Source organism: Nitratireductor sp. ZSWI3, from assembly GCF_024655565.1.
Classification (GTDB): domain Bacteria; phylum Pseudomonadota; class Alphaproteobacteria; order Rhizobiales; family Rhizobiaceae; genus Nitratireductor.
The window spans coordinates 1-46,744 of the sequence record NZ_JANKOF010000031.1 but is presented as its reverse complement, the minus strand read 5'-3'; the positions used below and the strand labels follow the sequence as shown (position 1 = coordinate 46,744).

At 66.0% G+C, this 46,744-nt stretch carries 49 protein-coding genes; 23 read left to right on the top strand and 26 right to left on the bottom strand.

What is annotated here, in order from left to right:
* The coding region (locus NUU27_RS11930) for an anti-sigma factor (RefSeq protein ID WP_257762330.1) at positions 1–478 on the top strand (478 nt) is incomplete at its 5' end.
* Positions 479–509: 31 nt separating this feature from the next.
* On the opposite strand, the gene NUU27_RS11925 is transcribed toward NUU27_RS11930, so the two are convergent.
* Positions 510–1,409, bottom strand: a complete 900-nt coding sequence (locus NUU27_RS11925) for a mechanosensitive ion channel family protein (protein WP_257762329.1) — start codon at positions 1,407–1,409, stop codon at positions 510–512.
* Between the two features lie 220 nt (positions 1,410–1,629).
* On the opposite strand from NUU27_RS11925, the gene NUU27_RS11920 reads away from it, so the two are divergent.
* Both NUU27_RS11920 and NUU27_RS11915 read left to right on the top strand, forming a co-directional pair.
* Positions 1,630–2,121: a GNAT family N-acetyltransferase gene (locus NUU27_RS11920; protein ID WP_257762328.1), complete on the top strand. Its 492-nt coding sequence runs from the start codon at positions 1,630–1,632 to the stop codon at positions 2,119–2,121.
* Positions 2,122–2,205: 84 nt separating this feature from the next.
* The gene (locus tag NUU27_RS11915; RefSeq protein ID WP_257762327.1) at positions 2,206–3,657 is read left to right on the top strand and encodes a RimK family protein; all 1,452 of its coding nucleotides are present in this window, start codon (positions 2,206–2,208) and stop codon (positions 3,655–3,657) included.
* On the opposite strand, the gene NUU27_RS11910 is transcribed toward NUU27_RS11915, so the two are convergent.
* The 6 genes from NUU27_RS11910 to NUU27_RS11885 all read right to left on the bottom strand — a co-directional run bounded on the left by NUU27_RS11910 (position 3,658) and on the right by NUU27_RS11885 (position 7,411).
* On the bottom strand, positions 3,658–4,287 hold the full coding sequence (locus NUU27_RS11910) for an HD family hydrolase (RefSeq protein WP_257762326.1): 630 nt from the start codon (positions 4,285–4,287) through the stop codon (positions 3,658–3,660). It lies immediately after the preceding gene.
* Positions 4,287–5,144 (bottom strand): folate-binding protein YgfZ, encoded by an 858-nt coding sequence (locus NUU27_RS11905; protein ID WP_257762325.1) that lies wholly within the window; start codon positions 5,142–5,144, stop codon positions 4,287–4,289. Before NUU27_RS11905 ends, NUU27_RS11910 begins: the two co-directional genes overlap by 1 nt.
* A 78-nt stretch (positions 5,145–5,222) precedes the next feature.
* A complete protein-coding gene (locus tag NUU27_RS11900) occupies positions 5,223–5,648 on the bottom strand; it encodes a hypothetical protein (protein ID WP_257762324.1) in 426 nt (141 codons plus the stop codon).
* 54 nt (positions 5,649–5,702) lie between these two features.
* Entirely contained in the window at positions 5,703–6,410 is a 708-nt protein-coding gene (locus NUU27_RS11895; protein ID WP_374566599.1) for a hypothetical protein, read from the bottom strand.
* Positions 6,411–6,524: 114 nt separating this feature from the next.
* Positions 6,525–6,890, bottom strand: coding sequence for a TIGR02301 family protein (locus tag NUU27_RS11890; protein ID WP_257762322.1), 366 nt, complete (start codon positions 6,888–6,890; stop codon positions 6,525–6,527).
* Positions 6,891–7,003: 113 nt separating this feature from the next.
* The gene (locus NUU27_RS11885; RefSeq protein ID WP_257762321.1) at positions 7,004–7,411 is read right to left on the bottom strand and encodes an NUDIX hydrolase; all 408 of its coding nucleotides are present in this window, start codon (positions 7,409–7,411) and stop codon (positions 7,004–7,006) included.
* Between the two features lie 140 nt (positions 7,412–7,551).
* On the opposite strand from NUU27_RS11885, the gene NUU27_RS11880 reads away from it, so the two are divergent.
* On the top strand, positions 7,552–8,307 hold the full coding sequence (locus NUU27_RS11880) for an SOS response-associated peptidase (protein WP_257762320.1): 756 nt from the start codon (positions 7,552–7,554) through the stop codon (positions 8,305–8,307).
* Between the two features lie 69 nt (positions 8,308–8,376).
* On the opposite strand, the gene NUU27_RS11875 is transcribed toward NUU27_RS11880, so the two are convergent.
* Both NUU27_RS11875 and NUU27_RS11870 read right to left on the bottom strand, forming a co-directional pair.
* Positions 8,377–9,660, bottom strand: coding sequence for an FAD-binding oxidoreductase (locus tag NUU27_RS11875; RefSeq protein WP_257762319.1), 1,284 nt, complete (start codon positions 9,658–9,660; stop codon positions 8,377–8,379).
* A gap of 195 nt (positions 9,661–9,855) precedes the next feature.
* Positions 9,856–10,026 (bottom strand): transcriptional regulator, encoded by a 171-nt coding sequence (locus NUU27_RS11870; protein WP_257762318.1) that lies wholly within the window; start codon positions 10,024–10,026, stop codon positions 9,856–9,858.
* A gap of 439 nt (positions 10,027–10,465) precedes the next feature.
* Here NUU27_RS11870 and cysS point away from each other — a divergent pair, with 439 nt between their 5' ends.
* From cysS to rarD, 7 genes are all read left to right on the top strand, one after another.
* Positions 10,466–11,941, top strand: a complete 1,476-nt coding sequence (gene cysS / locus NUU27_RS11865; RefSeq protein ID WP_257762317.1) for a cysteine--tRNA ligase — start codon at positions 10,466–10,468, stop codon at positions 11,939–11,941.
* Between the two features lie 181 nt (positions 11,942–12,122).
* Positions 12,123–12,509, top strand: coding sequence for an endonuclease domain-containing protein (locus tag NUU27_RS11860; protein ID WP_257762316.1), 387 nt, complete (start codon positions 12,123–12,125; stop codon positions 12,507–12,509).
* Positions 12,506–12,889, top strand: a complete 384-nt coding sequence (locus NUU27_RS11855; RefSeq protein WP_257762315.1) for a VOC family protein — start codon at positions 12,506–12,508, stop codon at positions 12,887–12,889. Before NUU27_RS11860 ends, NUU27_RS11855 begins: the two co-directional genes overlap by 4 nt.
* 13 nt (positions 12,890–12,902) lie before the next feature.
* Positions 12,903–13,394, top strand: coding sequence for a GFA family protein (locus NUU27_RS11850; RefSeq protein WP_257762314.1), 492 nt, complete (start codon positions 12,903–12,905; stop codon positions 13,392–13,394).
* Entirely contained in the window at positions 13,391–13,867 is a 477-nt protein-coding gene (locus NUU27_RS11845; RefSeq protein WP_257762313.1) for a GFA family protein, read from the top strand. Before NUU27_RS11850 ends, NUU27_RS11845 begins: the two co-directional genes overlap by 4 nt.
* A gap of 41 nt (positions 13,868–13,908) precedes the next feature.
* Complete coding sequence (gene cimA / locus NUU27_RS11840) at positions 13,909–15,525, top strand: citramalate synthase (RefSeq protein ID WP_257762312.1); 1,617 nt, start codon at positions 13,909–13,911, stop codon at positions 15,523–15,525.
* A 168-nt stretch (positions 15,526–15,693) separates the two neighbouring features.
* Positions 15,694–16,614 (top strand): EamA family transporter RarD, encoded by a 921-nt coding sequence (gene rarD / locus NUU27_RS11835; protein WP_257762311.1) that lies wholly within the window; start codon positions 15,694–15,696, stop codon positions 16,612–16,614.
* A gap of 315 nt (positions 16,615–16,929) precedes the next feature.
* Here the strand turns inward: rarD and NUU27_RS11830 are convergent, their stop codons facing one another.
* The gene (locus tag NUU27_RS11830; protein ID WP_257762310.1) at positions 16,930–17,541 is read right to left on the bottom strand and encodes a TIGR00730 family Rossman fold protein; all 612 of its coding nucleotides are present in this window, start codon (positions 17,539–17,541) and stop codon (positions 16,930–16,932) included.
* A gap of 110 nt (positions 17,542–17,651) precedes the next feature.
* Here NUU27_RS11830 and NUU27_RS11825 point away from each other — a divergent pair, with 110 nt between their 5' ends.
* The 5 genes from NUU27_RS11825 (at position 17,652) to pssA (ending at position 23,386) form a co-directional block, all read left to right on the top strand.
* Positions 17,652–19,139: a LysM peptidoglycan-binding domain-containing protein gene (locus NUU27_RS11825; protein ID WP_257762309.1), complete on the top strand. Its 1,488-nt coding sequence runs from the start codon at positions 17,652–17,654 to the stop codon at positions 19,137–19,139.
* A 151-nt stretch (positions 19,140–19,290) separates the two neighbouring features.
* Positions 19,291–19,650 carry a helix-turn-helix transcriptional regulator gene (locus tag NUU27_RS11820; protein ID WP_257762308.1) on the top strand — a complete coding sequence of 120 codons (360 nt, stop codon included), beginning with the start codon at positions 19,291–19,293 and terminating at the stop codon, positions 19,648–19,650.
* Positions 19,643–21,520, top strand: coding sequence for an ABC transporter ATP-binding protein/permease (locus tag NUU27_RS11815; protein WP_257762307.1), 1,878 nt, complete (start codon positions 19,643–19,645; stop codon positions 21,518–21,520). Before NUU27_RS11820 ends, NUU27_RS11815 begins: the two co-directional genes overlap by 8 nt.
* Before the next feature lie 346 nt (positions 21,521–21,866).
* Complete coding sequence (locus tag NUU27_RS11810) at positions 21,867–22,568, top strand: phosphatidylserine decarboxylase (RefSeq protein ID WP_257762306.1); 702 nt, start codon at positions 21,867–21,869, stop codon at positions 22,566–22,568.
* Positions 22,568–23,386: a CDP-diacylglycerol--serine O-phosphatidyltransferase gene (gene pssA, locus NUU27_RS11805; protein WP_257762305.1), complete on the top strand. Its 819-nt coding sequence runs from the start codon at positions 22,568–22,570 to the stop codon at positions 23,384–23,386. Before NUU27_RS11810 ends, pssA begins: the two co-directional genes overlap by 1 nt.
* Here the strand turns inward: pssA and NUU27_RS11800 are convergent.
* From NUU27_RS11800 to NUU27_RS11740, 13 genes are all read right to left on the bottom strand, one after another.
* Positions 23,383–24,045 (bottom strand): 1-acyl-sn-glycerol-3-phosphate acyltransferase, encoded by a 663-nt coding sequence (locus NUU27_RS11800; RefSeq protein WP_257762304.1) that lies wholly within the window; start codon positions 24,043–24,045, stop codon positions 23,383–23,385. The genes pssA and NUU27_RS11800 overlap by 4 nt on opposite strands.
* Positions 24,046–24,318: 273 nt before the next feature.
* Positions 24,319–25,068, bottom strand: a complete 750-nt coding sequence (locus NUU27_RS11795; protein WP_257762303.1) for an SDR family NAD(P)-dependent oxidoreductase — start codon at positions 25,066–25,068, stop codon at positions 24,319–24,321.
* Positions 25,065–26,540: an amidophosphoribosyltransferase gene (gene purF / locus NUU27_RS11790; protein WP_257762302.1), complete on the bottom strand. Its 1,476-nt coding sequence runs from the start codon at positions 26,538–26,540 to the stop codon at positions 25,065–25,067. The genes NUU27_RS11795 and purF overlap by 4 nt, the downstream gene beginning before the upstream one ends.
* A gap of 130 nt (positions 26,541–26,670) precedes the next feature.
* The gene (locus NUU27_RS11785; RefSeq protein ID WP_257762301.1) at positions 26,671–27,210 is read right to left on the bottom strand and encodes a CvpA family protein; all 540 of its coding nucleotides are present in this window, start codon (positions 27,208–27,210) and stop codon (positions 26,671–26,673) included.
* Positions 27,211–27,297: 87 nt separating this feature from the next.
* Complete coding sequence (radA, locus tag NUU27_RS11780) at positions 27,298–28,683, bottom strand: DNA repair protein RadA (RefSeq protein WP_257762300.1); 1,386 nt, start codon at positions 28,681–28,683, stop codon at positions 27,298–27,300.
* Positions 28,683–29,861 carry an alanine racemase gene (gene alr, locus NUU27_RS11775; RefSeq protein WP_257762299.1) on the bottom strand — a complete coding sequence of 393 codons (1,179 nt, stop codon included), beginning with the start codon at positions 29,859–29,861 and terminating at the stop codon, positions 28,683–28,685. Before alr ends, radA begins: the two co-directional genes overlap by 1 nt.
* Before the next feature lie 4 nt (positions 29,862–29,865).
* Positions 29,866–31,356: a replicative DNA helicase gene (locus NUU27_RS11770; RefSeq protein ID WP_257762298.1), complete on the bottom strand. Its 1,491-nt coding sequence runs from the start codon at positions 31,354–31,356 to the stop codon at positions 29,866–29,868.
* Between the two features lie 263 nt (positions 31,357–31,619).
* Positions 31,620–32,873 (bottom strand): cyclopropane-fatty-acyl-phospholipid synthase family protein, encoded by a 1,254-nt coding sequence (locus NUU27_RS11765; protein ID WP_257762297.1) that lies wholly within the window; start codon positions 32,871–32,873, stop codon positions 31,620–31,622.
* Positions 32,874–33,249: 376 nt separating this feature from the next.
* Positions 33,250–33,870 carry a 50S ribosomal protein L9 gene (gene rplI / locus NUU27_RS11760; RefSeq protein ID WP_257762296.1) on the bottom strand — a complete coding sequence of 207 codons (621 nt, stop codon included), beginning with the start codon at positions 33,868–33,870 and terminating at the stop codon, positions 33,250–33,252.
* Between the two features lie 312 nt (positions 33,871–34,182).
* Complete coding sequence (gene rpsR, locus NUU27_RS11755; protein ID WP_002963610.1) at positions 34,183–34,431, bottom strand: 30S ribosomal protein S18; 249 nt, start codon at positions 34,429–34,431, stop codon at positions 34,183–34,185.
* Complete coding sequence (gene rpsF / locus NUU27_RS11750) at positions 34,431–34,874, bottom strand: 30S ribosomal protein S6 (RefSeq protein ID WP_257762295.1); 444 nt, start codon at positions 34,872–34,874, stop codon at positions 34,431–34,433. Before rpsF ends, rpsR begins: the two co-directional genes overlap by 1 nt.
* 247 nt (positions 34,875–35,121) lie before the next feature.
* Positions 35,122–35,883, bottom strand: coding sequence for an ABC transporter permease (locus NUU27_RS11745; protein ID WP_257762294.1), 762 nt, complete (start codon positions 35,881–35,883; stop codon positions 35,122–35,124).
* Positions 35,880–36,809: an ABC transporter ATP-binding protein gene (locus NUU27_RS11740; RefSeq protein ID WP_257762293.1), complete on the bottom strand. Its 930-nt coding sequence runs from the start codon at positions 36,807–36,809 to the stop codon at positions 35,880–35,882. Before NUU27_RS11740 ends, NUU27_RS11745 begins: the two co-directional genes overlap by 4 nt.
* Before the next feature lie 313 nt (positions 36,810–37,122).
* Between NUU27_RS11740 and fabD the strand changes: the two genes are divergently transcribed.
* From fabD to gmk, 7 genes are all read left to right on the top strand, one after another.
* Positions 37,123–38,064: an ACP S-malonyltransferase gene (fabD, locus tag NUU27_RS11735; protein WP_257762292.1), complete on the top strand. Its 942-nt coding sequence runs from the start codon at positions 37,123–37,125 to the stop codon at positions 38,062–38,064.
* A 75-nt stretch (positions 38,065–38,139) separates the two neighbouring features.
* A complete protein-coding gene (gene fabG / locus NUU27_RS11730) occupies positions 38,140–38,877 on the top strand; it encodes a 3-oxoacyl-[acyl-carrier-protein] reductase (protein ID WP_257762291.1) in 738 nt (245 codons plus the stop codon).
* A 248-nt stretch (positions 38,878–39,125) separates the two neighbouring features.
* Entirely contained in the window at positions 39,126–39,362 is a 237-nt protein-coding gene (locus NUU27_RS11725; RefSeq protein WP_257762290.1) for an acyl carrier protein, read from the top strand.
* Between the two features lie 47 nt (positions 39,363–39,409).
* Complete coding sequence (fabF, locus tag NUU27_RS11720) at positions 39,410–40,666, top strand: beta-ketoacyl-ACP synthase II (RefSeq protein WP_257762289.1); 1,257 nt, start codon at positions 39,410–39,412, stop codon at positions 40,664–40,666.
* 177 nt (positions 40,667–40,843) lie between these two features.
* The gene (gene mltG / locus NUU27_RS11715) at positions 40,844–42,016 is read left to right on the top strand and encodes an endolytic transglycosylase MltG (RefSeq protein ID WP_257762288.1); all 1,173 of its coding nucleotides are present in this window, start codon (positions 40,844–40,846) and stop codon (positions 42,014–42,016) included.
* 22 nt (positions 42,017–42,038) lie between these two features.
* A complete protein-coding gene (locus tag NUU27_RS11710) occupies positions 42,039–42,929 on the top strand; it encodes a YicC/YloC family endoribonuclease (protein WP_257762287.1) in 891 nt (296 codons plus the stop codon).
* 3 nt (positions 42,930–42,932) lie between these two features.
* Positions 42,933–43,595, top strand: a complete 663-nt coding sequence (gene gmk / locus NUU27_RS11705) for a guanylate kinase (protein WP_257762286.1) — start codon at positions 42,933–42,935, stop codon at positions 43,593–43,595.
* Positions 43,596–43,658: 63 nt separating this feature from the next.
* Here the strand turns inward: gmk and rsmA are convergent, their stop codons facing one another.
* Genes rsmA through NUU27_RS11690 form a run of 3 tightly spaced genes read right to left on the bottom strand, consistent with a single transcriptional unit; the run spans position 43,659 to position 46,459 of the window.
* Positions 43,659–44,486, bottom strand: a complete 828-nt coding sequence (gene rsmA / locus NUU27_RS11700) for a 16S rRNA (adenine(1518)-N(6)/adenine(1519)-N(6))-dimethyltransferase RsmA (RefSeq protein ID WP_257762285.1) — start codon at positions 44,484–44,486, stop codon at positions 43,659–43,661.
* Positions 44,483–45,493 (bottom strand): 4-hydroxythreonine-4-phosphate dehydrogenase PdxA, encoded by a 1,011-nt coding sequence (gene pdxA, locus NUU27_RS11695; RefSeq protein WP_257762284.1) that lies wholly within the window; start codon positions 45,491–45,493, stop codon positions 44,483–44,485. Before pdxA ends, rsmA begins: the two co-directional genes overlap by 4 nt.
* Positions 45,494–45,526: 33 nt before the next feature.
* Positions 45,527–46,459 carry a peptidylprolyl isomerase gene (locus NUU27_RS11690; protein ID WP_257762282.1) on the bottom strand — a complete coding sequence of 311 codons (933 nt, stop codon included), beginning with the start codon at positions 46,457–46,459 and terminating at the stop codon, positions 45,527–45,529.
* Positions 46,460–46,744 lie beyond the last annotated feature (285 nt).

Below are 46,744 nucleotides of genomic sequence, written 5' to 3'. Positions count from 1 at the left end.
TTTCGCCGGCCGCCCGCCCGCGGCCGCGGACGGCGATCTGACGACGCTTGCCGTCGTCGGGCAGGCGGTGGCTGCACATGAGGTCTATGCGGCCGAGAAACTGCATGTGGTGGAGGTCGGCGCCGGCGACCGGAACCATCTCGTGAGCTGGCTCTCGAACCGTCTTGGGATCAGCCTGATCGCGCCCGATCTGGGCAAGGAAGGCTTCAGTCTCGTCGGCGGGCGCCTGCTTCCGTCGGGTGACAAGCCCGCCGCCCAACTGATGTACGAGGACGAGTCCGGCGGGCGCGTGTCGCTCTATGTCGCCCATTGCGTCGCCGACGAGGATAGCGGCTTTCGGCTGTTCGAGCGGAATGGCGCCCGTGCCTTCTACTGGCATGAGAAGAGTTTTGCCTATGCGGTGGCGGGCGCCGCCTCGGAGGAGCGCCTCCTGAAGCTCGCCGACGCCACCTACCGGCAGCTGCTCCAGAAGAACTAGGGTCAGGACCTATGAATATGACCCTAAGCCCTCAGCGCTTCGTTGCCGTGGCCTTGCGCGCCGTGCCGCCCGCGGCACGCTTGGCGACTTCCATCGGAAGGTAATGCACGTCGCGCTGCGGGAACGGGATCGAGATGCCTTTGGCGTCGAAGGCCTGCTTCGCCGCCTTGGTCAGATCGATGCGCGTCTGCCACCAGTCGCTCGTCAAGGTCCAATAGCGCAGCGTGACGGCCACGGCGCTGTCGCCGAGCGCCGACACGAAGGTCGCCGGCTCCGGGTCGTCGAGCACGCGCGCATCGGCTTCGGCAAGCGCCAGCATCGTCTTCTGCGCCAGGTCGATGTCGTCGCCATAGCCGATGCCGATCACCAGATCGTAGCGGCGGCGCGGATTGCGCGAATAGTTGATCACCGAGGTGTTCCACAACGTGCTGTTCGGCGCCAGGATGTAAACGCCGTCGATGTTCGTCATCTCCGTGGCGAAGAGACCGATGGATTCAATGGTGCCGGAAATACCGCCGGCGTCGATATACTCGCCCTTGCGGAACGGTTTTAGGAAAAGCAGCATGATGCCGGCGGCGATGTTCTGCAGGGTGCCCTGCAGGGCAAGCCCGATGGCCAGGCCCACGGCGCCGAGAGCGGCGATGATGCTGGCCGTCTGGACGCCGAACTGTGCCAGAACGGTGACGCCGACCAGGACGAGGATCGCATAGCGGGCGAGCTTGGACAGGAAGGTGCTGAGGGTGGCGTCGAAGGAGGGAAAGCGATCGAGCGCGCGCAGCACCGAGCGTTCGACAAAGCCGGCGACGAGGAAGCCGGCGATGATCAGAACGATGGCGCCGAGAATGGAGAAGGCGTAGGATACGGCGAATTCGGTGATCTGGGCGACCATTGTTTCTGCCGCTGTCATGAGATTGCCTGTCTGCAGTTCCATGAGTGAAAGTTCTCCGTGCAGTTCGTCTTGAAAATGGATGTTCGTGATCCGAAACACCGCCCCTGTCGAAGTCTGCAACGCACCGTGAATGCCATGGCTGCAAATCCCGTCCTGCATCGGCCCTGCGAATGTCCCGTGTTTAGCAACGCGCATCCTTTGCTGCAAATCACTGCCGGGCGAAGCGCCGCGCCGAGCCGGCAGGTTCTGCGACCGGGCGCCCATGCCCGCTGAAATCCGCCGGGCCCACCGCGCCGACATCGATGCGCTCGTGGAGCTGGAGAACGCGGCCTTCTCCGGCGACCGGCTGTCGCGGCGCTCGCTTCACACCCTGACGGGCCGCCGCTCGGCCATCGTTCTGGTGGCGGTGGAGGAAACGCGCATCATCGGTTACGCTCTCGTGTTGCTGCGTCGTCTGAGCCGCAAGGCGCGGCTCTATTCGATCGCCGTGGCGCCGATGGCGACGGGGAGGGGCGTTGCCGGGCGTCTGCTGGAGACGGTCGAACGCGAGGCGCTCGCGCGCGGCTGCGGCCTGATGCGGCTGGAGGTACGGGAGGACAATTCTGGCGCAATCGCCCTTTACGAAAAAAGCGGATATCGCTGCTTTGGGCGGCGGAAAAACTACTATCATGACGGCATGCACGCCTTGCGCTACGAGAAGCGTCTGCAATCCGACGCGTCCTGCAGAACGCACCGGGACGCGGCAGGTTGTTGAATTTACGCAGCGGGCTGTCCGGAAACCGGTTTCGGTTTTCGGGCCGATGTGCCAGGCGGAAGAGAAAATGGAGAGCGGCCCTAAATGAGCTGGGTCATCCTGACGGGCAGAAAAGGCGATCTTGACGAGACCGCCACCCCTTACAAGATCATCACCAACAGAGACTATCTCACCCATCCGGCGCTTTTTCGCGGGCAGCGGCCGAAGATCATCAATCTCTCCTCGAGCTATGCCTATCAGAGCCGCGGATACTACGCCTCGCTTCTGGCAAGTTCGCGCGGCCACCGGGTGATACCCTCGGTCGAGACGATGATCGACCTTTCGGCGAGGAAACTCTACGAAAACGCGCTGCCGGAGCTGGAGCAGGCCTTGAACCGGTGCCGCGACGATCTCGGCGGCTCTTTTCCGCAGAACGTCACGGTGTTCTTCGGCATCGGGCCGAGCAAGGCGTGGGAGCGCTTCGCGCGGCTGCTCTTCGACTGGTTCCGCGCCCCGGCGCTGGAGGTGACCATCAAGGACGGCGCCTGGGCGAGCATCGGCAGGATCGGCTTCCGCTCGCTCATGCGCATGAGCGGCGAGGAGAAGGAACGCTTCGCGGCCTGCCTCGAGACCTATACGAGCCGCCAGTGGCGGGACGGAAGGGCGCGCGCCTCGGCGCGCTACAGCTTCGCCACGCTCGTCGACCCCAAGGAGGAACTGCCTCCGTCGAGCATCGCCTCGCTCAAGCACTGGTCGCGCGTCGCCGCCCGCATGGGGGTGGAGGTCGAGCCGATCTCGAAAAGGGATCTGCCGCGGCTTGCCAATTTCGACGCGCTGTTCATCCGCGAGACGACGTCGATTTCCAACCACACCTATCGCTTCGCGCGCCGCGCCCAGCAGGAGGGGATGCCGGTCATCGACGATCCCCTGTCGATGATCCGCTGCACCAACAAGGTCTATCTCAACGAGCTGATGGTGGCCCATCGCGTGCCTGTGCCGCCGAGCGTCATGATCGCCGGGCCGGGGGATCTGGAGCGCGCCGCCGAACAGCTCGGCTTCCCGCTCGTTCTCAAGATTCCCGACAGCTCCTTCTCGCGCGGCGTGAAGAAGGCCTCCAACCTCGCCGAGCTCAAGCTCCTGGCCGAGAAGTGGCTCGAGGATTCCGACCTCCTGATCGCGCAGAAATTCCTGCCCACGGAGTTCGACTGGCGCATCGGCGTGCTGGGCGGCGATCCGCTCTTCGCGGTGCACTATCTGATGGCCAAGAAGCACTGGCAGATCGTCAATCACGAGCGCAACGGCCGGCCGGACGAGGGCGGCTTCCGCTCCTTCAGCCTTGCTGAAACGCCGAAGGAGGTGATCGACATCGCCGTGCGCGCCGCGCGTTGCATCGGCGACGGGCTCTACGGCGTCGACATCAAGGAAACGCCGGACGGCATCTATGTCATCGAGGTCAACGACAACCCCAATCTCGACCATGGATGCGAGGATGCCGGCGAGAAGGATGCCGTGTGGACCCGGCTGACCCAGTGGTTCATCGACCGGCTGGAGCGCTGATCAGCCGGGCCGGTTGCCGCGTAGCCTCTCGATGGCCGCGAAGCGGGTGAGGAACGCTTTCTGCGCCTGTTTGGGCGGTTGCGGGGCAAGGCTTAGCGCTTCCGGCGGCACTCCACGCGGGCGGCCGAAGAAGCGCGCCGCCTCCGCTTCGTCGAAACCGGCCAGCCGCGTCGCCTCGTAGAAGGCCGCCACCCGGTCGGCGCGCTTGATCGCCTTGCGGAGCTTGTCCGGCGTTTCGGGGGAGAGGGCAAAGCGCAGGTGGATGGCCCGCTGCAGGCGCTTCTCGACCGATTTGTAGTCGTCGCCGAGCGTCGCCTTGAAAGGCGAGATCATGTCGCCGATCACATACTCCGGTGCGTCGTGCAGCAAGGCGGCCAGCCGCCAGTCGGGTGTGGCGTCCTCCGCGACGACGCAGAACACCTCTTCGACGATCAGCGAATGCTGCGCCACGGAAAAGGCGTGGTCGCCTTCGGTCTGTCCGTTCCAGCGGGCCACCCGCGCCAGCCCGTGCGCGATGTCGTTGATCTCAATGTCGAGCGGCGAGGGGTCGAGCAGGTCGAGCCGGCGGCCGGACAGCATGCGCTGCCAGGCGCGGGCCGCGACGCTTTCGCCGGCGGAGCGGGGCGGCATCAGGCCTCGTCTCCGCCGCTCTCCGGGAAGGCGAAGCGCGCCCAGCCGGGAATGGCGAGGGCGACCTCCACCTCACCCGCCAGGATCGGCTTGCCGGCATCCATGGCGTCCTTGACCCGGTCGATGCGGGCGATCGCCAGGCCCGTGGCACCCTCCACCGAGCCGAGCGCCCCGAGTGTGCGGCCGTCCACCGTCAGCTCCGTGCCCGTCGCCGGAAGGGCGGCGGTCGCCGTGGCGATCAGAAGCCGCCGCCGCGCCGTGCCGCGATGCTGCATGCGCGAGACGACCTCCTGGCCGACATAGCATCCCTTGCGCAGGCCGACACCGCCGTTCTGATCGTAGAGCACGTCATGCGGAAAGGCATCGCCGAGGGCGAAATCGCTGCCGCTCTCGGCAACGGCATTGGCGATCCGCAGGGCCACCCAGGCCGCATGCCCAACGGTCGCCGGCGGGGTGTCGTCGTAATGGCGCGTGACGGACAGCTGTTCGGGAAATCGCCGGTCGGCAACGCTCCAGTCTGCTTCCGGCGCCGCTGAATCACTGCCCCACGAAACCGCTACAACAGGCTGATCTTCCTGCGATATCTCCACTTTCGCCCGAAGCCGGTAGAGCATCAGCCGGCGCATGAAATCGGCTGCGATGTCGGCCCGGCAATCCAGCCGGAAGGTCTCCGGTCCGGCCCGCGAAACGAGGAAATCGAAGAGGATCTTGCCCTGCGGTGTCAGCAATGCGCCGGGCAGTGCCTCGCCGGTGGCGAGCCCGGCAAGATCGGTCGTGACGATGTTCTGCAGAAAATGCTCGGCTTCGGGGCCGCTGACGCGGAGGATGGCGCGATGGTCGAGATGGCAGGTGGGCATGGTCAATCCGCAAAGCGTCGATGGGGGCTGCTGAAGCCTAGCTAGGATGCTTTGCCGTGCGGGGCAAGCCGCTCCCTGTCAGGAGCGTCTCAGCCGCATCGCCACCTCCGCCAAGGCCTCGGCACCGCGGGCGCTGAGGCCGCCCCGTTGATAATCGCGGCGAATGGCGGCCTCGATCTCGTCGGCCACCCGGTCGAGAGATGGTGCACGCTCGCCGTCGCGGGCAGAGCGGTGGTCGAACAGATTGATCCAGTGATCGGTATCGCGACCGAACCGCATCAGCCGGTCGAAATAGACATCGGCCCTGCCGCGCGGCGACAGGAGGCCAAGGATGCCGGCAGCGATGGAGAGGGGACTCATGACCAGATCGCGAAACCCGTCGGCCATCAGCTTGATCTGGAACAGGATCACCCGGCGGACGAGGCGGCCGCGCCGGGGCGACGCCTCAAAACCGACAAAAGCGGCGTTCTGCGAGCGTTGCAGGTTGGCCGTGGACTGGGTCATCGGAAGTCCTCCCTCAGCCGCATATGGGAAATGCCGCTGCAGATGCAACCCGGCTCAATCTCCGGCAACGAAGAAAGCCCAGCGGCCCTCGGGCGTGATGCCGACGCGATAGAAGATGTAGGCGCCGAAATTCTTCATCTCCTCGTAGTCGCCCGCCGTCACCAGCGTGAACAGTTCCACACGCTGCGGCTTGTCGAGGCTGTCGAGCGGGATGGCAAAGAAATAGGGCCAGACATACATCTCGGATGGCATGCCGGCGTCGAGATGGACATAGCCGGCCTGCAGCACCTCGAGCAGGATGGCCAGGATCTCCTGGCCCTCGCTGTCGCCGGAAAGCTCGCGCAGGAACTGCAGCGGATCGCCCTCGAGGCCGCCCAGCGACAGTTGCGTCGCCCCTTCGCCGGTGCCGACCAGCGGGCGCAGCGTCTCGATGTCGCCGCTCTTGCAGGCTTCGACGATGAGCCGGTGCATGCGGCGCACGGGCTCGGGCAGCGTTTCGAGATCGTAGAAGATCTCGGGCAGCGGCTTGTCCATGTCCGTCTGCGGGCGCACCACGTCGCGCTCGGGCTCCGTCTCGCCGGGCTCGGCTTCCTCCGGCGCCTCGCCGTCGGTCGGCTCGTCGGGTGCGGCCTCCTCCGGTGTCCCCGGCGCCTCAACCGGTGCCGGCAGCGGCACCCGCTCGATGTCGTCGTCCGGGGCCTCGTCGCCGGCCGGCGTCGGGCTCTCCTGCAACTGGCTGAGCGCCAGCCCGTGGCCGCTCATGAGTAACACGAGGCCGAGCGCCGCGATGCTCGCTGAAAGAGGCTTGAGGCGCGCCCCGTGCGAGGCACGGTCGGCGCCGGTTGAACCTGTGAGTTGCCGCATCAAGATCTCGCTTCAGTTCCCGTATCTCTGGGCGATGTCCCTGGAGAGGCTCGCCCCCTCCTTCATGTAGTTCTCGACCGCGCTGCGCGCCTGCGCGGTGCAGGTTGCGTAGGTGCCGGCAAAGGCACGGTAGCCGCGGTTGAAGCTCGCGACGAGCTTCTCGCGCCGCGCCGGCGAGGGCGCCTCGGTCTGCAGCAACTCCTGCATCCTACCCCGCCAGTCGTCCGACTCTTCCCCGCACAGATTGCGCAGATAGTGGACGGCGCCAAGGATCTCGGCAAGCCGCAGCAGCGGCTGTTCGTAGGTCGCCTCCTGAGCGCGAGCCGGGGTTGCCGCCAAAAGGAGCAGCAAAAGCGCGATCGCAGATCCCCGGTTCATGCCGTGTCGTCTCCCCGCCGTATCTCCTGTCGCATGCTTGCCCTGCAAGGCGAAAGCATACCCGCTTCGCGCGAAGAAAGTGGCAACAATGAGAACGATACGGGCACCAGGCATCATCGAGACCCGGCCATGCTCAATTCCTCGACGATATCGAGCGTGCTGTTGGTAATCGGCAACAGCCGGATCTGTTCGAGCGCGAACCAGCCGGCCTCGCTGGCGTCGTCGCCAGCGGTCGGCTCGCCGCTTCTGACGGTGGCGCGAAAGACGCTCAGGCGGAAGATCATATCCTTCTCCGGGACCGGCAGGCTGATCTCGCGCAAAAGGCGCGGGCTCGAGGCGACGAGCCCCGTTTCCTCGCGCACTTCGCGGATGACGGCCTGCTCGGCCGTCTCCCCTTCCTCGATGCGGCCGCCGGGAAAGGCATAGAACCCCTCGGCCGGCGGGCGGCCGCGCCGCACCAGGAGAAAGCGGCCATCATGCAGGACGACGGCGGAAACGGCGCGGATTTCCTCCGGTTTCATGGGGCGGGACCTTGCAACCTTCGACCTGATCGCCAACAGTCTGGCGCATACCGACAATCTCTTAACCCGAGGCAGTGATCATGCAAAGAAGGTTCGCCGATCGGCGCATCGCTCCGGGGCGGATGGGGCGGACATAACCCATGTGCGGACGCTTCGCCCTGGCGGCCACGCCCGATGCGGTCAAGTCGATGCTGGCCGTGATGGAGCTCGACCCGTTTCCGCCGCGCTACAACATCGCGCCGACGCAGCCCATCCTGATGGCGCTCGCCGGCCCTTCACGGGCGCCGGGCTCCAACCTGCCCGACCGGCGGGCGATGCTGGTGCGCTGGGGGCTGATCCCCTCCTGGGCCAAGAACCCGGCTGACCTGCCGCTCCTCTTCAACGCCCGCTCGGAGACGGCCGCCGAAAAGGCTTCCTTCAAGGCCGCCATGCGCCATCGCCGCGCCCTTGTGCCGGCGAGCGGCTTCTACGAATGGCGGCGCGTCGGCACGAAGCGCGCCGAGCCCTATTGGGTGCGGCCGCGGCATGGCGGGCCGATCGCCTTCGCCGGGCTGATGGAAAGCTGGTCGGAACCCGGCGGAACCGAGCTCGACACCGGAGCGATCCTGACCACCGAGGCCAATGAGGACCTGCGCGGCATCCACCACCGCATGCCGGTGGTGATCGACCCGCAGGATTTCGCCCGCTGGCTCGATTGCCTCAATCAGGAGCCGCGCGACGTGGCGGATCTGCTGCGGCCGGCCGAGCCCGGCTTCTTCGAGGCCGTGCCCGTCTCCGACAAGGTCAACAAGGTGGCGAATGTCGGCCCCGAGCTTCAGGAGCGTGCGGAGGGGCCGGCGGCGGCCGTCCCCGGCGAGAAGCCGCAAAAGGACGACGATCAACTGACGCTTTTCTGACGCATCGGCCCGAAAATCGGGATCGATTTTCGGAAAGCGCGATGCGCCGTGTCAAAGGCCCGGCCACCCTCAAACAATGATGCGTGCCAGATGCGCGGCCTCGGCGCCGAAGCGGTAAAATCCTTCCCGTGCGGCCCTCAGGGGCTGCGCCACCGCCTCGGTGACGGGAAGGGGCAATTCGGCTTCCGAGAGCGAGCCCATCGCGAGCCTGGCCAGCGCCTGGCCGAACACGGTGCCGGGGCCGATGCCGCGCCCGTTGTAGCCGGAGAAGCCGAAGGCGTTGCGGCCGAAGCGGTGGAACTTCGGCAGATGGTTGTCCGTCATGCCGATCTGCCCGTACCAGCCGGCCTCGAAGCCGGCTCCCTTCAAGTCCGGGAAGAGGCGCGCCATGGCACGCTCGGCCCAGGCGCGGTGGATGGCGAGCCCCGCTCCCTTCAGCGCGCCGACGCTGCCGAAGATGAAGCGCCCGCTACGGTCCCAGCGGAACGAGGTGAGGATCTGCCTGGTGTCCCAGGCACCCTGCCGTTCCGGCAGGATGCGTCTGCGCACGGCGTCCGGAAGCGGAGGCGTGGCGAAATTGAAATAGGGCAGGTGGACGAGCTCCTCGCGCACCTGGCGCCACGGCGAACTGGTATAGGCGTTGGTGGCGACGATGACGGTCGAAGCGGTGAGCGATCCGGTCCCGGTGAAGATGCGCCAGCCACCGCCGGTCTCCTCGGCGCGCGTGACACGCGAGCCGCTGTGAAGCCGCGCGCCGGCCTTGATCGCCGCCGCGGCGAGGCCGCGCGCATAGCCGAGCGGCTGGATGGTGCCGGCCCGCTCGTCGAGCAGCGAGGCGGTGTAGGCGGCGGTGCCGAGCTTCGCGGCGGTCTCGGCCGCATCGAGCAGGCGCACCGGCGCGCCGCGCGCTGCCCATTGCCGGGCGCGCTCTTCGAGCTGCCTGGCGCCGGCGGCGCCCACCGCGCAATGGAGCGTGCCCCGATGCTCGGCCTCGCATTCGATGCCGTGCCGCCTGACGAGGTCGAAGACGACGCTCGGCGCTTCGCCGAGGAGGGTGAGAAGCCGCTCGCCATGCGCCGCGCCGAGGATCGCCGGCAGGTCGTCGGGCATCACCCACATGCCGGCATTGACCAGGCCGACATTGCGCCCGGAGCCGCCGAAGCCCATCTCCTCGGCCTCCAGAAGCGTCACGGAAACGCCGGCTTCTGCCAGATGCAGGGCCGCCGACAGGCCCGTGTAGCCGCCGCCGACGATGGCGACGTCCGTGCTGTTCTCGCCGTGGAGCGGCGATGTCGTGGGGGCGGGCGGGGCGGTCTTCTCCCAAAGACCGTGGGAGAGCGGGTCGTTCCTCATGGCGCGGACTTTCTGGGCTGCCTTGTCGGCCAGACACATGTCATGTCGGCCGCGCGCCGTCCAAGCGAAAATTCCGCATCATTCGATGCCGCCGGCGCATCGCAGCGCCAAAAAGTGCACACGGTGCCCGTCTCGCCAATGCGATCGAAAAACGACTGCCCCTTTGACGCGTTCCGGTCTTTGCCGGAAAAGACCTCAGTCGGTCTGGGTCGTGTAGGGGCTCGGCCGAGGCGCCGGCGCCGGCTTTTCGCCTTTGCACTGCAAAGCGGCAGCGACTGCCGCCGGTCCAACCGCGTGATACTGGCTGACCAGAGGCTCTTCCTTGTCCGGTGCTTGCTCTGCGGATTTCGTTGCTTCGCGGGCCATCATCTGATCCTTGCTTCCGCGTTGTCGTCTCTTCCGGGCAGATGGGGAGCGAATCTGACAAAATCTTGGCGGTGCGCCCCCGCGGCGAGACATGCCCGTTAAAATTGCTCTGCCAGCCTTAACATTTCCTTCACATCCACCCTGCCGGCAATACCTCTTTTGGCGTGCACGAGCGCGGTATCGCGCCATCCCCAGCCTTTTTGAGCGGTCAGCATTTTGTCTTGACGGTTGTGACGCGGGCGGCGATAAGGACAGCCATGAAAACGCTTTGCGCCATTATCGGCATTTGCATTATCGGCTAGCGCCTCACCGCTGGTCCGGACGTTTTCGCCCTTCGCACACGACGAGAAAAACGCCCCGGCCAGACGGCCAGGCCTTGTGCCGCATGCGGTTCGCGTGAGGCGTTCGAAACTCGAGCGGGTGACAACGGAAGGCCACGATGACGGACGGTTTCAAGGGCCTCAGGGTCCACAACACGCTGACGCGCGCCAAGGAGGACTTCGTTCCCCTCGATCCTGCCAATGTGCGCATGTATGTGTGCGGTCCGACCGTCTACGACTACGCGCATATCGGCAATGCGCGCCCGGCGATCGTCTTCGACGTTTTGTTCCGGCTGCTGCGCCATCTCTACGGCGCCGAGCATGTGACCTATGTGCGCAACATCACCGACGTCGACGACAAGATCAACGCGCGGGCGCGGCGCGATCACCCCGATCTGCCGCTCAACGAGGCGATCCGCGCCGTGACGCAGAAGACCGCCGACCAGTACCATGCGGATGTTGCGGCGCTCGGCTGCCTGCCGCCGACCGTGGAGCCGCGCGCCACCGAGTTCGTGTTGCCGCGCGAAGATGGGCTGACCGACATGGCAAGCCTGATTCAATCTCTCATCGATCGCGGCCATGCCTATGAGGAAAAAGGGGAAATCCTGTTCGACACGGCGTCTATGGCGGCCTATGGCGGACTGTCCAAGCGCAGGCTCGAGGACCAGCAGGCAGGCGCGCGCGTTGCCGTCGAGGCGCACAAGAAGAACGCCGCCGACTTCGTGCTGTGGAAGGAATCCTCCACCGACGAGCCGGGCTGGGACGCCCGTTTCACCGTCGACGGCAAGCCTCTCGCTATCCGTGGAAGGCCCGGCTGGCACATCGAATGCTCTGCCATGTCGGCCGCGTATCTCGGCGAGGTGTTCGACATCCACGGCGGCGGGCTCGACCTGATCTTCCCGCATCACGAGAATGAGATCGCCCAGTCGCGCTGCGCCCACGGCACCGACCTCATGGCGCGCTACTGGATGCACAACGGCTTTCTGCAGGTGGAAGGCCGCAAGATGTCGAAGTCGGAGGGCAATTTCGTCACCATCCACGAATTGCTGGAGACGGAGAAGTTCGGCGGGCGGACGTGGCCGGGCGAGGTGCTGAGGCTCGCCATGCTGATGACGCACTATCGCGAGCCGATCGATTTTTCCGTGCGCAAGCTGGAGGAGGCCGAGGCCGTGCTCGACGGCTGGTACCGTGCCGTCGGCGAGGCTGAGGCCGCCGGCATCGATTGCGCCGACGTTCTGAACGCGCTTTGCGACGATCTCGGCACGACCGGAGCGATCGCCGCCCTGCACGAGCTGCGCGCCGAGGCGGCGAAAGGCAGCGCCGGCGCCAAGGCGGGGCTGAAGGCAAGCGGGGCGCTGCTCGGGCTGCTGTCGTCGACGCAGAGCGAGTGGTTCGCCGCCAAGGCATCGGGCGCCGCGGTCGACGCGAGCGCGGTGGAGGCACTCGTCGAGCAACGGCTTGCGCATCTGCGCGAGAAGAATTTCGCCGAAGCCGACCGCCTGCGCGACGAGCTGACGGGGCAAGGCATCCAGTTGATGGATTACAAGGATCCTGAAAACGGCGAGCGCCGGACACGATGGGAGGTGAAGCGGTGAGGCAGGCGCCCTCAGATACCCCCCTCTGCCCTGCCGGGCATCTCCCCCTCAAGGGGGGAGATTGGGCGGCGGGGACGGTTTCGCCAATCGCCGGCAATGCAACAAGAGCAATACATCGACGAAGGCTGATCTCCCCCCTTGAGGGGGAGATGGCCGGCAGGCCAGAGGGGGGTGACGGTCAATGACGCACCACCCCGTTCCGCCCATGAATCGCCGAAATGCCCGCCGCATGCGCAAGGCGTTGACGGAAGCCGAGTTGAAGCTCTGGAATGAGCTTCGCGCGCATCGTCTGATGGGGTTGTCGTTTCGCCGCCAGATGCCGATCGGCGGTTATATCGCCGATTTCGCATGCCCTTCGGCCAGGATCATCGTCGAGGTGGACGGATCGCAGCATGGTGCTTCGGCCGGGGATATAATCCGGGACGCCTCTCTTTCGGCTCTGGGCTGGAAGGTCCTGCGCTTCTGGAATGACGACGTCGTGAACAACATCGATGATGTCTGCCAGCATATCGTCACTGTAGCGGGAAGCCTCCAAAGGCTCTCCCATATCGAGGGAAAACGCGCATGATCGATCACATCGGTATCACGGTTGCGGATTTCGACCGCGCCAAGGCGTTTTACGACAAGGCGATGGCGCCGCTCGGCGCTTCGCTTCTGATGATGGTGCCCACGGAATATACCGGTGGGCGCAAGATCGGCGGCTATGGACGCGACCGGCCGGTCTACTGGCTCTCTGAAGGAGACGTGGCGGGCGAGCCGAAGCATGTCGCCTTCACCGCCGGTTCGCGCGCCGAGGTCGACGCTTTCCACCGGGCGGCGCTCGATGCCGGCGGCCGCGACAACGGCGCGCCGGGCCTGCGGCCGCATTATCACCCGGATTACTACGGCGCCTTCGTGTTCGACCCGGACGGCAACAACATCGAAGCCGTCTGTCACCGGCCGGAGTGAGGAAAGGCGGAACATGAGCCTCGACAACAAGCCCGTCTATTCCGGCGGCTGCCAGTGCGGCGCGGTTCGCTTCCATGTCGAAGGGGCGCTCGGAAAAGGGTCCGTGTGCCACTGCCGCATGTGCCAGAAGGCGAGCGGCAACATCATGCTGTCGCTGGTTTCCGTAAGCGGTGCAACGCTCACCTGGACGCGCACCGAGCCGAAGCGGTTCCAGTCGTCGAACCATGTGAAGCGCGGCTTCTGCCCGCAATGCGGGACGCCGCTCACCTACGAGGCGCCCGACGGCATGGCGATCACCATCGCCGCCTTCGATCATCCCGAGGAGATCGCTCCGGTCGTCCAATGGGGTCTGGAGGGCAAGCTGCCCTACACGGACGATATTCCGTCCCTTCCGGGCTACACGACCGAGGAAGATCCGGAGGCGGTGGAGTTCCTGAAGACGCTCGTCTCCTACCAGCATCCCGATTACGACACGGACCAGTGGCCGCCGGAGAAGAAGACATGACGGAGACCGTGCTCACGGGCGGTTGCCAGTGCGGCGCCGTGCGCTTTCGCGCCACGCGTCTCGGCCGCCCCTCGATCTGCCATTGCCGCATGTGCCAAAAGCAGTTCGGCAGTTTCTTCGGGGCCTTCGTGACGGCTTATGTGGACGATCTGCGCTGGACCCGAGGCGTGCCCGACTACTTCCGCTCGTCCGACAAGGTTGAGCGCGGCTTCTGCAGGGGTTGCGGCACACCCTTGACCTATCGGCATCCGGATGGGATCGAACTCGCCATCGGCGCCTTCGACCGACCAGAGGATCTGGAGCCGCAGGTGCAGGTCAACCATGCCCTGCGGCTGCCTTGGATCGACCGCCTTTTCGATAAGCCTCCCTTCGAAAGTGAGGCGATGCGGAGCTTTCACGCCTCCATCGTCTCCTACCAGCATCCCGATTACGACACGGACCGGTGGCCGCCACGGGGGCAGGGCGATGACTGACCTTCGGCGGTACCGCGGCGCTGCGCGCAAACGGAGACCTCATGTCCAGTAAGGAACGCATCTATCTCTTCGACACCACCTTGCGTGACGGACAGCAGACGCCGGGCGTGGATTTTTCCGTCGAGGACAAGATCGCCGTCGCCGGTCTGCTCGATGCGTTCGGGTTCGACTATGTGGAGGGCGGCTATCCCGGAGCCAACCCGACCGACACCGTCTTCTTCTCCCGCAAGCGAACCCGCAACGCCGCCTTCGTTGCCTTCGGCATGACGAAGCGGGCGGGGGTCTCCGCATCGAACGATCCGGGGCTGGCGGCGCTCCTCCAGGCCGAGAGCGACGCCGTCTGCTTCGTCGCCAAGAGCTGGGACTACCACGTGCGTGTGGCGCTCGGCTGCACCAATGAGGAGAATCTGGATTCGATCCGCACCTCGGTCGCCGCGGCAACGGCCGCCGGCAAGGAGGCGATGGTCGATTGCGAGCATTTCTTCGACGGCTACAAGGCCAATCCGGGCTATGCGCTCGCCTGCGCCAAGGCCGCTTTTGAAGCGGGCAGCCGCTGGGTCGTCCTGTGCGACACCAACGGCGGGACGCAGCCGGCCGAGATCCGCCGCATCGTCGAAGCCGTCATCGCCGCCGGCATCCCGGGCAGCCATCTCGGCATTCACGCCCATGACGACACGGGCCAGGCGGTGGCCAATTCGCTTGCCGCCGTCGAGGCCGGCGCGCGGCAGGTGCAGGGCACGCTGAACGGCATCGGCGAACGCTGCGGCAACGCCAACCTCGTCACCATCCTGCCGACCCTGATGCTGAAGCCCGTCTATGCCGACCGGTTCGAGACCGGTATCTCGCCGGACAAGCTTGCCGGCATCACGCGGCTGGCGCACGCCTTCGACGAATTGCTGAACCGCGCTCCGGAGCCGCAGGCGCCCTACGTCGGCTCGTCCGCCTTCGCCACCAAGGCCGGCATCCATGCCTCGGCGGTGCTGAAGGAGCCACAGACCTACGAGCACGTGCCGCCGGAAACGGTCGGCAACACGCGCCGCGTGATGGTGTCGGATCAGGGCGGCAGGTCCAACTTCATCGCCGAGCTGAAGCGGCGGGGGATCGCCGTTGACAAGGCCGACGGGCGGCTCGACACGCTGATCGCCCTCGTCAAGGAGCGTGAGGCGCAGGGCTATGCCTATGAAGGGGCGGATGCCAGCTTCGAGCTCCTTGCGCGGCGCACGCTCGGCCATGTGCCGGAGTTTTTCAAGGTCGACGGCTTCCGCTGCATGGTCGAGCGCCGGTTCGACGCCAACGGCCAGCTGAAGACCGTGTCGGAGGCGGTGGTGCGCGTCACGGTGGACGGGGAGACGCTGATGTCGGTGGCCGAGGGGCACGGCCCGATAAACGCGCTGGACATCGCGCTGCGCAAGGATCTCGGCAAATATCAGGCGGAGATCTCCGATCTGGCGCTGGCCGATTACAAGGTGCGCATCCTCAACGGCGGCACGGAGGCGATCACCCGCGTGCTGATAGAATCCCACGATTCGACCGGAGCGCGCTGGTGGACCGTCGGCGTGTCCGACAACATCATCGACGCCTCCTTCCAGGCGCTGATGGACTCCATCGTCTACAAGCTGGTCAGGAATCGCGAGGGGGCGGGCCACGATGGGCGCTGACCGCTGGACCAATAAAAGGCGTTGGATCGCGACGGCGTTTTCGTGAGACAAGCGGCAGACGCGCCGCGAAGCAGCCGCCGCACCATCAGACCAATAGTTTGTGGGCTGATTTTTCCAAACGGGTGAGTACCGTCCGTTTGGATCAGACCACCAGGCAAGGACCATCCGATGACCGATAGCGTGAGCAAGCCCCTTGAGGCCGGGCCGAACGAGGCGTTGCGCGGCTTTCTCTTCGCGTTCTCGGCCTATGGGCTGTGGGGATTCCTGCCGCTCTACATGAAGCTTCTGGCGCATATCCCGGCGGTGGAAGTGGTGGCGCACCGCGTCCTGTGGTCCGTGCCCGTCGCCGCCGTCATCCTGCTGGTCCTCGGCCGCACCGCCGACATCAGGCGGGCACTGGGCTCGCCGCGCACGCTTGCCATGGCGGCGCTGACGGCGGCGATCATCTCGTGCAACTGGGGCATCTATGTGTGGGCCATCGCCTCCGGCCGCACCGTCGACACCGCGCTCGGCTATTACATCAACCCGCTGGTGAGCATCGCCATGGCCTCCCTCTTTCTCGGCGAGAGGCTCAACCGCTATCAGATCGCCGCGGTGGCGCTGGCGGCCATCGCCGTCCTGGCACTGACCATCGATGCCGGCGGGCTGCCCTGGATCTCGCTCAGCCTCGCCCTGACCTTCGCCGCCTACGGCATCCTGCGCAAGACGCTGCCGATCGGCCCCAGCCAGGGTTTTTTCCTGGAAGTGCTGATCCTGTGCCTGCCGGCACTCGGCTATGTGGTGTGGCTGGGGGCGACGGGGCAGAGCCACTACCAGTGGTCGCAGCTCTCCGACATCGCCCTGCTGATGGGCTGTGGTCCGGTGACGGCGATCCCGCTGATCCTCTTTGCCTTCGGCGCCAAGCTGCTGCGCTATTCCACCATCGGCATCATGCAGTACATTGCCCCGACCATGATCTTCCTGATCGCCGTCTTCGCCTTCAAGGAGCCCTTCGGCGGCACCAAGGCACTGGCCTTCGGCCTGATCTGGACTGCGCTGGCCATCTACAGCTGGTCGATGCTCAACGAGGCGCGGCAGGCAAAAAAATAGCCGCCCCGTGAGGGGCGGCAGATGCCCGCGATGCCGGAGAAGGGGGTGCGGCGCGGCATCGCCGGGGTGGGATGAGAGACGGAACGCATTTCCCGTGGAGACGCGAACCTCGTCGGAAAACCTTTCGTCCTGCGCCCTTGCGCGATCCTGCTCGGCGGCAGGTCAACCAACGACCGGAGCAAGCGACGCGGCGCTCTCATGATCGTTGCGAATTCAGAACCGCACCAAGGAGATCAGACTTCTGTAACACCGGCGCGGCAATTGGTTGACGGATTGATGACGATTTCGCCGCAAGGGTAGCGATCGTGCGGATGATTACAGCCGGTCCACAGCCACCTGCAGATTGCCGTTCCCTTCCGGCGCGGACCGGGCGGCGGCCAGGATGGCGGGGACGATGTCCTCGGCCGCGTCGACCACCAGCGGCCGTACTCTGTGTTCCGAGTGCACGAAGCCCTCGGCCTTCATGTGTTCGATCAGCTTGAGCAGCGGATCCCAGAAGCCGCCGATATTGGCGAAGACCATCGGCTTGTCGTGCCGGGCGAGCTGTGCCCAGGTCATGATCTCGACGATCTCCTCCAGCGTGCCGATGCCGCCGGGCAGCGCCACGAAGGCATCGGCATGCTCGAACATCTTGTGCTTGCGCTGGTGCATGTCCTCGGTGACGATCAACTCGTCGAGCTGGGTCAGTTCGATCTCGGGCGCCTCCTTGCGGATCAGAAAGCGGGGAATGATGCCGGTAACGGCCCCGCCCGCCTCCTTGGTGCCGCGTGCCACGGCCCCCATGATGCCCTTGGTGCCGGCTCCGTAGACCAGGCGCAGGCCCGCTCCGGCAAGGCTGCGGCCGAGCGTTAGCCCGGCCTGAAAATGGCTTTCGTCACGCCCGTTGCTCGAACCGCAATAGACGCACACCGACTCGATTGTTCTCATGGCCGCTATTGCTTGTCCTTCAACGCCTTATGGTCAAGTGGGGCGGGGCTTTTTCTTGTCGTTGCGATGAAAAAGCGTTACAGCCTGTCATAAAAGGAACAACGAACGCTATGGGCTCGACACCTCTCAAGGGGCTTCTTTTCGCGGCCGGCGCGGTGGTCGCCGGCATTGGCACCGCCTATCTGATGGGCGCCTTCGACTCCTCCCTGGAAACACCGCCGGCCGCCGTCAGCGGAACGCCGCAAACCGCGCCGAAGCAGGAAGCCTCAGGGGGCTCCGCACCCGCGGACGGGCAGAAGGATGCGCGGCTTTCCGAGACCGCCTCCGAACCGGCCACCCCGGCCGCCGACCCGACGCCGCCGAGCTTCGACCTCGTCCGCGTAGAGCCGGATGGGTCGATGGTGGTGGCGGGGCACGCCGCGCCCGATGCGCGCATCGAGATCGTCCATGGGGCGACGGTTCTCGGCACCGCCACGAGCGGGCCGAACGGCGATTTCGCCGCCGTGCTCGACGAGCCGCTGCCGCCGGGCGACTACCAGATCGTCCTCAGGGCCACGACCCCGGACAACATCGCCGCCACCTCCGTCGAGACGGCGATCGTCACGGTTCCCGACGATAAGAACGGGCAGGTCCTGGCGCTTGTCGACCGGCCCGGCGCGCCCAGCAAGCTGATCACGGTGCCTGAGGCCAAGCCGGCCGGGACGTCTGCCGCGGCCGGCACGCAGGGACCGGCCGAAGCTCCGGCCGGACAGAGCGCCGGTGCCGCCGCGCCGCCTTCCGCGACTCCGCCTGCCGAGGCCGCAGGCACATCTGGGGAGACGCCGGCAAGCGCGAGCGCCGACCGTGAAGCACCCGAGGCCGCCGCCGAGCCCCCGGCGCAGGAGCAGGCGTCGGCGCCGACCCCGGGAGCCGCACCGGACATGGCCCTGCCGCATATCGAAGCGGTCGAGATCGACGGCCGCCAGGTGTTCGTCGCCGGTTCGGCGGCGCCCGGTAGCCTCATACGTGTTTACGCCAATGAGATATTGCTCGGCGAGACGCTGACCGAGCCGAACGGCCGCTTCCTGATCGAGGCCGTGCGCGACCTGCCGGTGGGCGACTACATCATTCGCGCCGACATGATGTCGCCGGACGGCGCCACGGTGATCGCCCGGGCCGCCGTACCGTTCACCCGTGCCGAGGGCGAGCAGCTCGCCGCCGTTGCCCAGCCCGCCCAGCCGGACCAACCGGCCCCGCCGGTTGCAAAGACCGACCGTCTTGCCGCCGAGGGTGGCGGCGAAGCATCCGCCGATCAGGTCGCGGGGGATAGCGGGGCGGGTGATGCTGCCGCCGAACCGGCAACGGCGCCCAAGCTGGAGCCTGTCGACGGCTCTGTCATCATCCGGCGCGGCGACACGCTCTGGCAGATCTCGCGCCGCGTCTACGGCCGCGGCATCCGCTACACGACGATCTATCTCGCCAACCAGGAGCAGATCACCGATCCCGACCGCATCTGGCCGGGGCAGGTGTTCGCCGTCCCGGAAAAGACCGAGGAGGGCGAGCCGGCCGACATGGAAGCGCTCGGCGCGCCATCGTCGCCGGTCGAACCCGCCCGCTGACGCGGAAGCCGACCATCCGGTCCCGTTTCTTTTCGGCAGTTCGCTCGGACGCAAGCGGCTGCGATGCGCCGGTGGAAAATAATTCCACGGGAACGGTTGTCTCGGGGAGATCTTCATCGTATATCGCCGATAAACGATGAAAGGTGATGCCATGAAGCATAGGTCGACCTCCGAATTCTGCTGCGCCCACGCGCCGATGGCGCTCGGCCTGGCAGCCCTGTCGCACCCGGCGCGCATCGAGATCCTGCGTCACCTTTCGGGGCTCGACGCCTCGTGCTGCAAGGATGTGGTCGGGCACCTGCGCCTGGCGCAGTCCACCGTCTCGCAGCATCTCAAGGTGCTGGTCGAAGCGGGTTTGCTGCGCATGCGGCCGGAGCGGCAAAGTTCCCGCTACGAGGTGGATGTCGAGGCCCTGAAGGCGCTGTCCGACGTGCTGGCGGAGCTCGCCGATGCCTGCGCCGCGGCGCGAACCCGATCGGACGCAGCGTCGGAGGGCCACCTGAATGGCTGAGAAAACCGTGGCCGCCGAGGGTTCGACCCTCCAGACCCTGCGCAATCTGTGGCCCTATATGTGGCCGTCCGACCGTGCCGACCTCAAGCGGCGCGTCCTGATCGCCACCTTGTTCCTGGTGATCGCCAAGCTCGTCCTGGTGCTGGTGCCCTATTTCTTCAAATGGGCCACCAACGCCCTGTCGGGCGAGGGGGCGCCGCCCGCCTTCCTGCCGGCAGTGCTGGCCGGGCCGATCATGCTGGTCGTCGCCTACAATCTGGTGCGCGTCGTCCAGCTCGGCTTCAACCAGTTGCGCGACGCGCTGTTCGCCCGCGTCGGCCAGCACGCGGTGCGCCAGCTTGCCCATCGCACCTTCGTGCACATGCACGACCTGTCGCTGCGCTTTCATCTGGAGCGGCGCACCGGCGGCCTGTCGCGCATCATCGAGCGCGGCACCAAGGGCATCGACACGATCGTCCGCTTCACCATCCTCAACACGCTGCCGACGCTGCTCGAGTTCCTGCTGGCGGCCGGCATCTTCGCCTATGCCTATGGCTGGATCTATGTGGCGATCGTCGCCGTCACCGTCTGGCTCTACACATGGTTCACGGTCAAGGCGAGCGACTGGCGCATCGGCATTCGCCGGCAGATGAATGATTCCGACACCGACGCCAACACCAAGGCGATCGATTCGCTGCTCAACTTCGAGACGGTGAAATACTTCAACAACGAGGCGATGGAAGCGCGCCGCTTCGACCGCTCCATGGCCCGCTACGAGGATGCGGCGACCCGCACCTGGACGTCGCTCGGCTGGCTCAACTTCGGCCAGGGCGTGATCCTCGGCCTCGGCATGACGGCGGCGATGGGGCTTTCGGCTTACGAAGTGATGCGCGGCACGCAGACGGTGGGCGACTTCGTCTTCATCAACGCCATGCTGATGCAGCTTTCCATCCCGCTCAACTTCATCGGCTTCGTCTATCGCGAGATCCGCCAGGGGCTCACCGACATCGAGCAGATGTTCGACCTGCTGGATGTGCCGGCCGAGGTGACGGATAAGCCGGACGCTGCGCCTCTCGACGTCGCGCGCGGCGCGATCCGTTTCGACGACGTGCGCTTTTCCTACGACCCCGAGCGGCCGATCCTGAAGGGGATCAGCTTCGAGATACCGGCGGGCAGGACGGTCGCCGTTGTCGGGCCGTCCGGCGCCGGCAAGTCGACCATCTCGCGCCTCCTGTTCCGATTCTACGACATCCAGGGCGGCTCGATCACGGTCGACGGGCAGGATGTGCGTGACGTCACGCAACAGAGCCTGCGGGCGGCGATCGGCATGGTGCCGCAGGACACGGTGCTGTTCAACGACACCATCGCCTACAACATCCGCTACGGCCGGCCGGACGCCACCGATGAGGAGGTGCGCAAGGCTGCCGAGATGGCGCAGATCGGTCCATTCATCGAGGGCCTGCCGGACGGATACAAGACCATGGTCGGCGAGCGCGGCCTAAAACTCTCGGGCGGTGAGAAGCAGCGCGTGGCGATCGCCCGCACCATTCTCAAGGCGCCGCCCATCCTGCTTCTCGACGAGGCGACTTCAGCGCTCGACACGCACACCGAGCAGGAGATCCAGGCGGCGCTCGACACGGTAAGCCGCGGGCGCACCACGCTGGTGATCGCGCACCGTCTGTCGACCGTCATCGATGCCGACGAGATCATCGTCCTGAAGGGCGGCGAGATCGCCGAGCGCGGCAGGCATGGCGAGCTGCTGGCGGCCGACGGCCTCTATGCCCGGATGTGGAGCCGCCAGCGCGAAGCGACCGAGGCCGAGGAGCGGCTGCGCAAGGCGCGCGAGACCGACGAACTGGGCATCGTGGTGCGCGGCGAGCCGGCTTATTGAGGGGAGGACAGGGCAATCGCATGTGTTTTTCTTGCAGGCTCCGCCTGCGACCCCCACCCTCGATCCCTCCCCTCAAGGGGGAGGGAAGAAAGGCGGTGCGCTCGATCATCCCCCTCCCCCTTGAGGGGAGGGGTAAGGGGTGGGGCTACCGCGCCGCCATAGGCGATTGCCCAACACGCAACGGAGTGGGGGCGAGCCAATCCATCGGCGATTGCTCCGCCATCGAGGAGAGGGCCGGGTCCGGCCGCCCGATCCCGTTATCGACAGGCCAGAGCGGCCGGCGCGTTGCTCCAGGGCACGGATTCCGTTAGGAAGGCCGCTGACAGAGGCAATGAGGGCGCGCCCGGTGACGAATCTGCTAGACACGATCCGCAACACGCTGGTGCCCATCCATCGCGAGGGCTACCCGTTCATTGCCGCCTTCGCGGCCGCCACGCTGCTGCTCGGGCTGCTGTGGGGGCCGCTGTTCTGGATCGGCCTCGCGCTCACTGGATGGTGCGTCTATTTCTATCGCGACCCGGAGCGGGTGACGCCGGTCGACGATCGCCTGGTGATCAGCCCGGCCGACGGCTTCGTCTCTTATGTGGGCCCTGCGGTCCCTCCGGCCGAACTCGGCATGGGCCCTGGCGAGATGACCCGCATCTCGGTCTTCATGAACGTCTTTTCCTGCCACATAAACCGCGCGCCGGTGCGCGGCCGCGTCTCGCTGATCGAGCACCGGCCGGGCCGCTTCCTCAACGCCGAGCTCGACAAGGCCAGCGTCGAGAACGAGCGCAACGGCCTCGTCATCGAGAGCCCGCACGGCCCCATACCGGTCGTGCAGATCGCCGGCCTTGTGGCGCGCCGCATCGTTTGTTGGGCCGAGGCGCCGGGCGCGCTGGCCGTCGGCGAGCGCTTCGGCCTGATCCGCTTCGGCTCGCGCGTCGACGTGTACCTGCCGCAGACCGCCATGCCGCGCGTCGCCGTCGGGCAGACGGCGGTCGGCGGTGAGACCGTGATCGCCGAGTTCGGCAGCGAGCTGAAACAGCCTCTGGTGCGTGTTTCCTGATGGCCGGGCCCTTTCCACCGTTCGAGCCGCATGGGGGAGGCGGGCCGAAGCTGAGCGAAATTCCGCTGCGCATGCTGGTGCCCAACCTCATCACGGTGCTGGCGATCTGCGCCGGGCTGTCGGGCATCCGGCTGGCCTTCGAGCATCGTGTCGAGACCGCCGTGGTGATGGTGCTGATCGCTGCCTTCCTCGACGCCGTGGACGGGCGCGTGGCGCGCATGCTCAAGGCCTCGTCGAAATTCGGCGCGCAGATGGATTCGCTCGCCGACATCGTCAATTTCGGCGTCGCGCCGGCTCTCGTCCTCTATGCCTACCTGCTTGACCGGGCCGGCGCGCTGGGCTGGATCGCAGCCCTTCTGTTCGCCATCGCGTGCTGCCTGCGGCTCGCCCGCTTCAACGTGATGCTGGACGATCCGACGCGCCCGGCCTGGCAGGCGGATTATTTCGTCGGCGTGCCCGCCCCGGCCGGCGCCGCTCTCGTCCTGCTGCCGGTCTATCTCGGGTTCCTTGGGGTCACGCCGGACCGCGTGGCGGCACTGGCCGCCTGCCTCTACACGGTTCTGATCGGCTTTCTGATGGTCAGCCGCCTGCCGGTCTATTCGGGCAAATATTCGGGCAGCCGGGTGCCGCGCGAATATGTGCTACCGCTGATCCTCGGCCTTGCGCTCTACGTGCTGCTGCTCACCAGCTTCACCTGGCTGACATTGTCGGCGTCGGCCATCGCCTATCTCGTCTTCCTGGTCTTCAGCGTGCGCGCCTATGCGCGGCGAGCCGGGAAGGAGGAAGAGGCCGAGAGGGCGGCGGAGGACGCCGATTAATCCTCGATGGCCGCGGTTTCGCCGCGCGCCTCGATCATCCGCTCGAACAGGGCCTGCGAAGCGCGCATATCTTCCTTGCCCGAGCGGGCGATCAGCTCCTCGACGGTCGCCGGCGGCAGTGCGTGCACGCTCGTGGCGGGAAGGAAACCTCCACGGGCGATGAAGATCGGCACCACACGGGCTTCGGCCTTGATCGCGATGCGGGCCACGGCGCGGAACAGGCGGAACGTCTTGACGTCCGGGTCGGTGTCGTCGGGCATGTAGACGGCGAGCCTACCGTTGCCCTTCAAACGCCGCACCAGGCGGCGGCTGACGAAGACGTGGTGGGCGTTGAAGGTGATGGTGCGGGCCAGCGCCCGCCAGGGCTCGATCAGGTGCGACTGCGCCGACTCCTCGTCGAGGATGTGCAGCGTGTCCTCGGGCAGCAGCGAAAGCATCAGCGCAGGGTCAAGGCGCGACCGATGCCAGACGACGTAGATGACCGGAGGCTCCGCCCGGCGCGCCGCGTCGATCTCCCGGTCGCTGATGCGGAAGAGAATCTTCAGCGGCGCATAGAGCGCCGCCTGGTGAAAGGTCAGTCCGCGCCGGAACTGCACCAGCCCCGCCGCTGCCGTCCACAAGGCCACCACCACGAGGATGGTTTCAATCGCCAGAATCATGCCGCGTCTCCCAATCGCTTGGCCGATCCCTGACGGTGGGACAAACCAGCAGTCTTGAATCTACGTATGGGCCACTCAAACGGACGGCGTTTTGCCAAACCCATGCCGCATCCTCGGAGCACGGCTTCTTCGGCCGCTGCCGCGTGAAAGGTAACGAAAGGGACGGGAACGTCAATCGCCGACGCCGTGCTGTGGAAACCCGCAGCGCCCCGCTTCCGCTTCGATGCGGAAAGGGCGCCGCAAATCGTTCGAACCGCTTTCGCGCAGTTCGGCCTATGCCGGCATCTGGTAGCGGGTGAACCGGTTCTGCCGCACGTCGAAGATGAGGCCGGTTTCGGTGAGCTCCGGGCTGGCGAGCGGCAGGATCTTCGCGGCCACCTCGGAAGGATGGGGCAGGGTGTCCGGGTCTTCGCCCGGCATCGCCTGCGCCCGCATGGCGGTGCGCGTGGCGCCGGGGTTCACCGTGTTGACGCGCAGGGCCATGTTCCTGGTCTCGTCGGCCCAGGAGCGCGCCATCGCCTCCACAGCCGCCTTTGAAGCCGCATAGGGACCCCAGAAGGCGCGCGCGGAATGTGCCGCGCCCGACGACATGATGATGGCACGCCCCGCATCCGAGGCCCGCAGCAGCGGATCGACGCTGCGGATCAGCCGCCAGGTGGCGGTGACGTTGAGGGTCATCACCTTCTCGAACACCTTGGCCTCCACATGGCCGAGCGGGGCAATGACGCCCAGAATGCCGGCGTTGGCCACCAGGATGTCCAGCTTGCCCCAGCGCTCGTGGATCGCGCCGCCGATGCGGTCGATGCCGGCCATGTCGGCAAGGTCGAGCGGCACCAGCGTCGCTTCGCCGCCCATCGCCTTGATCTCGTCGTCCAGCTCCTCGAGCCCGCCGACGGTGCGCGCCACCGCGATCACATGGGCTCCCGCCGCCGCCAGCTCCTTGGCGAGAAAATAGCCGATACCGCGCGAAGCGCCGGTGACCAGCGCCAGCCGGCCTTGCAAATCTGGTTTTCTGTCTGTCATTGACCGCCTGCTGCGAGAAGGGAAAGCGTGCGCACGTTGTCGGCGCCCTCGTGGTCGGTGAGCCGCGTCGGATAATCGCGGGTGAAGCAGGCATCGCAGAATTGCGGCTGGTCGTTGTTGCGCGCCGCCTCGCCGACGGCCCGGTAGAGACCGTCGATCGACAGGAAGGCGAGCGAATCGACGCGGATGAATTCGGCCATCTCCTCGATCGTCAGGCGCGAGGCCAGCAGCTTCGCCGCCTCCGGCGTGTCGACGCCGTAGAAGCAGGAGGCGCGCGTCGGCGGCGAGGCGATGCGCATGTGCACCTCCGCCGCGCCCGCCTCGCGTACCATCTGCACGATCTTCTGGCTGGTGGTGCCGCGCACGATGGAATCGTCCACCAGCACCACCCGCTTGCCCTCGATGAAGCGGCGGTTGGCATTGTGCTTCAGCTTGACGCCCATGTGGCGGATCGAATCGGTCGGCTGGATGAAGGTGCGGCCCACATAATGGTTGCGGATGATGCCGAGCTCGAAGGGCAGGCCCGCCGCCTGGGCGTAGCCGATGGCCGCCGGCGTGCCCGAGTCTGGCACCGGCACGACGATGTCGGCCTCGACCGGCATCTCGCGGGCCAGCTCGGCGCCGATCTGCTTGCGCACCTCGTAGACGTTGCGGCCCTCGACGGAGGAATCCGGGCGGGCGAAATAGACATATTCGAAGATGCAGAAGCGCGGCTCCTGCTTGTTCTCGAACGGGAACAGACTCTCGATGCCGGTTTCCGTGACGATCACCATTTCGCCGGGCTTCAGGTCGCGCACATAGCGCGCCCCGATGATGTCGAGTGCGCAGGTCTCCGAGGCGAGGATGTAGGCACCGTCGAGATCGCCAAGCACCAGCGGGCGGATGCCGAGCGGATCGCGGCAGCCGATCATCTTCTTCGAGGTCAGGGCGACGATGGAAAAGGCGCCCTCGATCTGCCGCAGCGCATGGATGAAGCGCGCGTTGGTGTCGCGCTCCTTGCTCATCGCCACCAGGTGCAGGATCGTTTCGGTGTCGGAGGTCGAAGAGAAGATCGCCCCCTGCTTCTGCAGGGCGCGCTGCACGGTCATGGCGTTGGTGATGTTGCCGTTGTGGGCGATGGCGAGGCCGCCCTCGGCGAGTTCGGCGAAGAAGGGCTGGACGTTTCTGAGCCCGGAGCCGCCGGTCGTCGCGTAGCGCGTGTGGCCGATGGCGCGGCCGCCCTGCAGCCGGTCGAGCACGGACTGCTTGGTGAAGGTGTCGCCGATCAGGCCGATATGCCGCTCGACGTGGAACTGCGCACCGTCGAAGGAGACGATGCCGGCCGCCTCCTGTCCGCGGTGCTGCAGCGCGTGCAGGCCGAGCGTGACGATGGCGGCGGCGTCCGTTCGACCGAAAATGCCGAACACGCCGCATTCGTCATGGAAATGATCATCGGCTTCACCCGCGAGGGGCAAATTGTCTTGCTGTACCATTTAAGGCCGCCCTTTCGTCCGCACCGGTCAGGCAATCGCCATGAAACACGATGCGCTTCAATACCTTACAGCACCTTTTCCTTGTCTCAAAGACACGGGTCCTGTAACGCGCATGACGGCCCGCGGGCCGTCAGTTGCTCGTCTCGCCGTCTGCCGTGGTGCCGTCGGACAAGCGGTCGAAAATCGAGTTCTCCGGATCCTCCGGAAGCAGCGACTGGATCCACTGGCCGACGCCGTCGAGCAGCGGGCGCGACTTGGCTTCTGCGACCCAGCTCGGCGGATTGGAGCCCATGAGCCAGTTCAGGAACAGAAGCGCCACCGCAACGACCAGGACGCCGCGCCCCGCCCCATAGAGAAAGCCGAGCGTACGGTCGAGCGCGCCGACACGCGAATCGATGATGAAGTCGGCAATCTTCATGGTGATCACCGTCACGACGATCAGCGCCACGAAGAACACCGCCGCCGCCGCCGCCGCGATCGCCAGCATGTCGTTGCTGATATAGGGCGTCACGTAGGGCAGGACCAGAGGATGGAAGAAATAGGCCGCCGCGGCCGCCGCCGCCCATGAGGCGATGGACAGGACCTCCCGCGAGAAGCCGCGCACCATGGCCAGCATGGCTGAAACGAGGGTGAAGCCGACGAGGACTCCGTCAAGCAGCGTGATTGGCATTGTCGCCCCTACTCCTTTGGCAGTGAGGATGCCCTCGCAAGGTCAGTTCCATCTCTTCCGGGCCTTCGGGCCGCCAATCAAATCCGTTCAAGCCGCCTTGGACCCCGCGATCCGGGCCACGAGATCGGCCAGCGCCTCCGGTCGTGCGGCCCGCGCCGCGATCGCACCGGAGCCGTCCTCGTTGCTCATCGGCATGACCGCCTGGGCGAAGCCTAGTTTCTCGGCTTCCTTCAGTCGGCTTGCCGCGTGCGCGACGGGTCTGACCGCGCCCGACAGGCTGATCTCGCCGAAATAGACGCAATCGGCAGGCAGGGCAAGCCCGGTGAGCGAGGAGACGAGGGCCGCGGCCACCGCAAGATCGGCGGCGGGCTCCGAGATGCGGTATCCGCCGGCGACGTTGAGGTAGACGTCATGGGTCGCAAAGCGCACCCCGCAATGGGCCTCCAGCACGGCGAGCACCATGGAAAGCCTGGCCGAATCCCAGCCGACCACGGCCCGGCGTGGCGTGCCGAGCGGCGAGGGGGCGACGAGCGCCTGGATTTCCACAAGAACCGGCCGCGTGCCCTCCATTCCCGCGAAGACGGCGGCTCCCGGCGCCTTGGCGCTGCGCTCGCCGAGGAAGAGTTCGGATGGATTCGACACCTCGCGCAGGCCCCGGTCGCCCATCTCGAACACGCCGATCTCGTCGGTCGGCCCGAAGCGGTTCTTGACCGTGCGCAGGATGCGGTAGTGATGGCCGCCTTCGCCCTCGAAATAGAGCACCCCGTCGACCATGTGCTCGACGACGCGCGGGCCGGCGATCTGGCCTTCCTTGGTGACGTGGCCGACAAGCACCACGGCCGCCCCGGTCGACTTGGCATAGCGGATCATCGCCTGGGCGGCCGCACGCACCTGCGTGACCGTGCCGGGCGCAGATTCGGCGAGATCCGTCCACAGCGTCTGGATCGAATCGAGGATGACGAGGTCCGGCCGCTTGCCGTCCTCTATGGTCGCCAGGATGTCTTCCACATTGGTCTCGGCGGCCAGTTCCACCGGCTGGTTGGCGACGTCGAGGCGCTGCGCGCGCAGGCGGATCTGCGCCACGGCCTCCTCGCCCGACACGTAGACGATGCGGTGGCCGCGCGCGGCGAGTGCCGCCGCCGCCTGGGTCAGGAGGGTCGATTTGCCGATGCCAGGGTCGCCGCCCACCAGAAGCGCCGAGCCGCGCACGAAGCCGCCGCCGGTCACCCGGTCGAGTTCGCCGATGCCGGTCTGGATGCGCGGCGCATCCTCGATGTCGCCCGACAGCGTGGTGAGCGCCACGGCGCGACCCTTGCGCGCCTTGCGGGATGCCTGCGGGCCGGAGCCGATGCCGCTCGACGTGCCCTCCTCGATCAGCGTGTTCCACTCGCCGCAGCCGTCGCACTTGCCCGCCCAGCGGGCATGCACGGTGCCGCAGTTCTGGCAGATGAACTGAACGCGAGAACGGGCCATCAGGCTGTCGCCTCGCCGTGGACATAATGCCGCTCATAGCGGCGGCCGAGCGCCGTCAGAAGCTCGTAGGAGACCGTGCCGGCGGCGGCCGCCACCTCGTCGATCGGCATGTTGCGGCCGAACAGCTCGATGAAATCGCCGACCTGCAGCGTGTCGGGGCCGAGGGCCGTGACGTCGAACAGGGTCAGATCCATGGTCACCCGGCCGATGACCGGCACACGCTGGCCGGCGACGAAGCCCGAAGCGCCGCTGGCGACCGCCTGGCGCAGGGGAACGCCCGCCCCGGACGCGGCACGGTGATAGCCGTCCGCATAGCCTGCCGAGGCAACCGCCACCAGGGTGTCGCGCGCAACGGGCGTCGCGCCGTAGCTGACCGATTGGCCGGCCGGCACGTGGCGAAGCTGGGCGATGCGCGCCTCGGCGGTGACCACCGGGCGCATCGGGTTTTCCGGCCCGGCGATGGGCGAGCCGCCATAGAGCGCGATGCCCGGCCGGGTCACGTCGCGCAGGAACGCGCCGTCGAGAAAGATGCCCGACGAATTCGCCAGACTTGATTCAGAATCTGGGAAAAGGGCGCAAAGCTCTTGAAATGATTCGAGTTGCCGCCGGTTCATCGGATGGCCCGGCGTGTCGGCGCAGGCCAGGTGGCTGATGACGAGGCGCGGCGTCAGCGCACCGGTGAGCGCATTCTCCTGCGCCAGGACGCGCGTCCGCTCCGCTGTCAGCCCCAGGCGGTTCATGCCCGTCTCCAGGTGCAGGGCACAGGGGCGCGGCTCCTCGCCGTCGTCCCAGCCATGCGCTTCCCAGATCGCCAGGTCGCTCTGCGAGTTGAGGACCGGCAGGAGGCGGCCTTCACGGTAGAACGCGGCGGCTTCCGGGCTGAACAGCCCGTTGAAGACATAGATCTCGGCCTCCGGCGCTGCCTCGCGCACGGCAAGCCCTTCCTCGGGAAGGGCGACGAAAAAGCGGCGGCAGCCAACGGCAGACAAGGTCTGCACCACGGGACCCGCACCGAGCCCGTAGGCGTCCGCCTTCACCACCGCGGCGGCCTCGGCCGGCGTGGACCGCTCGGCAAGCTCAAGGTAATTCGCCGCCAGGGCATCGAGATCGACGATGAGGCGGCCGCCCGCGACACGCGGGTCGGCGCCGGTGATTGTCGAAAAGGGGGGCCTGGTCAATGCGTCACTCGAACCGTTCTGGCAGCCGGTCTTCCTCGGCGAGGTCGTAGAAGCGGGTGAACTCGCCCTGGAAGCCCAGCTGCACCGTTCCCGTGGGGCCGTGACGCTGCTTGGCGATGATCACCTCGGCCTTGCCGCGCGCCTCGTTCATCTCGGCTTCCCACTTGATGTACTCTTCGGTGCCGGGCTTCGGCTCCTTGTTCTTCAAATAGTACTCGTCGCGATAGACGAAAAGGACCACGTCGGCATCCTGCTCGATCGATCCCGATTCGCGCAGGTCCGAGAGCTGCGGGCGCTTGTCGTCGCGGTTCTCCACCTGACGCGAGAGCTGCGACAGGGCGATGATCGGCGTCGACAGCTCCTTGGCGAGCGCCTTCAGGCCGGTGGTGATCTCGGTGATCTCCTGCACGCGGTTCTGCTGCGACTTGGCGGATGAACCCTGCATGAGCTGCACATAGTCGATGACGATGACGTCGAGGCCGCGCTGGCGCTTCAGGCGGCGGGCGCGGGCGGCGAGCTGGGCGATCGAGATGCCGCCGGTCGCGTCGATGTAGAGCGGCCGGTCCTGCATGATCTGCGCGCAGGCGACCAGTTTTTCGAAATCCGCCTCGGTGATCTCGCCGCGCCTGATCTTGGAGGAGGGGATCTCCGTCTGCTCGGAAATGATGCGCGTGGCGAGCTGTTCGGACGACATTTCGAGCGAGAAGAAGCCCACCACGCCGCCATTGGCCGCGGCGTAGGAGCCGTCGGCCTGTTGTGCCGGCTCATAGGCATTGGCGATGTTGAAGGCGATGTTGGTGGCAAGCGAGGTCTTGCCCATGCCCGGACGCCCGGCGAGGATGATGAGGTCGGAGGGTTGCAGGCCGCCCATGCGCTTGTCGAGGTCGCGCATGCCCGTCGAGATGCCGGACAGGTGCCCGTCGCGCATGAAGGCGGCGTTGGCCATGTCGATGGCGATCTTGGTCGCCTCGCCGAAGCTCTCGAAGCCGCCGTCGTAGCGCCCGGTCTCGGCGAGCTCGAACAGGCGCCGCTCGGCATCCTCGATCTGCCGCTGCGGGGCCATGTCGACGGGCGCGTCAAAGGCGATGTTGACCATGTCCTCGCCGACCGTGATCAGCGCCCGGCGGATGGCGAGATCGTAGATGGCGCGGCCGTAATCGGCGGCGTTGATGATGGTCACGGCTTCCGCCGCCAGGCGGGCGAGATACTGGGCGACGGTCAATTCGCCGACCTTTTCCTCGGCGGGCAGGAAGGTCTTGATGGTGACCGGATTGGCGGTCTTGCCCATGCGGATCAGCTCGCCCGCCACCTCGAAGATCTTGCGGTGCAGCGGCTCGTAGAAGTGGACGGGCTTCAGGAAGTCCGACACCCGGTAAAGCGCGTCGTTGTTGACGAGAATGGCGCCGAGCAGCGCCTGCTCGGCCTCGATGTTGTTGGGCGCTTCACGATAAAGCTGCGTTTCCGCGGTTTCGAGCTTGCGGACTGCCTCTGCCATTTAGATGTTATCCGTGGTTCCGGTGCGTCTCAGTCGAATTGCGCCCGGACAAACTGAAGACACGAAGCATCCCGGCACCCCTGACCTGTCTAAACGTTCGCAGGGCGGTGCGGGGAAAAAACCGAAGGGATGCGCGAAGCTCGCCCTCGAAACACACGCTATCCACCGCTATCCACCGCAAGAATGCCACAGCGCTCGGAATTCAGGCCCGGGCGGAATGATGCGCTTGACAGCGAATCATTCCGAAGTGCCCGATTATATTCCTATTCGGCGGCCTGCGTGAACTTGCCGGGGCGCTTGCTGTCGGCCAGGCGCCTTTCGGCATCGCCGATATAGTTGCGCGTCATCGGCAGGGTGTCGCGCTTCTTGGTGAGCTGGATCTGGAACACCACCATCTCCTGCCAGCGGAACGAGGCCTCGGAGCCGGCGAGATAGAACTCCCACATCCTTGCAAAGCGCTCGTCGTAGATCTCCACCGCCTTGGCGCGGTTCTTCTGGAAGCGGGCCTGCCAGTGCTTCAGCGTCTCGGCGTAATGCAGCCGCAGGATTTCGATGTCGGTGATGATCAGGCCCGACTTCTCGATGGCCGGCGTGACTTCCGACAGCGAGGGGATGTAGCCCCCCGGGAAGATGTATTTGCGAATGAAGGCGTTGGTGACCGAGGGGCCGGTTGAGCGGCCGATCGTGTGCAGCAGCATCACCCCGTCGTCGGCCAGAAGCCTGGCGCTCTGGTCGAAATAGGTGCGGTAGTGGTTGATGCCGACATGCTCGAACATGCCGACCGAAACGATGCGGTCGAACGGGCCCTTCAGCGAGCGGTAATCGGCGATCTCGAAGCGCGCCTTGTCGGCAAGCCCCATCGTCCGGGCGCGCTCATTGGCGACGCGGTGCTGCTCTTCCGACAGCGTGACACCGAGCACCTGGGCATCGAACTGACCTGCCAGATCGAGGCCGAGCCCGCCCCAGCCGGAGCCGATGTCGAGCACCTTCTGGCCGGGCTGCAGCGCCAGCTTGGCGGCGATGTGCCGCTTCTTGGCGCGCTGGGCTTCCTCGAGCGACACGTCGGGCGTTTCGAAATAGGCGCAGGAATACTGCATGTCCTCGTCGAGGAAGAGGCGGTAGAGCTCCTCCGACAGGTCGTAGTGGCGATGCACGTTGCGCTTGGAGCGCGCCGCCGTGTTGAACTGCTGGAGGCGGCGGAACGGATAGCGCAGCGCCTCGCCGAGCTTGATGAGGAAGGCCTGTTTGCCGGCCTCGTCCATGTTCGTGTAGACGAGCTGCAGGAAGGACACGATGTCGCCTTCCACGATGTCGATCTCGCCCTCCATGTAGCGTTCGGGAACGGCGAGCATCGGATCGAGCGCGACGGCGCGTTCCGCGCTCTTCGTGTGGATGGCGATGCGGATCGGTTCCCCGGAGCCATCGCCGTAGCTGTGTGTGACGCCTGCCGGATCGGTGATTGAAAACGAGCCCTTGCGGATCAGGCGGGAAACGAATCTGTCGAGCAACCAGTTCATCTCAGAACCCCCAAATTCACGGGAGGCTTTGATTATGAAACGATTTTTCCGAAAATGAAAAGGGGCCAGAATACGGCTGGGCTTAGTTCAAAAACCCGTTTCTTGCCAAATCCTGCCACGAAATCCCGCAATTTGGCGGCGGGACAAGGGCTTGCGCGCGTCATATCAATCCGCGCGACAAAGTATGAAATTTATTGAACTATTGAATAAAGGACGAAAGCCTGCCGCTGTCGGCCCAAACGCCACCGCCGAATGAAAAAGGGAGCCGGACCTTTGCGCCCGGCTCCCCAAATTCTCGACCGTTCGATCGGTCAGCCGCCTTGGATCGCGATGATTTTGGATTGATTCAATCCAAAATCATAAACCTCATCCCGCTCTAGGCGTTCTCGTCGGAGCCTTCCTCGGCTTCGACTTCCTGCTCTTCGCCCAGATCCTCGTATTCCGCGTTCGGATCGAAGAAGGCTTCGGGGCGGGCGCTGTCGTTGATGTCCTCGCCGTAGATCGCCTCGGCCGAATCGAGCGTCTCGCCGCGGGCCTGGCGCGTGGCTTCGTCCGTCGAGCGGGCGATGTTCAGCGTCACGGTCACCTCGACCTCGGCATGCAGGGCGATCGCCACGTTGATGAGGCCGATGGTCTTGATCGGCTGGTTCAGCTCGACCTGGCTGCGGCCGATCTTGAAGCCGTCCTCGCCGAGCACCTCGACGATGTCGCGCGCCGACACCGAACCGTAGAGCTGGCCGGTCTCGGCGGCCGAGCGGATGACCACGAAGGTCTTGCCGTCAAGCTTCTCGGCGACGCTCTCGGCTTCCTTCTTCAGTTCGAGGTTGCGCGCCTCGAGCTCGATGCGCTGCGATTCGAACTTCTTGCGGTTGGCCTCGTTGGCGCGCAGGGCCTTGCCCTTGGGCAGCAGGAAGTTGCGCGCAAAGCCGTCCTTGACCTTCACCACGTCGCCCATCTGGCCGAGCCATGCAATGCGTTCGAGGAGAATAACGTCCATCGTTTCCGTCCTTCTGTCGTCGGCGCGAACGCCGGAATTTGAATGAAGGCAGGTCAGAAACGGTAACGGCCGGTGTGTCGGCCGGGATCGCTGTCCTGCCTGCCGCGGTCTGCGCGAAACGTCCGTTTCGACAAGTCAGCCCGCAAGCTGTTGATCTGATGGGGCGATCTGTTCTGACGGATGAGCACCATCTGTCATGCTCGCACCACTAGGCAGTTAGGGGCTTGCCGCCCCAACTCGGGATTTTCAGAAACCTCGGCCGCGCCCGCCGCGGAGAGGGGCTGCGGGCGGCAGGGCCGCCCGCGCCGGAACTTACTTCACCACGTAGGGGAGCAGGCCCAGGAAGCGGGCGCGCTTGATGGCCTTGGCCAGTTCGCGCTGCTTCTTCTGGCTGACCGCCGTGATGCGGGACGGCACGATCTTGCCGCGCTCGGAAATGTAGCGCTGCAGGAGCTTCACGTCCTTGTAGTCGATCTTCGGAGCGTTGGCGCCGGAGAACGGGCAGGTCTTGCGGCGGCGATGGAAGGGACGCCGCGTCGGGATCTGGTTGATGTCGACCATTATTCAGCACCCTCGTTGAAGTCGCGGTCACGGCGCGGGCCACGGTCGTCACGGTCACGGCGGGGGCCGCGGTCGTCACGGTCGCGACGGGGACCACGGTCGCCGCGCTCACCGCGGTCGTCGCGGCGCTGCATCATCGCCGACGGACCTTCCTCGTGGGCGTCCACGCGGATGGTCATGAAGCGCAGGATGTCTTCGGACAGGCCCATCTGGCGCTCGACCTCCTTGACGGCGTCGGCCGGGGCGTCGATGTCCATGAGGGTGAAGTATGCCTTGCGGTTCTTCTGGATGCGGTAGGCGAGGGACTTCTGTCCCCAGCTCTCGACCCGGCCAACCGTACCGCCGCCTGCCTCGATCACACCCTTGTACTGTTCAACAAGGGCTTCGACCTGCTGCGGCGAGAGATCCTGCCGGGCAAGAAACACATGCTCGTAAAGTGCCATTGTCTTGCCTTTCTTCAGTTCGCGTCACACCGGATCCCAACGGCTAAAGCCTCAGCGACTTCTCTCTCCGGTGGATCCGGCGAAGAAAGGCGCGTGTTCGAGACGGTCGAGAGCGGAGACACGGGAGGCGGAAGAACCTGTCTTCACAACGGCGCCCGAAAGCGCACGGCCCTCCGTTCAGCCCCCGGCTGGGACCGGCAGACCGCGCGCTTATACAGGGTTTTGCCCAAGATGCAAGGGCGCCAGCTCACGTCTTCAGCCGGTAGCCCGTCTTGAAGATCCACCAGATGATCGACAGGCACAGCGCCAGGAAGATGACGATCATGGCGATGCTGATGTTCACCCCGACATCGGCGGTCTCGTAGAAGCTCCAGCGGAAGCCGCTGATCAGGTAGAGGACCGGGTTGGCCAGCGTCACCTTCTGCCAGAACTCGGGCAGCATGTGGATCGAATAGAACGATCCGCCGAGAAAGACGAGCGGCGTCACGATCAGCAGCGGGATGAGCTGCAGCTTCTCGAAATTGTCCGCCCAGATGCCGATGATGAAGCCGAACAGGCTGAAGGTCACCGACGTCATGACCAGGAAGAACAGCATCCAGAAGGGATGGCGGATCTCGATCGGCACGAACAGATGCGCCGTCGCCAGGATGATCAGTCCGAGGATCATCGACTTGGTGGCCGCCGCTCCCACGTATCCGAGCACGATCTCGAGGAACGAGACCGGCGCCGACAGGATTTCGTAGATCGTGCCGATGAATTTTGGAAAATAGATGCCGAAGGAAGCGTTGGAGATGGAGTTCTGCAACAGCGTCAGCATCATCAGGCCGGGCACGATGAAGGCGCCGTACTGAATGCCCTCGACCGTCTCGATGCGCGAGCCGATGGCGGCGCCGAAGACGATGAAATAGAGCGAGGTGGAAAGCACCGGCGAGATGACGCTCTGCAGGAGCGTGCGCTTCATGCGCGCCATCTCGAACAGGTAGATGGATTTGACGGCTTCGAAATTCACTGGTTTCCCTCCACCACGAGGCTGACGAAGATGTCTTCCAGCGAGCGTTGCTCGGTGTCGATATCCTTCACCGTGATGCCCGCGCCGAAGAGCGCCGCCAGGAGAGAGGCGATGCCGGTGCGGGCGGCCTGCGTGTCGTAATGATAGGTGATGCGTTCGCCGCCATCGGCGAGTTCGAGCTCATAGTCGGCCAGGCTGCCGGGCAGTTCGTCGAGCGGCTTCTGCAGTTCCAGGGTGAGCTGCTTCTGGCCCAGCTTGCGCATCAGCTCCGCCTTGTCCTCGACCAGCAGCAGGCGCCCCTTGTTGATGACGCCGACGCGATCGGCGATCTCCTCGGCTTCCTCGATATAATGCGTGGTGAGGATGATGGTGACGCCCGTGTCGCGCAGGCGCTTCACCAGCCGCCACATGTCCTTGCGCAGTTCGACGTCGACGCCGGCGGTGGGCTCGTCGAGGAACAGGATGCGCGGCTCGTGCGCCAGCGCCTTGGCGATCATCACGCGCCGCTTCATGCCGCCCGACAGCGCCATGATCTTGCTGTCCTTCTTGTCGTGGAGCGACAGGTCGCGCAGGATCTGCTCGACCAGCGCCGGCGCCGGTTTCTTGCCGAACAGGCCGCGGCTGTAGCTGACCGTGTCCCAGACCGTCTCGAAGGTCTCGGTGTGCAATTCCTGCGGCACCAGCCCGATCAGCTGGCGCGCCTTGCGATAGTCGTGGACGATGTCATTGCCTTCGACCGTCACCGTTCCGGTGGTCGGCCTCACCAGGCCGCAGACGATGGAGATGAGGGTCGTCTTGCCGGCGCCGTTGGGGCCGAGCAGCGCCAGGATCTCGCCCCGGCGGATGTCCAGATCGACCGCATTGAGGGCGGTCAGACCCGTGTCATATGTCTTGGAAAGATTTTTTATGGAAAGGGCGTTCGTCATGGAGGCGTTCCTTGCATGCCAGAAGCGCTCTGGCACACCGGTCCGCGACCCGGAATCGGTCTGCGGACGAGCGATGCGCCGTTTCAACGATTTACAGCATCGCGCGATGTCTGGCGGACGTGTGACGCTGCAATGAGCCGCGCTCATATAAGCAATAGACGTTGGGCTTGCCAGCGGGCCGACGGGATCGCTGACATTTCCTGACATGGCGCGGCGATGGCTTGTGGGCTCCAGCGGGCAAAAGGCTTGACGCGTGCGGCGCGTTGCGTCACCAGATGCGCCCCAATGTGAGAGAGTTCGGGAGACATCGGCGATGAGCATCGCTTTCACCTTTCCAGGCCAGGGCAGCCAGGCCGTCGGCATGGGCCGCGATCTGGCCGAGGCCTTCCCCGAGGCGCGCGCCGTCTTCGAGGAAGTGGACGACGCGCTGAGCCAGAAGCTGTCCAAGGTCATGTGGGAGGGCCCGGAAGACGAGCTGACGCTCACCGCCAATGCCCAGCCGGCCCTGATGGCCGTCTCGATCGCCGCCATGCGGGTGATGGAGAAGGGCGGCCTGTCGCTGCGGGACAAGGTGTCCTATGTGGCCGGCCATTCGCTCGGCGAATATTCGGCGCTCTGCGCCGCCGGCACCTTCTCGCTGGCCGATACGGCGCGGCTCCTGCGCATCCGCGGCGATGCCATGCAGGCCGCCGTGCCGGTGGGCGAGGGTGCGATGGCGGCGATCATCGGCCTTGAAGCGGAGGATGTGGAAGCGGTTTGCGCCGCCGCCTCGGCCGGATCCGTGTGCCAGATCGCCAACGACAATGGCGGCGGCCAGCTCGTCGTCTCCGGAGCCCGGGCGGCGGTCGAGGAAGCGGCAAGGCTCGCCTCCGAGAAGGGCGCCAAGCGCGCCATCATGCTGCCGGTCTCGGCTCCGTTCCACTCGGCGCTGATGCAGCCGGCCGCCGATGCCATGCGCGAGGCGCTGGCGAAGGTCGGCAAGAGCGCTCCGGCAGTGCCGGTGATCGCCAACGTCACGGTGTCGCCGCTCACCGATCCCGAAGAGATCGCCCGGCGGCTGGTGGAGCAGGTGACGGGGCGCGTGCGCTGGCGCGAGACGGTCGCCTGGTTCGGCGAGAACGGTGTCGGAACGCTTTACGAGATCGGCTCCGGCAAGGTGCTGTCGGGGCTCGCCCGGCGCATCAACCGCGATCTGAACGCCGTTGCCGTCAACGCGCCGGCCGACATCGAGGCGGCGATGCAGGCGCTCGTCTGAACGCCGCCCGCCCGACAGCTTGTGCATTCGCTATAGTCTACCCATAGTCTACGCCATTTTCGGAAGGACAAAGCCATGTTTGATCTCAACGGCCGCAAGGCGCTGGTGACGGGAGCCTCCGGCGGCATCGGCGAAGCGATCGCCCGCATCCTGCACGCCCAGGGCGCCGTCGTCGGCCTGCACGGCACGCGGGTGGAGAAGCTGGAGGCGCTGGCAAGCGACCTCGGCGACCGCGTCAAGCTGCTGCCGGCGAACCTGTCCGAGCGTAGCGAAGTCAAGGCCTTGGCGGAGAAAGCGGAATCAGAGCTCGAGGGCGTCGACATTCTCGTCAACAATGCCGGCATCACCCGCGACGGCCTGTTCGTGCGCATGAGCGACGATGACTGGGACGCGGTCCTCGAGGTGAACCTGACCTCGGTGTTCCGCCTGACCCGCGAGCTGACGCACCCCATGATGCGCCGCCGCTTCGGCCGCATCATCAACATCACTTCGGTCGTCGGCGTGACCGGAAATCCCGGCCAGGCCAATTACTGCGCGTCCAAGGCGGGCATGATCGGCTTTTCCAAGTCGCTCGCCCAGGAGATCGCCAGCCGGTCGATCACCGTCAATTGCGTGGCGCCGGGCTTCATCGAATCGGCGATGACCGACAAGCTCAACGACAAGCAGCGCGAGGCCATCATGGGCGCCATTCCCATGAAGCGCATGGGCAGCGGTGCCGAGGTCGCTTCGGCCGTCGCCTATCTGGCCTCCAACGAGGCGGCCTATGTCACCGGCCAGACCATTCACGTCAATGGCGGCATGGCGATGATCTGACGCCGTATCGCCCGGGCAGGCCTTGCCGGGGTGGACCAAGGACGATTAACGCTTGGCGGGTGCCGTGAAATCGTGATATGCGCCCGCCCGACATGGTTCCGCCCGGCAGAGCTTGCAGAGCTCGTCGCGGACGGAGCAGGGACGGCTCGGAGGCATCCCCGCCTCGAACGGAGTCATCATTTCAGCTTGATTAGCGGCAATCGTGCAGCTAACGAAGATCGGAAATTCAGAAAGTCGAGGGTTCTCACATGAGCGATACTGCAGAGCGCGTTAAGAAAATCGTTGTCGAACATCTGGGCGTCGAAGGCGAGAAGGTCACGGAAGCGGCCAGCTTCATCGACGATCTCGGCGCCGACAGCCTCGACACGGTCGAGCTGGTCATGGCGTTCGAGGAAGAGTTCGGCGTCGAGATCCCCGACGATGCTGCCGAGACGATTCTCACCGTCGGCGACGCGGTAAAATACATCGACAAGGCAACCGCCTGACGCCTTCGGCGTTCCTTCAGGCAGTAGCCAAGGCGGATGATCAGCATATGAGACGCGTCGTCGTCACGGGCATGGGGCTCCTTTCCCCTTTCGGCCTCGGGGTCGAACACGGGTGGAAGAACCTGCTCTCAGGCAAAAGCGCGGCCAGGCGCATCGACCGATTCGAGGTCGATGACCTGCCGTGCAAGATCGCCAACAGCATCCCGCGCGAAGGCGAGGGCGCGTTCAATGCGGATGATTTCCTGGAGCCCCGGGAGCAGCGCAAGATCGGCGAGTTCATCGCCTATGGCATCGCTGCTGCCGATCAGGCGCTTGAGGATTCCGGCTGGAAGCCGCAGACCGAGGACGAGAAGTACGCCACCGGCGTGCTGATCGGCTCGGGCATCGGCGGCATCGAAGGCATCGCGGAAAACGCGCTCATTCTTCATGAGCGCGGCCCGCGGCGCATCAGCCCTTTCTTCATTCCCGGCAACATCATCAACCTGGTCTCCGGCCAGGTGTCGATTCGCCACGGGCTGAAGGGGCCGAACCACGCCGTCGTCACGGCCTGTTCGACCGGTGCGCACGCCATCGGCGATGCGGCCCGGCTGATCATGCTCGGCGATGCCGACGTGATGCTGGCCGGTGGTGCCGAAGCGCCCGTCACGCGCCTGTCGATCGCCGGCTTCTCCGCCTGCAAGGCGCTCTCCACGAGCTTCAACGATACGCCGGAGAAAGCCTCGCGCCCCTATGACCGCGACCGCGACGGGTTCGTCATGGGCGAGGGGGCCGGCGTGGTGGTGCTCGAGGAACTGGAGCACGCCAAGGCACGCGGCGCCAGGATCTATGCCGAGGTCGTCGGCTACGGCCTGACCGGCGATGCCTACCACATCACCGCTCCGGCGGAAGACGGCGACGGCGCGTATCGCTGCATGAAGGCGGCGATCAAGCGCGCCGGCATGACGCCGGCCGATGTCGACTACATCAACGCCCATGGCACCTCGACCATGGCCGACGCGATCGAACTGCGGGCGGTGGAACGTCTGTTGGGAGACGCTGCCGGCAAGGCCTCGATGTCGTCGACCAAGTCGTCCATCGGCCACCTTCTGGGGGCTGCCGGCGCAGCCGAGGCGATCTTCTCCATTCTCGCCATTCGCGACAACGTGGCCCCGCCGACGATCAATCTGGACAATCCACAGGTTGAGACGGCCATCGACCTGGTGCCGAACAAGCCGCGCGAACGCCAGATCGACGTGGCGCTGTCAAACTCCTTCGGATTTGGCGGAACCAACGCGTCGCTGGTCTTCCGGCGCTACGAAGCATAACAAGCGCCGCGAAACGGGCTTGCAGTTTTGCCATTTTCGCAATTCAGTCTCCCGGGGTGGCGAATCGAGATGGTAACGGCAGGTCCGGTCGGAACGACGTTCGGCCCGTGACCGCCAAGACAGTTTTGGAAGGGAAGCGGGCCTCGCGCCCCTCCCGCAGGGAGCGGTCCAGGCGATATGACAGAGACTTCCAGCGATGGTGGCGGCTTCGGGCGCCAGACGGGTGAAGAGCGCGGCCGCGGCTTCAAGTCGGCCGGCCAGGCATTGCGGCCCGAGGCCGGAACGCCGCCGCCCAGGCGCTCGCGGCGGGCCCGCAGCCAGTTCATCGTCTTCCTCAATTTCGTTTTCTCCTCGCTCGTCTTCCTGGTCGTGCTGGCCGGCATCGCCTTCTATTTCGGCAAGCGGGAATTCGAGCGCCCGGGGCCGTCCGGTTCGGCGGAGATCGTGCTCATCAAGCCGAACACCGGCGTGCGCGAGATCGCCAACATCCTGGAGCGCGAAGGGCTCATCAGCGACGCCCGCGTCTTCCTGGTTGGCGTGCGGGCCCACGGCGCCGACGGCCAGTTGAAGGCCGGTGAATACGAGGTCAAGGCCGGCGCCTCCATGCAGGAGATCATGGAACTTCTGAAGAGCGGCCGGTCGGTGCTCTATTCGCTGACCATCCCTGAGGGATTGACAGTCGAGCAGGTGTTCGCGCGCATTCGTGAAACGCCAGAACTTTCCGGCGAGATGCCTGACGAGATGCCGGCCGAGGGAAGCCTTGCGGCCGATACGCTGCGCTTCACGCGCGGCATGGATCGCCGTGCGGTCGTCGCCAAGCTGCACGAGGACCAGCAGGAGATGATCGACGCCATCTGGGAGCGTCGCGATGCCGACCTGCCGATAAAGGACAAGGACGAATTCGTCACGCTTGCCTCGATCGTCGAGAAGGAAACCGGCATCGCCGACGAGCGACCGCGCGTCGCCGCCGTCTTCCTCAACCGGCTCGAACGCAGCATGCGGCTGCAATCCGACCCGACGATCATCTATGGTCTGTTCGGCGGGGCCGGAAAACCCGCAGATCGTCCCATCTACCGGTCCGACCTCGACAAGAAGACGCCGTACAACACCTATCTGATAGACGGCCTGCCGCCGACGCCGATCGCCAATCCGGGCCGGGCGGCGCTCGAGGCGGTTGCCAACCCGTCGAAGACCGACGAACTCTACTTCGTTGCCGACGGCACGGGCGGTCACGTCTTTGCCAAGACGCTCAAGGAGCACAACGAGAACGTCGCCCGCTGGCGCGCCGAGGAGAGGAAGCGGCGTGCCGAAGAGGCGGCCGCCGACAAGCCGGAAACCAGCGCCAACTGAGCGCCGGCAGGGCAGGGACACAATGAGCGAACTCCAGAGCATGACGGGTTTTGCCCGTGCCTCCGCAGAGCATCGGACCGCCGCCATCACCTGGGAGGTCAAGTCCGTCAACGGGCGCGGCCTGGAGGTACGCTTTCGCTTGCCGCCCGGCTACGAGCGGATCGAGCAACCGGCGCGGCAAGCGCTGCAGAAGCGCTTTTCGCGCGGCAACGTGCAGGCATCGCTGACCCTCAGCCAGACCGACGCCTATCGGCGGCCGGTGGTGGACGAGGTTTTCCTCAAGGAGGTCGCCGAGCTTGCCGGCCGGCTGCACGAGCAGTTCGGCACCGCTCCGGCGACGGCGGACGGCCTGCTGGCGTTGCGCGGGGTGCTCGACTACCCGGATCCTGGCGCCGACGACGAGGCGCGCGAGGCCATGGACGCGGCGATCCTGGAAACCTTCGAGGCGGCCCTTGCCGGGCTGGATGAGGCGCGGCGCGGCGAGGGAGCGGCCCTTGCCGGCATGCTGCTCGGCCATGTGCAGCGGATCGAGGCGCTGACCGCAGAGGCCGAGGCGGACCCGTCGCGAACCCCCGAGATGATCCGCGCCCGGCTCAAGGAACAGGTGGCGCGCCTGATGGACGCGACCTCCGGGCTGGACGAGACGCGGCTGCACATGGAGGCGGCGTTCCTGGCCACCAAAGCGGATATCCGCGAGGAGATCGACCGGCTGAACACGCATGTCGCCTCGGCGCGGGCGCTGATCGCGGGCGCGGGCGCGGTCGGCCGCAAGCTCGACTTCCTCGGCCAGGAATTCAACCGCGAAGCCAACACCCTGTGCTCGAAGTCAAACGCCGCATCGGTCACCGCCATCGGCCTTGAGCTGAAGGCCGTGGTGGATCAGTTCCGCGAGCAAGTGCAGAATCTGGAGTAGACCATGGCAACCGAAACCGCTCCTGCAGGTCTGGCGGCGATTGCACGGCGCGGGCTGATGCTGGTGCTGTCGTCCCCCTCCGGGGCCGGCAAGTCGACGATCGCCAGAACGCTTCTGGCGCAGGTTCCCGGCTTCGAGCTCTCGGTCAGCGTCACGACGCGGCAGCGGCGCGGCAGCGAGATCGAGGGCGTCCACTATCACTTCAAGTCGCAGCGCGAGTTCGAGCTCCTGCGCGACAATGACGACCTGCTCGAATGGGCCGAGGTGCACGGCAATCTCTACGGCACGCCGCGCGCGCCGGTCGAGAAGGCGCTGTCGGAAGGCCGCGACATGCTGTTCGACATCGACTGGCAGGGCGCGCAGCAACTGCGCGAGAAGATGCGCGGCGACGTGGTGTCGATCTTCATCCTGCCGCCGACCATGAAGGAATTGCTCGGCCGCCTGACCCGCCGTGCCGAGGACACGCCGGAAATCATCCGGACGCGGCTGAAGAACGCCCGTTTCGAAATCGAGCAATGGGTCGATTACGACTATGTCGTCATCAACGACGAGCTCGACCGTGCCTTCTCGTCCGTGCGCTCGATCGTCGAGGCCGAGCGCCTGCGGCGCGACCGCCGTCCGGGCTTGTTCGACTTCGTCTCAGGCCTGCTTGGCGAAGAGCCGTGATAGAGCTCCTTTGTTTTTCCGCATTTATGCGGACGTCCGGTGAGCCCACCTGACTGCAAAATGCTACAGGGCGCGCGCCAGCGCCACGAACTCTTCGACGGACAGTGTTTCGGCCCGCCGCGTCGGGTCTATCCCGACAGCCGCGAGCAGCGCTTCCCCACCCAGCGGCTTGAGGCTCTGGCGCAGCATCTTGCGGCGCTGGCCGAAGGCCGCTTCCGTGACGCGTGAAAGGGTTTTTGCCGCGACCGGCAGCGGCTCGGCGCGTGGCACCAGATGCACGACGGAGGAGGTGACCTTCGGCGGCGGCGTGAAGGCCTGCGGCGGCACGTCGAAGACGATCCGCGCTTGCGTGCGCCAGCCGGCGAGAACGGCGAGCCGCCCGTAGGATTTGTCGCCGGGTGCCGCCACGATGCGCTCGGCCACCTCGCGCTGGAACATCAGCGTCATCGAGGAGTAGAAGGGCGGCCAGGCCTCCGGCGTCAGCCAGCGCACCAGGAGCTCGGTGCCGATATTGTAGGGCAGGTTGGCGACGATGCGGACGTCGCGCGCGTCGGCGGCGAGCGCTGAAAAATCCGTTTCCATCGCGTCGCCGCTGATGACCTCGAGCCGGCCCGGATAATGCCCGGCCACCTCGGCAAGCGCCGAAAGGCAGCGCTCGTCGCGCTCCACGGCGACGACCCGCCTGGCGCCCGTCATGAGCAGGGCGCGCGTCAGGCCGCCCGGCCCCGGCCCCACCTCGATGACCGTCGCGCCGCTGAGATCGCCCGCCGCGCGGGCGATCTTGGCCGTCAGGTTCAGATCCAGCAGGAAGTTCTGGCCGAGCGATTTCTTGGCCGCCAGCCCGTGCGCTGCGATCACCTCGCGCAGCGGCGGCAAACCGTCGATGCTCATGCGTGTCGCGCTGCGTTGTCGGCCAGCCGGCGGGCCATGCGGATGGCCGCGATCAGGCTGTCGGCACGGGCCACGCCCTTGCCGGCGATGTCGAAGGCGGTGCCGTGATCCGGCGAGGTGCGCACGAAGGGCAGGCCCAGCGTCACGTTCACCGTCTCGTCGAAGGCGATCGTCTTCACCGGGATCAGCGCCTGGTCGTGATACATGCAAAGGGCCGCGTCATAGCCCTGCCGGGCCCGCGCGTGGAACATGGTGTCGGCCGGCAGCGGCCCGAAGGCGTCGATGCCGTCGGCGCGCAGGGCATCGATGGCCGGCGCGATGATTTCGGCATCCTCGCGGCCCATGGTGCCCCCTTCGCCCGCATGCGGGTTGAGGCCGGCAACGGCGATGCGGGGAGCCTCGATGGCGAAGCGGAGCCTGAGATCGCGCGCGGTGATGCGGGCCGCCTGCTGCACCAATGCGCCGCTCAGCGTCCGCGGCACCGCCTCCAGAGCCTGGTGCACCGTCACCGGCACCGTGCGCAGCTCCGGCCCGGCGAGCATCATGATCGGCGTGGCCGGGCTGCCGGTGATCTCCTCCGCCAGATGGCCGAGAAATTCCGTATGCCCGGGAAAGCGGAAGCCGGCGTCGTAAAGCGGTTTCTTGGCGATGGGCGCGGTGACGACCGCGGCAGCGCGGCCGGCCAGCGTGTCCTCGACGGCGCGCGTGATCGCCTCGATGATGCCGGCGGCATTGACCGGTGAGGGCAGGCCCGGCGTGTCGGTCAGGCCGTTCTCCAGCGGCGCCACGGGCAGCCGGTCGGCAAAGACGTCGCAGGCCGCATCGGCGGAGACTTCGGCAAGCGGCGCATCGAGCCCGAGATGACGCGCCCTGGACGCCAGCAGGGCGGGGTCGGCAAGCACGTAGAAGGCCGGCAGATCGAGCGCCTTGCGCTGATGCCATGCCTGAATCACCAGTTCCGGCCCTATGCCGGACGGGTCACCGATGCTCAGGGCGAGGGGAAACACGGCTATGCCTCGAACCGGTGCGGAAAGGGATGTTCAGCGCCTGCTGATGCGTGCGTTCTTGCGCAACTCGGCCATATACTCCCGGGTCGCCGCTTCGGTCGCCTCATCACCCTGCTCCTCGTTCTGGAAGACCATCTGCGCCACGCGGTCGTCGGAGACCTCGCGCGTCGAGCAGACACCGACGAACTCGACGCCGCGATCGGTCTCGCGGATCTTGGTGGCGCTGCCGGGGGAGGTGCCCTTGATCATGTCCTTCCAGTCCGCTGGAAGCTGCGGCTCGAGGAAGCGGCCGAGATCGCGCACCGTGACGTCGATCAGGCCCCTGGCGAAATCGCGGGTTGTCTCGCAGCTGCGGAAGCGGTCGCGCATGGCCTGGGCTTCGCGCTTGCGCTTGCCCATGAGCGCCGAACGCTCGCCCGACGGCACCACGAAGATGACCTGCTGGAGCATGTATTCCGTGGCGCTCGGCTTCTGGCCGCCCTGCTGCAGCATCTTTGCCACCACATCCTGTTCGCTGAGCTTGTTCTGCGCGCTGTTGCGCGACTGCAGGACGCGGCTCCAGCCGATCTGCGAGCGGATGAATTCCTTGAAGTGGTCGGAGGTGACGCCCGCCTGCGCCAGCACCTGGTCGAGCTGGCTGGCGGTCAGCTTGTTGCTGCCCGCAAAACGCTGATAAGCCTGGTTGACCATCTCGACCGGGATGTTGATGTTGAGACGCTTCATCTCCTGGAACTTCAGCGTCTGCTCGATCATCTCCTCGGCGGCCTTCTCGCGCAGGTTTCCGCCCTGGCGCTGCAGCTTGAGGAATGCGGCGCGGCGATCGATGTCGTAGCTGGTGACCGGCACGTTGTTGACCACGTAGCGGATTTCAGTTGCATCGGCCGGACCCGCGAACGGCATCGCTGCCGCCATGGCCAGCGCAAAAAGACCCGTGCACGCCCAGCGCCTGCAATTGACTAACATCATGACAGCCTCGCTCTCACACCCCGTAACCGCGTCGGAATAACAGCAAACACGGCGGCACCATAGCCCTTTAAGGGATTTATCGGCCGTTCATGGGGCAAAACAATGACTAATACCAAGGGAGATAACTATTGACCAATCTGACCGGAGGTATCGCGTGTCGTGGCAAGGCGCGCCGCGCGCGGCGATGCCTTTGCATCGTTAGCGCGGTGCAACGCCGCCACGGCGCGCGAGAGCCCGGCCCTGCGGGTGGGACAGGACGAGCCGCTGGACGTCGTTGCGCTGCTT

Bases quoted from the DNA above. Each gene is read 5' to 3' on its own strand.
- NUU27_RS11925 (WP_257762329.1), bottom strand. From the start codon at position 1,409: ATGGAACTGCAGACAGGCAATCTCATGACAGCGGCAGAAACAATGGTC.
- NUU27_RS11920 (WP_257762328.1), top strand. From the start codon at position 1,630: ATGCCCGCTGAAATCCGCCGGGCCCACCGCGCCGACATCGATGCGCTC.
- NUU27_RS11915 (WP_257762327.1), top strand. From the start codon at position 2,206: ATGAGCTGGGTCATCCTGACGGGCAGAAAAGGCGATCTTGACGAGACC.
- NUU27_RS11910 (WP_257762326.1), bottom strand. From the start codon at position 4,287: ATGCCGCCCCGCTCCGCCGGCGAAAGCGTCGCGGCCCGCGCCTGGCAG.
- NUU27_RS11905 (WP_257762325.1), bottom strand. From the start codon at position 5,144: ATGCCCACCTGCCATCTCGACCATCGCGCCATCCTCCGCGTCAGCGGC.
- NUU27_RS11900 (WP_257762324.1), bottom strand. From the start codon at position 5,648: ATGACCCAGTCCACGGCCAACCTGCAACGCTCGCAGAACGCCGCTTTT.
- NUU27_RS11895 (WP_374566599.1), bottom strand. From the start codon at position 6,410: ATGAGCGGCCACGGGCTGGCGCTCAGCCAGTTGCAGGAGAGCCCGACG.
- NUU27_RS11890 (WP_257762322.1), bottom strand. From the start codon at position 6,890: ATGAACCGGGGATCTGCGATCGCGCTTTTGCTGCTCCTTTTGGCGGCA.
- NUU27_RS11885 (WP_257762321.1), bottom strand. From the start codon at position 7,411: ATGAAACCGGAGGAAATCCGCGCCGTTTCCGCCGTCGTCCTGCATGAT.
- NUU27_RS11880 (WP_257762320.1), top strand. From the start codon at position 7,552: ATGTGCGGACGCTTCGCCCTGGCGGCCACGCCCGATGCGGTCAAGTCG.
- NUU27_RS11875 (WP_257762319.1), bottom strand. From the start codon at position 9,660: ATGAGGAACGACCCGCTCTCCCACGGTCTTTGGGAGAAGACCGCCCCG.
- NUU27_RS11870 (WP_257762318.1), bottom strand. From the start codon at position 10,026: ATGGCCCGCGAAGCAACGAAATCCGCAGAGCAAGCACCGGACAAGGAA.
- cysS (WP_257762317.1), top strand. From the start codon at position 10,466: ATGACGGACGGTTTCAAGGGCCTCAGGGTCCACAACACGCTGACGCGC.
- NUU27_RS11860 (WP_257762316.1), top strand. From the start codon at position 12,123: ATGACGCACCACCCCGTTCCGCCCATGAATCGCCGAAATGCCCGCCGC.
- NUU27_RS11855 (WP_257762315.1), top strand. From the start codon at position 12,506: ATGATCGATCACATCGGTATCACGGTTGCGGATTTCGACCGCGCCAAG.
- NUU27_RS11850 (WP_257762314.1), top strand. From the start codon at position 12,903: ATGAGCCTCGACAACAAGCCCGTCTATTCCGGCGGCTGCCAGTGCGGC.
- NUU27_RS11845 (WP_257762313.1), top strand. From the start codon at position 13,391: ATGACGGAGACCGTGCTCACGGGCGGTTGCCAGTGCGGCGCCGTGCGC.
- cimA (WP_257762312.1), top strand. From the start codon at position 13,909: ATGTCCAGTAAGGAACGCATCTATCTCTTCGACACCACCTTGCGTGAC.
- rarD (WP_257762311.1), top strand. From the start codon at position 15,694: ATGACCGATAGCGTGAGCAAGCCCCTTGAGGCCGGGCCGAACGAGGCG.
- NUU27_RS11830 (WP_257762310.1), bottom strand. From the start codon at position 17,541: ATGAGAACAATCGAGTCGGTGTGCGTCTATTGCGGTTCGAGCAACGGG.
- NUU27_RS11825 (WP_257762309.1), top strand. From the start codon at position 17,652: ATGGGCTCGACACCTCTCAAGGGGCTTCTTTTCGCGGCCGGCGCGGTG.
- NUU27_RS11820 (WP_257762308.1), top strand. From the start codon at position 19,291: ATGAAGCATAGGTCGACCTCCGAATTCTGCTGCGCCCACGCGCCGATG.
- NUU27_RS11815 (WP_257762307.1), top strand. From the start codon at position 19,643: ATGGCTGAGAAAACCGTGGCCGCCGAGGGTTCGACCCTCCAGACCCTG.
- pssA (WP_257762305.1), top strand. From the start codon at position 22,568: ATGGCCGGGCCCTTTCCACCGTTCGAGCCGCATGGGGGAGGCGGGCCG.
- NUU27_RS11800 (WP_257762304.1), bottom strand. From the start codon at position 24,045: ATGATTCTGGCGATTGAAACCATCCTCGTGGTGGTGGCCTTGTGGACG.
- NUU27_RS11795 (WP_257762303.1), bottom strand. From the start codon at position 25,068: ATGACAGACAGAAAACCAGATTTGCAAGGCCGGCTGGCGCTGGTCACC.
- purF (WP_257762302.1), bottom strand. From the start codon at position 26,540: ATGGTACAGCAAGACAATTTGCCCCTCGCGGGTGAAGCCGATGATCAT.
- NUU27_RS11785 (WP_257762301.1), bottom strand. From the start codon at position 27,210: ATGCCAATCACGCTGCTTGACGGAGTCCTCGTCGGCTTCACCCTCGTT.
- radA (WP_257762300.1), bottom strand. From the start codon at position 28,683: ATGGCCCGTTCTCGCGTTCAGTTCATCTGCCAGAACTGCGGCACCGTG.
- NUU27_RS11770 (WP_257762298.1), bottom strand. From the start codon at position 31,356: ATGGCAGAGGCAGTCCGCAAGCTCGAAACCGCGGAAACGCAGCTTTAT.
- NUU27_RS11765 (WP_257762297.1), bottom strand. From the start codon at position 32,873: ATGAACTGGTTGCTCGACAGATTCGTTTCCCGCCTGATCCGCAAGGGC.
- rplI (WP_257762296.1), bottom strand. From the start codon at position 33,870: ATGGACGTTATTCTCCTCGAACGCATTGCATGGCTCGGCCAGATGGGC.
- rpsR (WP_002963610.1), bottom strand. From the start codon at position 34,431: ATGGTCGACATCAACCAGATCCCGACGCGGCGTCCCTTCCATCGCCGC.
- rpsF (WP_257762295.1), bottom strand. From the start codon at position 34,874: ATGGCACTTTACGAGCATGTGTTTCTTGCCCGGCAGGATCTCTCGCCG.
- NUU27_RS11740 (WP_257762293.1), bottom strand. From the start codon at position 36,809: ATGACGAACGCCCTTTCCATAAAAAATCTTTCCAAGACATATGACACG.
- fabD (WP_257762292.1), top strand. From the start codon at position 37,123: ATGAGCATCGCTTTCACCTTTCCAGGCCAGGGCAGCCAGGCCGTCGGC.
- fabG (WP_257762291.1), top strand. From the start codon at position 38,140: ATGTTTGATCTCAACGGCCGCAAGGCGCTGGTGACGGGAGCCTCCGGC.
- NUU27_RS11725 (WP_257762290.1), top strand. From the start codon at position 39,126: ATGAGCGATACTGCAGAGCGCGTTAAGAAAATCGTTGTCGAACATCTG.
- fabF (WP_257762289.1), top strand. From the start codon at position 39,410: ATGAGACGCGTCGTCGTCACGGGCATGGGGCTCCTTTCCCCTTTCGGC.
- mltG (WP_257762288.1), top strand. From the start codon at position 40,844: ATGACAGAGACTTCCAGCGATGGTGGCGGCTTCGGGCGCCAGACGGGT.
- NUU27_RS11710 (WP_257762287.1), top strand. From the start codon at position 42,039: ATGAGCGAACTCCAGAGCATGACGGGTTTTGCCCGTGCCTCCGCAGAG.
- gmk (WP_257762286.1), top strand. From the start codon at position 42,933: ATGGCAACCGAAACCGCTCCTGCAGGTCTGGCGGCGATTGCACGGCGC.
- rsmA (WP_257762285.1), bottom strand. From the start codon at position 44,486: ATGAGCATCGACGGTTTGCCGCCGCTGCGCGAGGTGATCGCAGCGCAC.
- NUU27_RS11690 (WP_257762282.1), bottom strand. From the start codon at position 46,459: ATGATGTTAGTCAATTGCAGGCGCTGGGCGTGCACGGGTCTTTTTGCG.